The organism is Cellulosimicrobium sp. PMB13 (assembly GCF_051294865.1).
Lineage (GTDB): Bacteria > Actinomycetota > Actinomycetes > Actinomycetales > Cellulomonadaceae > Cellulosimicrobium.
In genome coordinates this window covers 3,153,421-3,208,209 of sequence record NZ_CP145910.1, presented here as the reverse complement: position 1 = coordinate 3,208,209, position 54,789 = coordinate 3,153,421, and the positions used below count along the sequence as shown (strand labels likewise).

Genomic DNA, 54,789 nt, shown 5'->3' with positions numbered 1-54,789 from the left:
GCCGCACGACCGCGAACTCAGGCGGGATACTCGCCGGACGCGCGGGCGGTGTGCGGCTGGACTCGGTCGGGCGTGGGCAGGCCGTCCGGGCCGCCGAGCGCGTGGCGGGTGTCCCGTTGGCCCGCGTGGTGACCAGCCCGCTGGAACGGTGCCGACAGACCGCCCGCATCCTGCTCGACCGGCAGACGGGAGCTCCGGAGCAGGTGACCGAGCGCGGTATCACTGAGTGCGACTACGGGCAGTGGCAGGGACGCGCACTCAAGGACCTGGCGAAGGAGCCGCTGTGGTCGGTCGTGCAGACGCAGCCGTCGGCGGCCGCGTTCCCGGGCGGCGAATCGCTCGCGGAGATGCAAGCACGCAGCGTCGCCGCCATCCGCCGACACGACGCGGAGGTGGAGGCCAAGTACGGGGCTGACGCCGTCTGGGCGGCGGTCTCGCACGGCGACGTGATCAAGTCCGTGCTCGCGGACGCGCTGGGGATGCACCTGGACCTGTTCCAGCGCATCGTGGTCGGCCCGGCGTCGATCTCGATCGTGCGATACGGGAAGCACCGACCGGAGGTGGTGGCCGTCAACACCGACGCCGGTGACCTCTCGTGGCTGCGTACGGTCGCGCCGGTCGGGGACGCGCCGGTCGGAGGAGGCGCGGGTCCGGGACAGCCCGACGACCCGAGCGACCCAAGTGCCTCCAACGACCCGCCGGCATCCTGACGAGCAACCTCCAGCCGTCGTGACCACCGACCGGAAGCCGTCCTGACGGAGGGCGCGTGCGCTCGTAGAGTGGACGCATGCCCACTCTCGTCCACGAGTTCGACTGGCCCGACCGCGTCGTCGTCGGGACCGTCGGGATGCCCGGGTCCCGCACCTTCTACCTCCAGGCCCGATCGGGCACCCGGACGGCCAGCGTCGCTCTCGAGAAGGAGCAGTCGGCCGTCCTCGCCGAGACCATCCAGCGTCTGCTCGACGAGCTGATGGCGGACCCGGACAACCGGTACACCATCCCTGCCGACGTACCCGAGGAGCTCATCGACAACGACCCTCTCGACCAACCCGTCGAGGAGGAGTTCCGCGCCGGGTCCATGCGGCTCAGCTGGGACCCCCGCACGGCGCAGGTCGTCGTCGAGGCGTACCCGCTCGTGGAGGGCGACCCCGAGCAGGACGAGGACGGCGACGAGCCCGAGCCGGCCGAGGTGCTGCTCGTCAAGATGCCCGTCGGCACGGCGCGCGCGTTCGCCCAGCGCACCCGCGTCGTCGTCCGCTCCGGCCGCCCGCTGTGCCCCCGCTGCGATCAGCCGATGGACGCCGACGGGCACGAGTGCGCGCTGCCCGACGAGGCGTGACGTCGCCGCACGTCGACCTCGAGGAGGCGTCGCTCGAGATCGTCGGACGCATTCGCGTCGCCTCGAACGCGACGTTCCGCGCCCGGATCGGCGACGTCGACGTCGTCTACAAGCCGATCGCGGGGGAGAACCCGCTGTGGGACTTCCCGGACGGCACCCTGGCCGGCCGGGAGGTCGCTGCGTTCCTCGTCTCGGAGTCGCTCGGCTGGGGGATCGTGCCGCGCACGTGGCTGCGCGACGGGCCGATGGGTCCCGGCATGGTGCAGCTCTGGCAGGAGATCGACGGGGCGCAGTCACCGGTCGACGTCGTACCGACCGACGAGGTGCCGAAGGACGGCGCGCGGGCGGTGCTGGAGGGCGTCGACGAGGACGACCGGCCGGTGGCCCTGGTGCACGAGGACTCCGCGGCGCTGCGGCGCATGGCCGTGTTCGACGCGGTGGTGAACAACGCCGACCGCAAGGGCGGCCACGTCCTGCCGCTCGCGGACGGGCGACGCCTCGGCGTCGACCACGGCGTGACGTTCCACGCCGAGCCGAAGCTGCGGACGGTGCTGTGGGGCTGGGTCGGGGCGAGCCTCGACGCCGACGAGCTGGACGGCGTCACGCGGCTCCGGGCGGACCTCGGCACAGACCTCGACGGCGACCTCGGTCGTCGGCTGGGAGGGCTGCTGTCCACCGACGAGGTGTCCGCCTTCGCCGCACGGTGCGACCGGCTGCTGCGCACGGCGCGCTTTCCGCGCCCGGAGGCGGGCATGCCGCCCGTCCCGTGGCCGCTGTTCTAGGCGGTTGCACGCCAACCGCCCGCCCCGGGGCGCGGGCCCGCGCGGGCACCGCGGTCCGCCGGTACCGTCGCTGAGGATGAGCCACGACGCGCAGCACACGGTCTCGACCGGATCCCTCCCAGGACGCGACCTCGTCGAGGCCGTCCTCGACGAGGCGTACGAGCGCTTCCGCGACCTCGACGAGGGTGAGGTCATCGAGGGCGTCCCGGCGCTGGCCGACGTCGAGCCGGACCTCTTCGGCGTCGCGCTCGTGGAGAGCAGCGGGGCCGAGCACACGCGCGGCGATGCGCGGCACCGGTTCTCGATCCAGTCCATCTCGAAGGCCTTCGTGTACGCGCTGGTGTGCCAGGAGATCGGCCACGACGCCGTGCTGGAGCGCGTGGGCGTCGACAACACGGGCGTCCCGTTCGACTCGGTCCTCGCGATCGAGCACAACGAGGGTCATCCCATGAACCCCATGGTCAACGCCGGGGCGATCGCGGCGACCGGTCTCGTGCCCGGGGACACGCGCGCGGAGCGGTGGGACTTCGTCCTGCGCGGGCTGTCGAGGTTCGCCGGGCGCGACCTCGAGCTCGACGAGGCGGTGTACCGCTCGGAGTCCCGCGAGAACCAGCGCAACGAGGGCCTCGCCCTGCTGCTGGAAGGGCACGGGCGGCTGAGCGGCGACGCGCTCGGCGTCGTCGACACCTACACCCGGCAGTGCGCGCTGCTCGTCGACGCCCGCGACCTCGCGGTCATGGGCGCCACGCTGGCGAGCGGAGGCATGAACCCGCTGACCGGCGACCAGGTCGTCGACCCGTCCATCGCGCGCGACACGGTCAGCGTCCTCACGGCGACGGGGATGTACGAGCGGTCGGGCGAGTGGCTGTTCGAGGTCGGCGCGCCGGCCAAGAGCGGCATCTCCGGCGGGATCGTCATGATCTCCCCGGGCAAGGGAGCGGTCGGAGCCTTCTCGCCGCGGCTCGACGACGCCGGGAACTCCGTCCGCGGCCGCAAGGCCTGCGCCCACCTGTCGCGCTCGCTGGGCCTCGACGTCTTCGCGTCGCGGCCACCCTCCGACGCTTCGTAGGTCGGGACCGACCCGCGCCGCCGTCGCGGCCGCACGTCTTGACGCCCCTCCGATCGTCTGGCACTGTCCAAGTGTCAGCGCTGTCATACCGCGAGCACCGTCGCCCGCCCCACCGAAGGACATCGATGTCGCTTCACAGAACGCACCCACGTCTGCTCCGGGAGAACGCCGGTAGGGCGACCGCCGCGACCGTCGCCCTGAGCCTGCTGCTCAGCGGCACGACGCTCGTCGCCGGGTCGGTCGCCGCGCACGCGGCCCCCGCCGACGCCGCCGACCCCGGCGACTCCTCGACGTCCTTCGAGTCCGGTGACCAGCCGCTCGACTGGACGAGCACGCCGGAGGCCGGCCCCGGAGGCCCGCGGGTCGACGGCGTCGTGGGCACCTCCGTGCTCGAGCGCAGCCCGAGCACGCCCAGCGGCGACGACGCGCTCGGCGGCGCGACGGACGAGCTCGCGTGGGAGGGCCCGTTCCAGAACGGCGTGGGCTCGGTGCCCGGGACGCTCGAGGACGCGACGACCCCCGACGGCGACCCCGCCCAGCACTGGGCGATGGAGGCGGCGGGCGAGACGTGGGTGCAGGTGCCCCTGCCGACGCTCGAGCGCGGCGTCACGATGCGTGCCCAGGCGACCCTGACGGGGTCGGGCAAGGTGTTCCTCAACGTCTACAGCGGCGGCTCCGACGTCGGCGGCGAGTACGTGACGCTGACGGACGAGCCGCGGACCGTCACAGTCGACTTCGCGCGCCCCGCCTCGGGCGGTGGCACGCCGCAGTTCCAGATCCGCACGCACGACGCCGCGGCCGTGGACGCGGTCATCTCCGGCACGTCGGTCCGCCGCCTGACCCCTGGGACGGTCGACTTCCCGGGCGACGTCACCGACCAGGTCGTCAAGGTCACGGCGAACCGGGAGAACCCGCCGAACGAGTCGGCGGACAAGCTCGCCGACGGCGACGTCGCGACCAAGTGGCTCGCGGGCGCGCGCACCGCGCGGATCACCTACGAGCTCGACGCGGCGACGACCGTCAAGGCGTACGCGCTGTCGTCCGCGAACGACGCTCCGGGTCGCGACCCGCGAGCCTGGACGCTCGAGGGATCCACGGACGGCACGTCCTGGACCACGCTGGACACGCGCGGCAACCAGACGTTCTCGGAGCGGTTCCAGACGCGCGGGTACACCGTCGCGACGCCGGGCGCGTACCGCTTCTACCGTCTCGACATCACGTCCAACAGCGGGAGCGACGGCACCCAGCTCGCGGAGCTGCAGCTCGCGACCGAGGCGCTCGCGGCCACCAACATGACGGCCGAGGTCGGGTCCGGCCCGAGCGCGGCGTACAACTCGCGGTCGGAGGTCGGCTGGACGGGCACGGGCGCGCTGCACTACGCCGGGAGCCAGACGGCCGACGGCCGCGGCTTCGCCTACGACAAGGTGCTGGACGTCGACGCCCCCGTCGGCGAGGACACCGAGCTGTCGTACATGATCTTCCCCGAGGCCTCCGAGAACGACCTCGCCTACGCGAGCACGTACGCCGCCGTCGACCTCGCGTTCACGGACGGCACGTACCTGAGCGAGCTCGCTGCCGTCGACTCGCGCGGCTTCGGCCTGAGCCCGCAGGGCCAGGGCGACGGCAAGGCGCTCTACGTCAACGAGTGGAACTCCGTGGTGTCGCACATCGGCGACGTCGCGGCGGGACGGACGATCGACCGGATCCTCGTCGGTTACGACAACCCGGCCGGGCCGGCGGACTTCAGCGGCTGGATCGACGACGTCGAGGTCACCGGTGACCCTGAGGAGCCGACGGCGCAGCGCCCGTCCGACTACGTCGTCACCACGCGCGGCACCAACTCCAGCGGCGACTTCTCCCGGGGGAACAACATCCCCGCGACCGCCGTGCCGCACGGCTTCAACTTCTGGACGCCCGCCACGGACGCGGGCACGAACCGCTGGCTCTACCAGTACCAGAAGGGCAACGACGAGCAGAACCGCCCGTCGATCCAGGCGTTCTCGCTCAGCCACGAGCCGAGCCCGTGGATGGGCGACCGGCAGACGTTCCAGGTGATGCCGTCGACCGGGACCCCGGACGCGAACCGGTCGCGGCGCGCGCTGACCTTCGACCACGACGACGAGGTCGCCCGCGCGCACTACTACGGCGTGACGTTCGACAACGGCATGCGCACCGAGATCGCGCCGACCGACCACGCCGCGATGCTCCGGTTCACGTTCACCGGTGACGAGTCGAACCTGATCTTCGACAACGTGAACGACGACGGCGGGCTCACCCTCGACGCCGAGGACGGCGTCGTCTCCGGCTACACCGACGTCAGCACGCCGGGCAGCTCGGCCGGCATGACGCGCATGTTCGTCTACGGCGAGGTCGACCGGCCGGTCACCGCCAGCGGGAAGCTGACGGGCGGTGGTGGCGGCGACGTCACGGGCTACCTGACGTTCGACACGTCGGACGACAAGGTCGTGACCCTGCGCCTCGCGACGTCGCTCATGAGCGTCGAGCAGGCGCAGCACAACCTCGACCTGGAGATCGCCGCGGACGACACCTTCGACACGGTGAAGGACCGCGCGCAGGACCTGTGGGACGACGCGCTCGACGTCATCGAGGTCGAGGGCGCGGACCACGACACGCTGACCTCGCTCTACTCGAACCTGTACCGGCTGAACCTCTACCCGAACTCGGGCTACGAGAACACGGGCACGGCGGCGGACCCGGTCTACCGGCACGTCGTGCAGTCCTCCGCGTCGAACGATCCCGCGCCCGAGGGCACGACGGCGACGACGACCGGCGCGCGCATCGAGGACGGCAAGGTCTTCGTCAACAACGGCTTCTGGGACACCTACCGCACCGCCTGGCCGGCCTACTCGCTGCTCTACCCGAGCGAGGCGGGGGAGATGGTCAACGGGTTCGTCCAGCAGTACGAGGACGGCGGCTGGATCTCGCGCTGGTCCGCACCGGGCTACGCGGACAGCATGACGGGCACGAGCTCGGACATCGCGTTCGCCGACGCCTACCTCAAGGGCGTCCCCGGCATCGACGTGCAGGGCGCGTACGACGCCGCGCTGAAGAACGCCTCGACCGCGCCGCCGAACGCGAGCGTGGGCCGCAAGGGCCTCGACCCGGCCACGTTCCTCGGCTACACGCCGACGTCGACGCACGAGAGCGCGTCGTGGTCGCTCGAGGACTACCTCAACGACTACGGCATCGCGACGATGTCGAAGAAGCTGCTCGACACGACCGGCGACGACGACCCGCGTCACCAGGAGTACGCGGACAACTACGAGTACTACCTGAACCGGGCGCTGAACTACGCGACGCTGTTCGACCCGGCCACGGGCTTCCTGCGGGGGCGCGAGGAGGACGGCTCGTGGAGCCAGTCCGCGGCGGACTTCGACCCCGAGGTCTGGGGCAACGAGTTCACCGAGACCGACGGCTGGAACTTCGCGTTCCACGCGGTCCAGGACGGCCGGGGCCTCGCGAACCTGTACGGCGGCACGGACGCGCTCGGCGCGAAGCTCGACGAGTTCTTCGCCACGCCCGAGACGGCGTCCAAGCCCGGCTCGTACGGCGGCGTGATCCACGAGATGCGCGAGGCCAAGGCGATCCGCCAGGGCCAGTGGGGCCTGAGCAACCAGGTCGCGCACCACATCCCGTACATGTACGCGTTCGCGGGCGAGCCCTCGAAGACGGCCGAGACCGTGCGGACCGCGATGGCCCGCTCGTTCACGGGCAACGACATCGGCCAGGGCTACCCGGGCGACGAGGACAACGGCGAGATGTCGGCGTGGTGGCTGTTCAGCGCGCTCGGCTTCTACCCGCTGCAGATGGGCAGCCCGTCGTACGTCATCGGCTCGCCGCTGTTCACGCAGGCGACGATCCACCTCGAGAACGGCAAGGACCTGGTGATCGACGCGCCGGAGAACAGCGCGGAGAACATCTACGTGCAGGGCGTCACGGTGAAGGGCGTCGAGCAGTCGGCCACCTACCTCACGCACGAGCAGCTCGCCGACGGCGGCACGATCGTCTTCGACATGGGCCCGACGCCGTCCGCGTGGGGCACCGGCGCCGACGACGCCCCGCCGTCGATCACGCAGGGCGACGACCTGCCCGACCCGCTCGCCGACGTCGCGCGGTCCGGCAGGGCCACGACGGGCGACGAGGGCGCGGACGGCGCCGCGCTGTTCGACGACACGTCCTCGACCGAGCTCGCGATCGGCTCGTCGCCGGTCACGTACGAGCTCACGGGCACCACGGCGCGGGTGCGGATGTACACGCTCACGTCGGCCGCGGCCGACGGCGCTGACCCCACGGCTTGGACGCTCGAGGGCTCGACGGACGGGGAGACCTGGACGACGCTCGACGAGCGCACGGAGCAGTCGTTCGCGAACCGTCGCGAGACGCGTGCGTTCTCGATCGCCGACCCGCAGGTGTACCGGCACTACCGGCTGCACGTCACGGCGTCGACCGGCGGGGCGGCGACGCTCTCGGAGGTCGAGCTCCTCGCGCACACCCCGAAGGTCGGCGAGCTCGCCGGCGCGATCGACGCCGCTCTCGACGCCGGTCGTATCCCGGCGGGCACCGCGGAGCGGCTCGGGGCGATCGTCGACGCGGCGCAGGAGGCGCAGGACGCGCACGACGCCGCGGGCGTCGTCGCGCAGCTCCGCGCGCTGCGTGCGGCGGTCGACACCACGGTCGCCTCGGAGCTCGACGACGAGACGCGGGCCGAGCTCACGCTGCTCGTGTCGCAGTGGCTCTCCGCGAGCACGGGCCTGGACGAGATCCGTGCCCAGGTCGGGGCCCTGCAGCGCAGCGGTGACCTCGCCGACGCGACCGCGCAGGCGCTCCTCGACCTGGTCGGCACCGCCCAGGAGCAGCTCGACGGCGCGCACGCCGACGCGCTGGCCGCGACGCTCGCCACCTTGCGCAGCACCGTCGCCGACGCCGCTCCGGCCGAGGTGAGCGACCACGCGCGCGAGGTGCTGCTGCCGCTCGTGACCGCGCTCGTCGAGAACCCGCCCGCGGCGCAGCACGCCGCGAGCGCGGCGAGCACGCTCATGAGCGACTACGACCCCGAGAAGGCCTGGTGGCCGTCGAGCTGGTGGAACTCCGCCGTCGCGACGCACACGGTCATCGACTACATGAGCCGCACGGGCGATCTGAGCTACCTCGAGCAGATGGACCGCACGTTCGAGCGCAACAAGGCGCCGTTCCCGGCGGGCGAGATGTCGGGCGACGAGCTGCTCGGGAACTTCACGAGCCGCGCGATCGACGACTCCGCGTGGTGGGGGCTGGCGTGGATCGCGGCCTACGACCTCACGGGCGACGAGAAGTACCTCGACATGGCCGGCGTCATCGGCGACTACGTCCACGGCTACTGGGACGAGTCCACGTGCGACGGCGGTGTGTGGTGGGACGCGGAGCGGACGTACAAGAACGCCGTGACGAACGGCCTGTACGTCCGGCTCGCGGCCGAGCTGCACAACCGCATCGACGGGGACACGACGTGGCTCGAGCGCTCGCAGACCGGGTGGGACTGGCTCACCGCGAGCGGGATGATCAACGCCGACGGCCTGGTCAACGACGGCCTCACGGCCGACTGCCGCAACAACGGCGGCACCGTGTGGAGCTACAACCAGGGCCTCGCCATCGGCGCCGGCCTGGAGCTCCACCGCGCCACCGGTGACGCTGAGCCGCTCGCGACCGCCCAGCGGCTCGCGGACGCGGCCCTGGCCTCGGACGCGCTCGTCGTCGACGGCGTGCTGACCGAGAGCTGCGACGCGCTCGACCGCACGTGCGACGACAACGGCAAGCAGTTCAAGGGCGTGTTCATGCGGTACTTCATGGACCTCAACGACACGACGGGCTCTGAGGAGTACCAGGAGTTCGTGGACCGGCAGGCGGCGACCATCTGGTCGCAGGACCGGGCTGCGGGCGACCGGCTCGGCTTGCGCTGGGCCGGCGGCGAGTCCGCCGAGCACCCGAACGTCTTCGACTGGCGGGCCCAGGCGAGCGCGCTGAGCGCTCTGATCGCGGCGACACCGCAGGCTCCGGAGGTCCGCGTCGAGGTCCAGACCCGGTGCGTCGCCGGGACGGCCTACGTCGCGGTGCGTGCGACGAACGTCGGGACCGGGCCGCTCGACGTCGGCGTCACGACACCGTTCGGCACGAAGACCTTCTCCGGGGTCGCCGCGGGCAAGAACGGCTACCAGTCGTTCTCCGCCCGCGCGAAGACCGTCGAGGCGGGCAGCGTCACCGTCACGGCGGTGCCGTCCGGCGGTGGCCAGCGCACGACGCAGGAGGTGGCGTACCCCGCGCGGACCTGCTGACGCCGCACGCGCCGGTCGGGGTCGGTGGGTCCAGGACCCGCCGACCCCGACGTGCGTGGCGAGCCGATGTGCGTGGTGAGCCGACGTGCGTGGTCAGCCAGAGCGCGGCTACGCGCTCGGGTGACGGCCCGACTCGTAGGCCCACATCGCGGCTTCGACGCGGTTGCGCACCCCGAGCTTGGTGAGGATGCCGCCGACGTGGGTCTTGATCGTGCCGCGCGAGAGGTAGAGGCGGGCGCCGATCTCGTCGTTGGTCAGGCCGGACGCGAGCAGGGCGAGCACCTGCTCCTCGCGCTCGCTCAGCGGTGCCACGGGCTGACGAGGCCGTCGCGACGGGCGCGCGAACTCGGCCAGCAGCCGCGTCGTGACGCGTGGGGAGATCAGCGCGTCGCCGTTCGCCGCGGCGTGCAGCGCCTCGACGAGCAGGTGCGGGCTCGCGCCCTTGAGCAGGAACCCCTTCGCGCCGGCACGCAGCGCGCCGTAGACGTACTCGTCGAGGTCGAACGTGGTGATGACGACGACGGCGAGGGGGTCGGGGACGTCCGGTCCGGCGAGCAGCGCGGTCGCCTCGATGCCGTCGAGGCGAGGCATCCGGATGTCGAGCAGCGCGACGTCGGGCCGCACCTCCCGCGCGAGCCGCACCGCCTCCGCGCCGTCGGAGGCCTCGCCGACCACCTTGATGCCGGGCTGCGCGTCGAGCAGCATCCGCAGACCGGTGCGCACCGGTTCCTGGTCGTCCGCGACGAGGACGCGGATCATGCGTCGTGCCGCTGGGGGAGCCGGGCGCGGACCGTCCAGCCGCCGTCGGGGTCGGGGCCCGCCACGACCTCGCCGCCGAGGAGCGCCGCGCGTTCGGAGATCCCCTGCAGGCCGTGCCCCTGCCCGTGCCCTGTCCCGGGCGAGGTGCGGGCGCCCGCACCGTCGTCGTGGACGACGAGCTCCACCGTGTCGGCGTCGGCGGTGAGGGTCACGTCGATCGCGGTGGCACCGCGGGCATGCCGCCTCGCGTTGGTGACGGCCTCCTGCGCGATGCGGAAGAGGCTCGACGCGACGATGTCGGGCGGGCTCGCGGCCTCGTCGAGGCGCACGGTCACGGTGGGCGGGCCGGGATCGGCGAGGGACACCAGCTCCGCCAGGCCGGGCGACGGCTCGAGACCGGCGGGCGCGCGGAGCTGGCGGACGAGCGAGCGCATGTCTGTGAGCACGGCCTGCGCCTCGCGCTCGATGACGTCCAGCGACTCGGAGACCCGGGATGCGTCGTCGGGGTCCGTCGCCGCGACCTGCGCGCGGATCGCGATGGCCGAGACGTGGTGCGCGACCGTGTCGTGCAGGTCGCGGGCGAGCGACTCCCGCTCCGCGGCACGGACCGCGTCGAGCTGGCTCGCGCGCGCCGCGACCCGCTCGCGCCGGAACGCCCCCACGAGGCACGCGCCACCGACGAGGGCGACCCCCGCGACCGCGCCCTGGACGCCCTCGCCGCCGAGCGCGACGGACACGACCAGGCTGCCCGCGAGCACGGCGCCGCCGATCACCCGGTCGCGGCCCGATCCCCAGCGGAACAGGGCGTACGGCGCGAGGAGGACCGCGAGCATCGTCGCGAGCCCGTCGGGCCCGGTGCCGGCGGCGGCCTGGGCGACCTGGAACCCGGCGCCGACGAGCGTCGTGAGCGCGACGACGAGCAACGGGCGGCTACGTCGCCACGGCAGGGTCGCCACGAGGGCGATCGCGACAAGCGTCGATGCCACCGGCCACGCGAGGTCCCGACGCAGGGTGCCCTCCAGGACCGCCGCGCCCACCAGGGCGACGACGAGCACGGCGTCCCGTGGCCTCGGTCTGCGGTCTCCGGGCGCCGCCGGACGTCCGAGGAGGTCCCGCAGCCGGCGTCGCACGCTCGGCATGCTAGCCCCCGCGGTCAGGCGGCGGGCACGACGCGGCGCGGCCGACTACGGGCGGTGGCCCGGCGGCGCGCGATCACCCACTCGGCGACCGCGAGGTTGAGCAGCCACGCGGCGTCCATCTGCACGGTGCGCCAGAACGCGTCGGGCTCGCCGAAGAGCACCACGAACGGCGCGGTCGTCAGCACCTGCGTGCCCGCGCCCAGGGCGAGGGCGTACGCGCGGATCATCCAGGCACCGTGCGCGAGGACGTCGCGTCGCACGATCGCACGGACCCCGAGCACGAGGAACACGAGCATCGCGAGCCCGACGACGTAGCGCGACACGGTGAGCGCCCCGTCGTCGGTGGGCGGTACGTCGTAGAAGGCCGTCATCCACAGCCCCGACCCCGCGACGACCACCCCGGCCGGCACGAGCACGTAGCGCCCGGCGGCGCGGTGCCACGCGAGGTGGCGGCGGCGCAGTCCGGGGAGGAGCTGGAACGCCCCGAGGACGGCATAGACGACCGCGCCGACGATGTGCAGGACGACGGGGAGCGGCACCTGGAGGAAGCGCGCGTTGGCCGGTGTCTCGGGTGCGCCCGAGGCGATCTCGCCGAGCCGCACGCCGCCCGCGAGCGACGGGACGAGGGCGAGGGTGATGAGCCCGGCCGCGACGAGCCATTCCTTGCGGGACGACCCGCGCCGGGTGCGGCGGGGAGCGCTCGGAGCGGTGCGGGCGACGTCGGGTGCGGTGTCCATGGGTCGATCGTGGATCGACCCGGCACGCCGGCGCTTCGGCCATGTGGCCGAACTCTGCGCCCGGCGCGGTGTTTGTCGCCAGGTTCAGCGTCCGTGCGGGTCGGCCGCGTTGAGCGTCGCGACGACCTGGTCGTAGTCGCCGCGTGCCTCGCCGTGGCGCAGGAACTTCACGCGCTCGACGAGGATCTCGCGGGCGTCCGGCTGAGTGCGCAGGAGCTGGAGGACCTCGCGGACGTACTCGTCGAGCGGCATGGCGGAGGGGTCGTCCAGATGGCCCGGCACGATCTCTGTCGCGACCGACGGCGGCACGAGCTCCGTCACGCGGACGTTCGTGTCGGCGAGCTGGAGGCGCAGCGCCTCGCTGAGCATGTGGATCGCGGCCTTGGAGGCGTCGTAGCTCGGCGTCGCCTTCAAGGGAGCGAAAGCGAGGCCGGAGGAGACCGGGACGATCGTGGCGTGCGGTCGGGTCTGCAGGTGCTCGACGAACGCGCCGATGAGGCGGATCGGGCCGAGCACGTTCGTGGTGAAGGTCTCCTCGGCGGTCGCGAGGAACCCCTCGGGGTGGTGCCAGTCCTCGACGCGCATGATGCCGGCCATGGCGACGAGCGTGTCCAGGTCGGGGTGCCGTTCGAGCACCTCCTTGGCGGCGGTCGCGATGCTCTCGGGGTCGGTCGTGTCGATGCGCACGGTGTCGATGCCCGGGTGCTCGGCGGCGACCCGCTCGAGCAGCTCGGTGCGACGCCCGCCGACCACGACGGTGCTGCCCTGCTCGTGGAGCGCGACGGCGAGCGCGAGGCCGATGCCGCTCGTCGCGCCGGGGATGAAGACGGTGCTGTTCGTGATGTCCATGACCCGATCCTCGGCGCGATCGGGAGACCGCGGCAGAGACGGTCGAACGGGGGACCGGCGATCCCTGGCACAGCGCGCGGCCGCCGACCACGATGAGACCCATGGACCGTGCCGCGCTCGCCGACTTCCTCCGCCGCCACCGCGAGGCCCTTCAGCCGGGCGACGTCGGGCTGGGACCCGGGCTGCGGCGTCGGGCACCGGGGCTGCGCCGCGAGGAGGTGGCGCAGCTCGCGCTCATGTCGACCGACTACTACACGCGCCTGGAGCAGCAGCGCGGCCCGCAGCCGAGCACGCAGATCCTGGCGTCGATCGCCCGCGCGCTGCGCCTGACCGACGACGAGCGCGACTACCTCTACCGCGTCGCCGGCCACGGCGTCCCCGATCGCACCGTCGACACGGGCCACGTCGCCCCGGCGCTCCAGCGCGTGCTCGACCGCCTCTCCGACACCCCGGCGCTCATCATCGACCCCCTCGGGCGGACCCTGGCGCAGAACGACCTCGCGCGCGCCCTCTACGGCGACGCCACCGCGTACACCGGGTGGGAGCGCAGCGAGATCTACCGCTGGTTCGCGCACCCGGAGACGGCGCGCGCCGTCTACCCGGACGAGGACCGGGCGCGGCAGGGGAGGGCGCTCGTCGCGAGCCTGCGGGCCGCTCTCGGGACGCTCGGGCCGTCGTCGGGCGCGGGCGACCTCGTCACGGCGCTGGAGCGGACGAGCCCGGAGTTCGTCGAGCTGTGGGCACGGCAGGAGGTCGCCCGGCGGTTCACCGACCACAAGGTGCTCGTGCACCGCGAGGTGGGGGAGATCGAGGTCGACTGCCAGGTGCTGCTCACCGAGGACCAGCTCCAGGCGCTGCTCGTCCTCACGGCCGCGCCCGGCAGCGAGTCGGCGGAGAAGATCCGGCTGCTCGGCGTGCTCGGCACCCAGGACCTCGCCGTCGAGCCGACGTCGGCACGTCACGCGGGCCGGTGAGACCGACGAGTTCTGCCGACGCCCTGGGTCTGGTCGTCGTACCCGCGACCGAAGGAGACGAGTGATGCGCGACGTGACCTACTCGATGGGCGTCTCGGCGGACGGCTACGTCGCCGGCCCCGACGGGCGGTTCGACTGGACCGAACCCGACGACGAGGTGTTCCAGCACTTCACGGACGAGCTCCGCGGGGTCGGGGCCCACCTGCTCGGACGTCGGCTGTACGAGACGATGCTGTACTGGGAGACCGCCGAGGAGGACCCGTCGCTCGGCGCGGCGGAGCGCACGTGGGCCGCGCTCTGGAAGGCGCTCCCGAAGGTCGTCTTCTCCACCACGCTGACGGCGGTGGAGGGCACCAACACCCGGCTGGCCACCGGTGGCCTGGCCGAGGAGGTCGCGCGGTTCCGCGCGGAGCCGGGGGAGGGCGAGATCGCGATCGGCGGTGCGGTCCTCGCCGCGGAGGCGGCTGCTCTCGACCTGATCGACGAGTACCGCGCGATGGTGCATCCGGTGCTGGTCGGCGGCGGCATCCCCTACTTCCCCCAGCACGAGCGACACGTCGACCTGCGCCTCGTCGAGACGCGGACGTTCGCCTCGAAGGTCGTGCTCTATCGCTACCGGGTCGCGCGGTAGCCGGTGGGCACTGCCGCGCCGCACGAGGCGGGGACAGCGGGGCAAGGACGAACGGCACGTCCTGGCACGGCTTGCTACGGTGCCGTGGGTGTTCTCGAACTGGAAGCGACAGCGCGCCGCGCGACGCCTCAAGCCAGGTGACGGGCACTCGCTGCCACGCTTCCGGTGGTGGCAGCCCCTGTCGCGCACGCTGTTCCACCTCCGGCTCACCGCCGAGGACGGTCGACCCGAGACGTGGTCGGTCGACGTCCGCCTCTGGGGCGACTCGGACGACGGCGAGGTGCGGGCCCGGCTCTACCGGGACGGCCGGCACCACGCGACGTCCAAGCTCCCGGCCGAGTTCCCGGTCACGGGCGGCACGATCGAGGTGGTCACCAGCGGCTACGGGCTGAGGCGGTGCCACTACGTCCCGGACGGCGGCGGCCCCGCCCGACAGCTCGCGCCGGACCCGGCCTCGGCCGAGGGCCGCCGCGCACGGCTCGACCACCGGCACCCCGGGGTGAGCCGGACGATCGGGTTCGCCTCCTGGGCGGTCCTGGTGGTCGCCCTCGTGCTCGGCGTCCCGCAGATCGTGGAGCAGATCTCCCAGATCCCTCCCGTGGCGGAGAACGTGGGCACCTTCACGTCCCCGATCCACCTCTCGGGGACGGTCAACGTCGCGCTCGTCGTCGCTACCCTGCTCGCGAGCACCGAGCGCGCGCTGCGCCTGCGCTACCACTGGCTGCTCGACGGCGGCCTCTTCGACGGCGACGACTGACCGGGCACGGTGGACGGTGCTCTCAGCCCGCCAACCATCGAAGTCACGCCGTGCCGCCACGCGTCGGGCCGAACGCCGCGGCGACGGCGGCGGTGCGGCTCGTCACCCCGAGCCGTGCGTAGACGTGCTCGAGGTGCGTGCGGACCGTCGTCGGCGAGATGCCGAGCGCTGCGCCGACCTGCTCGTTGGACATGCCGTTCTGGACGAGGTGCAGGATCTCCCGCTGCCGTTCGGTGAGCGTGTCCGCCGGCGCGTCGGGCGGCGCGACGACCGCGGTGAGGACGTCGCGAAGGTGGGGCAGGAGGAGCCGGCAGAGCGTCAGCTCCCGCTCGCCGAACGCAGAGCCCGATTCTCGGGGCGCCAGGATGCGCAGCGACCTCGCCCCGCCCAGCGGAAAGCCGAAGATCAGCTCGTCGGCGTACGTGAGGTATTCCCGGTGCAGGGGATGCTGTGACCAGCGGCGCTCGCCGTACCAGGACCGGATGTTCGTCGCCACGGGCTCGCCCGTGCGCTCGATGAGGCTGCACGGGCTCACCCACCAGTGGTCCTGCAGCACGTCGAGCCCGTCGTCCACGGAGCCGTCCGACGACAGGTCGGCCCCGGAGAGCACGTACTCCTCACCGGCCTCCACGCCCTGCATGTGCTGGTAGGAGAAGTCCCGGGCGTCCATCGCGTGGAAGGCGACGCCGTCGCTCCCGAGCAGCGGCTCGAGACGTCGGAGGATCTCGGACACCACCGTCGTGCTCGGCGTGTGCCGCGACGGCTGCGCCAGCTCCAGGATGTCGCGCAGCGCGAGGACGTCAGTGCTCGAGGGCGTCGAAGGTGACATCGCCCCTCCCCGGTCCGGTCCTTCGACCATAGGACCGTCGGAGCCCTCAGGGAAGGTCGGGACGGCTCTCACCGCGGACGACGACCGCGGATACGACGATCGTCGTATGGTCGCGGCCGTGCGCCGCGCCCGACGCTGAGAGCGGACGTGCCGGACCCTCCGGTGCCGCTCCCGGAACGGGGAAGAGCGATGAGCCTCAAGATCTGGTCACGTGCTCGGCGTCAGGCGGCCGTCGGGTGTGCCGCCGCGGTCCTCGTGACGGCGACTGCCGTCAGCGGGGCCGCGTACGCCGGTGACGTCCCTCCGTCGACCGGCGGCCTCGTGCTGCGGACGGTCCCGTCCTGCCTCGCGGACGACGGCCAGCCGGTGCAGCGGGGTGCGACGCCGGCGAGCGTCGGCAGCGCCCGCCCGTACGTGCGGAGGTGACGGCCGGCGCGCGGGTCACGGCTCGAGCCGCCTGCGCAGGAGGCAGAACTCGTTGCCCTCCGGGTCCGCCAGGACGTGCCACGACTCGTCGCCGGTCTGTCCCACGTCGGCGGGGCGCGCGCCCAGCGCGAGCAGGCGCTCGAGCTCGGCGTCCTGGTCCCGGTCGACGGGGTTGACGTCGATGTGCAGGGGGAGCTTCCCACGCCGAGGGTCGCTGCTCCGGCTCAGGATGAGAGTCGGCTGCAGCCCGCCGAAACCGCCTGGCGGGCCGATCTCGATCCCGTCGTCGTCCCTGTCGAGCTCGACGTAGCCGAGGACGTCGCTCCAGAACCGCGCGAGCAGCTCGGGGTCGGCGCAGTCGATCACCAGTTCGCTGATGCGGGATGCCATGCCTCGACTCTAGGGAGTCGCGCCCCGCAGGCGCGCGCCCATTCGAGGCGAACCGCGAGGAGGCCAGGTACGGCTCGTCCGTCCTCCGCGGTACCGTGACGCCCGTGCTGACCCTGTGCTCGTGGCCCGGAGCGCCCTGGCTGCCGCCGGGAGGCCGCGCCGACGTCGTCCTCCTGGACGAGGACGTGGCGATGCCGGAGCCGACCGCTCTCGTCCGGCTCCTGATCCGCGACGATGCGGGCCGCGTCTTCTGCGTCCCACGCACCGGCGGCAGACCGGGCTGGGACCTGCCGACCCGGACCGTCGGCGACGAGGGGCCCGGCGAGGCGCTCGACGGCCTCGTCCGAACGGTGCTCGGACGGCCTCACGAGACGACGCCGCTGGGCTTCGTGCGCAACACGGTCCCCGCCGGCACCACCTACGCGTGGCCGGCGCCGGTCGCGCACTTCGCTGTGCACCGGGTTCTCGGCAGCGCACGCCCGCGGGTGGACGGCACCTGGTTCGACGCCGCGGCGGCACGCGAGCACCTCGGCGAGCGCCACTGGTGGCCGCTCGTCGCCGTCGAGCGGGACGCCGTACGGGCGATGACGCACGAGCTGATGGTCGCCTGGGGCCTGTGGCTGCACGACATCGACCGTGACCGTGACCGCCTGACGGGATCGGCGACCGAGGCGCTCGTCCTCGGGATGGACTCGCCCTCCCTGCGCGAGCTCGCGGGGCTGCACCGTGACGAGCAGTGGCCCGAGTTCGACGCGCTGATCGGGACAGCGGTGTCGGAGCTCGGGCTGCCCGCTCTCACGCGAGAGCTCGCCCTTCGCGCTGAGCTGGTCGGCCAGGCCCGCCGGGTCGTCGCGGGGCCGGTCGAGCGAAGGGTGCCGTCGCAGACAGCGAGGACCTGACCGGGTCCGGCGTGCCGGAACGTCGTGGCAGGCCGTCCTGATCACGTCTGACGTGATCCAGCTCAGCCCTCCTCGGCACCCCAGTGTCGGAGCGCGACGATCGCCCCGCGGAGGGCGAGCCCGCGCTCGGTGAGCGCGTAGGCCCGGGTGTTGTGCCGCAGGGGCAGGCGGGACAGCACGCCGGCCGCTTCGAGCTCGCGCAGGCGGGTCGCGAGAATGTTGGTCGGCGCTCCGAGGTCGCGTTGCAGGTCGCCGTAGCGCTGCGGTCCGTCGAGCAGCCGGTCCACGATGAGCAGGGCCCACCGGGCTCCGACGACGTCGAGGGCCGTGGCGAGGTCGCTCACGCGGTCGTGTCGGCGTCCGGCTTCATCCAGAACGGCGAGTAGTGGTAGCCGTCCGGGTCGTCGAACTGGCGCTGGTACATGAAGGGGTAGTCGTCGGTGTCGCCGATCCGCCCTCCGGCGGCGCTGGCGCGCCCGACGAGCTCATCGACCGCCTCGCGGCTGCCGAGGTCGAACGAGACCGTGACCTTCGAGGGGGTGTCTGGTCCACCGATCACCTCCTCGACCCCGCCGACGCTCGCGTACATCTCGCGACTGCCGAGCATGACGTACTGCTCGGGCGCGATCGCGAAGCACGACACGTTGTGATCGGACATCTCTGCGTTGAAGGTCCATCCGAGGGCGGTGTAGAAGGCCGTTGCGCGCTCGACACTCTCTACCGGGCAGGTGAGGAAGAGGCTCATCTGTCCATACTTGCAAAATGCAAGTGCGACGTCAAGACCCGACCGTACGCTCGTGCTGGGTCGTGCTCCGGTCGAGCCGGAACGGCCTGGGCGGCGGGCAACCCGAGGGCGTGGCACCGTTGCCCGCGACACGTGCGACGAGAGGGAGACGGCATGGCTCTGGGTAGGCGTCGAACGCGGGAGCGCGCGGATCAGCGTGCGCAGGACACGGCGGTCGTCGTCCGGGAGCCCGTCGATGACGACGCCACGGGCGCGCGACCGGAGGCGGCCCCGCCGTCGCGCGGGGCGTCACAGCTGTGGGCCGACGGCGTGGGTCGTGCCGGGACGCGGTCGCTCCAGGTGCTCGCGATCGTCGCGCTCGTGGCCGTCGCGGTGTTCGCGCTGACGCGGCTGACGCTCATCGTCATCCCGGTGCTCATCGCGCTGGTGCTCGCCGCGGCGATCTCGCCGCTCGTCGTCCTCCTGCGACGCAAGGGGGTGCCGTCGTCCCTGGCGACGGTGATCGCGCTGATCACCCTCGTCGCGGTGCTCGCAGGCGTGGTCTGGCTGATCGTCGTCGCGGTCGTGGACCAGTGGCCCGAGCTGCGGGACCAGGCGATCGAGGGCTTCGACGAGCTGCAGGTGTACGTCCAGAATCTGCCGTTCGACATCACCGAGGAACAGCTCCAGTCGGTGCGAGACTCCGTCGTCGGCCTCCTGCAGTCCGACGCCGTGGGTGCGGGCGCGCTCGCGGGTGTCTCCCAGACCGTCGACTTCGTCGCCGGGTTCTTCGTGATGATCGTCGTGCTGTTCTTTTTCCTCAAGGACGGCCCGCAGATCTGGGAGTTCCTCCTGCGGCCGTTCCAGGGCGAGCGGTACGCGCGCGGCCAGCGGATCGGCGAGACGACGGTCCGCACGCTCGGTGGCTACGTGCGTGGGACGGCGATCGTCGCGCTCGTGGACGCCGTCGCGATCGGGATCGGGCTGGCGATCGTCGGGGTCCCGCTCGTCCTCCCGCTCTCTGTGCTCGTCTTCCTGCTCGCCTTCATCCCGCTCGTCGGCGCGACGCTCGCCGGCATCCTGTGCGCGCTGGTCGCGCTCGTGGCCGTCGGGCCGGTCGAGGCGCTCATCGTGGTGGCGATCGTCATCGCGGTCAACCAGCTCGAGGGCGACCTGCTCCAGCCCGTCGTCATGGGCAGGACGCTGCGCCTGCACCCGCTGGTCATCCTCATCGCCCTGACCGCGGGGACGGTGCTCGCCGGCCTCACGGGCGCGGTCCTGGCGGTGCCCATCGCCGCGTCGATCTGGCGCGCGATCCAGGTGTGGGACGGCCCGGACCTGCCCGCTCGCTTCGCGCGGCAGAAGCGGCGGGAGGCGGCGGAGACCGGCTGATCGAGCGACGACTCAGACGGCGGGGTCCGCGACCGGCTCCAGGTCACCGGGGAGCCACGACTTCTCGAACCAGGGCTCGAGCGGCCCGTACAGGCGCAGCATGGGGAACCACGACTTCCCGGGCACGGTCTGGACCCAGTTCTGCTCGCGTCCCACGGGCGGCTCCGGGCCGAACCACAGCACCGTGCTCCCGTCGTCCTCGGTGGTGACGGTGCCGGTGAGGCTCATGACGCTCGGGTGCGGGTCGGCGGTCTGCAGGAGCGAGCGCGTCTGGGTGTCGTAGACGTCGACGGCCCAGAAGTTCTTCGCCGGCGGGTTCGGCGGCAGCACCAGACGGTAGGTGCGCGCGCCGTCGAGGATCCCGCCGTCCGCGTCGTGGGCGGTGTACGCGTACGCGGAGCCCGCGCCCACCTGGGCGTGCGCCATCGCCGGCGTGACGACCGTCGCGAGGAAGTGGAACTGGGTCCGGGCGTCGAGCAGGCGTGCGCCGTCGGCGAGGAACTCGTACGAGCCGCCGAGGAACCCGTTGAGCCAGGTCGACCCGGGTGCGATCGGTGCGTCGGGGTCGCGGGGCGAGTACATCAGCGCACGGCTCATCGCCGCGGCGGTGCGCGCCGCGGAGTCGAGCGTCGCGCGGAGCTCCTCGCTCGGCGCGAACGGTCGGCCGTGCTGGATGCCGACCGCACGGAGCAGCCCTGCGCGCTCCGGGTCGAGCGAGCCCGGCGGCTCCTCGGCGACGATCTCGGCGACCTCGTCGAAGAACGACGCGTCGTTGGCGTGGACCGTGTTGACGCGGGCACCGGCGATGTTCACGAACTCCGTCTCCGGGGGGTTCGCCGCGTCGGCGAGCGGGTAGACCCGCGTCTCCTTCATCGCGGGCACACCGCCCAGCGCGCGCAGCACGACCCAGTTGGTGAACGTCGGCGTGCGGTAGACGAAGTAGCCGTCCGGGACGTCGCCGTCGTGGTCCGGGGGGAGGAACAGGTACCGCCCGCCCTCGCCCCGGTCCGGCCCGGCGATGCCCATGTCGGCCACGTACCGGAACCAGAAGTCGTCCACGACGCACAGCGACTGCTTCGGCGGCTCGATGACGAACGGACCCGTCTCGCGCAGGTCGAAGAAGAAGGTGCCGTAGGTCGTCTCGGTGTTGGCCGTGAGGAAGATGCCGTTCGAGTCGGCCCGCGGCTCGGTGTAGCCGATCTGCTGGGACCGGACCAGGCCGAGACTGCGGAAGCCGTGCCGCATCGCGACGAGCGACGCACCGGGGATCGTGCTCAGGTACGCCTCGATACCCCGGACGAGGTCGAGCGACGCGTACAGGCGGTCGACCGACTCGGGCGTCGGGACCCCGTCCACGAGGTCGAACCGCCCGAGCGCGGTGTCCAGGGGCGACGGCGTGCTCACCGCGGCGAGGACCGCGGCGAGCGAGTCGTCCTGCGGATGAGGGGAGTTCTCGGTCATCGCAGTGCCCTTCGTCCAGAGGTGCGGCCGACGCCGCGTCGGCGCCCGGCTATCGAGACCGTAGGACCGCTGGGGTGCCAGGGCGACCGGACCGGAGCACTTCACCCGGACGACGCCCCGCGCGCTGGTGCGGCGCCCAGATCTGCGCTCACCCCGCACGCGTCCGCTCACCGGCGCTCGACGGCGTCGGCCCAGAGCCACGCCCAGCCCTCCCGTCCGTGCCGGTCGACGTACCGGACGTTCACCTGACGCCCCGCCCACGCGATCGCCTCGCCGTCGACCTGCGCCTCGCCCGACTGGCGCTGCGTGATCCAGGCACGGACCGGGATCGCCTCCTCCGGTCGGACGATCACGGCGTCGCGGCGCGCGAGCGCTGGTGCCTCGTCGGCGCTGTCGCGCAGCGGCACGGTCTCGATGCTCGACGGCCTGCCGCCGGGTGGACCTCGGCGGGTTCCCATCGACCCAGCGTATCGAACACACGTTCGAACGCGGAACGGGGTCACGGCACCGCTGCGGCTGCACGCGCGAAGCGCCGGGCGAGTCCTGCGAACGCGTGCGCGAGCTCGGGCGGTCGGACCGAGGTGACGTCCGCGCCGAACACGCCGAGCCGCACCGCGAGCGCGGTCCACGACCACGAGCCGAGGACGACGCGGCAACGGTCCGGGCCGAGGTCCTCGACGACCCCGTCGTCGACGAACGGCGCGACCCGCGCCGCGGGAGCGGCCAGGACGGCCTCGCCCCAGCACGGCCACTCACCGCCACCGTCGCCGCCGGTGCCGCCGCGGAACCGGGACGCGACGAACGTCCGGACGTCGCCGCCCGGCATGTCCCGGCGCCGGAACCGCGGCCCGGTCGGCGTGCGCGGCGCGATGCGGTCGACGCGGAAGGTGCGCCAGTCGTCACGGTCCAGGTCCCACGCGACGAGGTACCAGCGCCCGCCCGAGACGACGACGTGGTGCGGCTCCACGCGTCGGGGCGCCGCGCCGTCGGCCGTCGCACTGCCGGGCGTCGCGTAGTCGAACCGCAGCACCTCGCGCGCCCGCACGGCGGCGCTGACGGCCAGCAGCACCTCGACGTCCACCGAGGGCGCGCCCGCACCGCGCGGTATCGCGGTGATCTCGACCGCGTCGACGCGGTGCCGCAGCCGCGCCGGCATCACCTGGCGCAGCGTGGTGAGCGCGCGCGCCGCGGCCTCCTCGAGGTCGGCGCCGGCGCCGCTCGCGGCGAGGGCCTGCAGGGCGACGGTCAGCGCGACCACCTGCTCGTCGTCGAACAGCAGGGGCGGCAGCTCGGCGCCCGCGTCGAGGCGGTACCCGCCGTCGGGGCCGCGGGACGCCGTGATCCGGTAGCCGAGGTAGCGCAGGCGCCCGACGTCGCGGCGCACGGTGCGCGGGTCGACGCCCAGCCGTTCCGCGAGCGCCGCGCCGGACCAGTCGCGCCGCGCCTGCAGGAGCGACAGCAGGAGGAGGGTGCGGGCGGAGGTCTCGGCCATGCACGCCATCCTGCCCGGAGATGCGGGCGATAACTGTCCGCATCTGGGCCGAGCATCGTCGCGAGACGTCGGGCGATCCCGCCCGGCACCGACCCGCACCGAGGAGCACCCGATGACCGTGTCCACCACCCCCCACCTCAACTTCCGCGGCGACGCGCGCGCAGCGCTGACCTTCTACCGCTCCGTGTTCGGCGGCGACCTCGTCGTCACGACGTACGGCGACCTGGCCGGGCCGGACGCTCCGGAGGCCGATCTCGTCGTCTGGGGCCAGGTCGCCGCCGCGAACGGCTTCCGCGTCATGGCGTACGACGTCCCGGCGGACCGGCCGTGGAGCCCGGGCGAGGCCCCGTTCTTCGTCTCCGTGCGCGGCGACGACGTCGCGGAGGTCACGGGCTTCTGGGAGAAGCTCGTCGACGGCGCGACCGTCGTCGCGCCCCTGGCCTCGTCCGCATGGGCGCCGGTCTACGGGATGCTCACGGACCGCTTCGGGGTGACGTGGGTCCTGGACGTGGCCGCGAGCCGCTGACCTGTGGCGGCGGGGACGCCCGTCGTCGACCGTCGAGGCGGCGTGTCGACGACGGGCGACCCACGGGGTCGTGCCGTGTCGACGAGCAGGTCGACGGCAGGCCGACGCGGCGGCGGAGGCGGCTTCCTAACGTCGCTGCCATGACAGGGAACCGACGCACAGAGAACCGACGCACGAAGGACCGACGGACGGAGAACCCACGGACCGAGACCCGACAGACGGAGGAGCGGCACCCCGCGACGGACGACCTCCCCGCCCCGACGTCGGCTGCGGCCGGCGGACCGACGCGAACCGGGTGGCTCCACGGCCGCTGGGGGACGGCCGCCCGGGTCGTCGCGCTGGCCTACGCCTGGGTCGCCATGATCCTGCTGGGCGCCGTCGTGCTCGAGACGTTCATGATCTACCCGAACATCTTCAGCGACCCGCCCGCGTCGCTCGAGCTGGCGATGGAGTTCCTCGCCGTGAGCGGGCCGTCCGACGTCTTCCCGCCGCTGGGCTTCCTCTCGTGGACCCTGGTCGTCGCGGCGCTGCTGCTGTGCTGGCGCCAGCGGGACGCGCGGTGGTGGCTGCTGCTGAGCCTCGCGATGGCCGTCGGCGAGGGCGTCGCGTCCATCCTCTACTTCTGGCCCCGCAACGAGATCATGTTCGTCGAGGGGCTCGCGGTGCACCCGCCCGAGTACCTCGTCCAGGTCGCCCGCGAGTTCGAGACGTGGCACTGGCGGTCCCGGATGGGGTTCAGCGTGCTCGCCGCCGTGGGGGCGTTCGTCGCGTACCTGCGGATGTACCGGGCGCGGATCGTCAGCGACGCGGCCACCGCGACCGGCCGGTGAACGCGATGGTCGACCACGCGATGGTCGGCGACGTCGCGGCGCTCCTCGGGCGCGGGATGGCCGACAACCCGCTGCACCGGGTCGTCTACGGGACGGTCGAGGCCGACGCCGCCCGGGCGCACGCGCGCCTGATGCGCGTCCTCGTCGCGAGCCCCCGCCGGCACGTCGACGTCGTCGAGCACGACGGGACGCTCGTGGGGGTCGCCGCGTCGGCGCCGCCGGGCGGGTGCCGGCCGTCGTCCGGCACGCGGCTGCGGCTGCTCGCCGCGGCGGCGCCCGAGGGGCCGCGCGTCGCCGCCCGCCTGGTGTCCTGGACGGGGGAGTGGGCGCGGCACGATCCCGCAGAGCCGCACGTGCACCTCGGGCCGGTGTCGGTGGACCGGCACCTGCGTGGCCGGGGGATCGGCGGCGTGCTCCTGGCGCGCCACACGCGCTCGCTCGACGCGTCGGGCGCCGTCGGCTACCTCGAGACGGACCGGCCCGAGGCCGTCGGCTTCTACCGCCGGTTCGGCTACGACGTCGTCGAGGCGTCGGACGTGCTCGGCGTGCGCTGCTGGTTCATGCGCCGCGCGGGAGGATGAGCGGGTGCCGAAGGACCAGGACGCCGAGGATCACGCGGTGCTCGCCGAGATCGGCGCGCGGCACCGGCTGTGGCCGGCCGGCGCCGCGGTGCGCACGGTCTCGCGCGGTCGCGAGAACACGACCTACGTCGTCGCCGGCCACGTCGTGCGTCGGTCGGACGATCTGGTCGCCGTGGCGCGCGAGGTCGCCCTCCTGCGCGCGCTCGCCGACGCCACGGCGGTGCCGACCCCGGTCCCCGTCGCTCACGAGCCGGAGCTCGGGATCCTCGTCTACCGGCGGCTGCCGGGGGAGCCCCTCCTGCTGCGGCCCCACCCGGCGAGCGGCGGGGTCGAGGCGGCCCTCGTGGACGTGCTGTCAGCGCTGCGGCGCGTCGCCCCGCGCCTCGACCTGCCGCTCGACCACCAGCCGGCCGAGGCGTGGCACCGCGACGCCGTCCGGTCGTTCGACGTCGTCCGGGCATCGCTCATGCCCGAGCAGGCGGACGCGGTCGCCGCGTTCCTCGCGGAGCCGCCACCGCCGACGGCGAACCGGACCGTCGCGCAGCACGACGACCTCGGCGCCGAGCACGTCCTCGTCGACGCGCACGGTGGGGTGACCGGCGTCATCGACTGGACCGACGCGGCGCGGTCGGAGCCCGCGCGCGACGCCGGCCGGATCCTGCGCGACCTCGGTCCGGGGCCGGCGTTCCGCGTCGCCGAGCGGCTCGACGGGCCGCTCGGCCCCGACGACGAGGCGCGCGTCTGGTTCCACGCACGCTGCACGTGGCTCGAGGACGTCGAGTACGCGCTCGAGGACCCGCGGGCCCGGGCGGCGTACCGGGCGAACGCCGAGCGGACGTTCGAGCACGTCTTCCGGGGTCGCGGTCACAGGTCGCGCAGCTCCGCCTCCCGCTCGTCGTAGGAGCTGCGCGCCGCGGCGATGCGCTCCTGGTGCGCCTCGGTCCACACGACGAGCGCCTTGGTCGTCGCGTGGAGCGAACGGCCCATCTCGGTGAGCGCGTAGTCGACGCGCGGCGGGACGGTCGGGTAGACGGTGCGCTCGACGATGCCGTCGCGCTCGAGCTGGCGCAGCGTGCGGGACAGCATGCGCTGGCTGATGCCGTCGATCTCGCGCTTGAGCTCGGTGAAGCGCATGACCCGGCGGTCGAGCATCGCGATGGCGAGCAGGGACCACTTGTCGGCGATGCGGTCGAGGATCTGGCGCACCTCGCAGTCCTCCCGGGCGTCCCACTGCCAGACCTCGACGTCCGACTCCCACTTGGACGCCGTGCGTCGCGCGGCCGCGGTATCCGCGGTGATACCAGGTGTGGCGGATGTGCCGTCTTCCATGCCTCCCGATCCTGCCCGACGATGTATTCGGTATCAAGAGGTAACCGAGTACTGATCGGTACTCCATCAGCGAGGAGCCGCCATGACCGACCCGCGCACCGACCGGGCCCACGAGGACACGCGAACCGAGGCGCGCTTCACGCTGCGCGACTGGGGGCTGCTGCTCGTGCTGTGCGGCGCGATCTTCCTCGAGGGCAGCGACATCGCGATGCTCTCCGTCGCGCTGCCCGGCATCCGCGCCGACCTGGGCCTGGCCACGGGAGAGCTCGGCGGCGTCGTCACCGCCTACGTCGTCGGGTACGGGGGCTTCATGCTGCTGGGCGGACGCGCGGCCGACCTGTTCGGGCGGCGCCGCATGTTCGTGCTGTGGCTCGTCGTCTTCCTCCTGTTCTCCGGGCTGGGCGGCCTCGCGACCGAGGGCTGGATGCTCCTCGTGTCCCGTTTCGTCACGGGCATCGCGGCCGGGTTCCTCACGCCCGCCGGCATGTCGCTCATCACGACGTCGTTCGCGGAGGGGCCGCGGCGCAACCGCGCGCTCGTCGTGTACGGGGCCGCGGGGGCGGCCGGGTTCTCGCTCGGACTGGTCGTCGGCGGTCTGCTCGCCGCGATCCACTGGCGCTGGGTCTTCTTCGCCCCCGTGCTGCTCGCCGTCGTGCTCCTCGCGCTGGCGGTCGTGACGATCCGCCGGGACGCCCCGACGCCCGGACGCGGCACGCTCGACGTCCTCGGTGCCGTCCTCGCGACGGGGGCGATGGTGCTGCTCGCCGTCGGCATCGTGCGCCTCGAGCACCCGGGCGAGGGCGTGCCGTGGACGGTGGCCGCCCTCGCCGGGGGCGCCGGTCTGCTCGCCGCGTTCGTCGCGCGCCAGCGCCGGGTCGAGCACCCGCTCCTGCCGCTGCGGCTCTTCCGGTCGACCGAGCTCGTCCGGGCGAACGTCGCGGCCGTGCTCTTCGCGAGCGGCTTCTACGGCTTCCAGGTGCTCCTCACGCTGTACCTGCAGGAGCTGCGCGGCTGGACGCCGCTGCAGACCGGGCTCGCGATGCTCCTCATGGCGCTCGACGTGGTGCTCGCGCCCGCGATCACGCCGCGCCTGGTCGCCCGCTTCGGCGTGCCGCGCGTCATCGTCGTGGGACTCGTCGCCGGGGCCGTCGCCGCGGCGTGGTTCCTCGGGTCCGGTCTCGACTGGACCTACGCCGTCATGGTGCCGTCGATGGTGCTCCTGGGCGTCGCGTTCGCCCTCGTCTACGGACCCCTCGCCATCGCCGCGACCACGGGCGTCGGCGACGAGGAGCAGGGCGTGGCCGGCGGCGTGCTCAACACGGCCTACCAGCTCGGCGCCGCCGTCGGCATCTCCGCGGCGACGGCGGTCAGCGTACTCGCGCTCGGTGACCGCACCGGGGCGGAGGCGGGCCTCGACGCCTTCCACGCGGCCCTCTGGGTCTCCGTCGCGGCCTACGTCCTGGCCGCGGTCGTCATGGGCGCACCCCGCCGCCGGAGGCGCGGAGCAGGCGGGGCGTCCGACGCCGCGGGTCAGGTCCCGGAGCCGGCGTCGGTCGTGCGCTGAGCGCCCGGCGGTCCCGTCACGGCGTCGGCGACCTCGACGGGGACGGTCTCGGGGAGCCAGTGGCCCGCGTCGAGCTCGACGAACCGGTAGGGCGCCAGAACGTTGGCTTCGGTGTCCTCGGCGGCGCGGCGCCCGAGCGCGGCGTCGTGCGAGCCCCACACGTACGTCGTCGGGACGCGCACGGGCCCCACGCCCCGGCGCGCGAGCGGCAGCGCCCGGTACCAGTTGAGCGCCGCCCGCAGCGCGCCCGGCTCCCGCATGCGGTCCGTGTACCGGGCGGCGTCGTCGGCCGGGAGACCGGACCGTTCGAGCAGCGACGGCATCGAGCGGGACAGCACGGCCTCGGGCAGCGCAGGGAGCTGGAAGAAGCCGACGTACAGCGAGCGCAGCGCCTGGTCGGACCGCACGAGCGCGCGGGACAGCGCGCGCGGGTGCGGCGTCGAGAGCACGGTGAGGCTGCGCACGCGCTCCGGCGCCCGCGCGGCGAGCGCCCACGCGACGTTCCCGCCCCAGTCGTGCCCGACGACGTGGGCCGGGCCGGTCGCGTCGAGCACCGCGAGCACGTCGGCGACGAGGAAGTCCAGGCGGTAGGCCGCGCGTTCGCGCGGCCGTGCGCCGGGGGAGTAGCCGCGCTGGTCCAGCGCCACGGTGCGCAACCCCGCGTCGTGCAGGCACGGCACGACGCGGTCCCAGCTCGACGAGTCCTCGGGGAAGCCGTGGAGCAGGACCACCGGTTCGCCGTCCTCCGGGCCGGTGTCGTGGACGTGGAACGTGAGCCGGCCGCGGCGCAGCGCGGTGAGGCGGGACGGGGTCATCGCTCCAGCGTGCGTGCGCCCCGCGTCACCGGCAATCGCTCCCGACGTCTCCCGCCGGTGGGCGTCCCGGCCCGCCGTCGCGCGGGCGGGCAGCCGGTCGGTGAGGATGCTCGGATGGATCCGCAGACACCCGAGGAGACCACGCGCGTGCCCGGGACGGCGCGGCGCCGGGCGGCGCTCGCCGACCTCGAGCGCGGGGCGACGACCGCCACGGCGCTCGCGCTCCACGACACGCTGCCCGCGGTCGAGATCGACGACCTGCGCGGCACGTGGCGCGGCTCCGGACTGCCCACCGGCCACCCGCTCGACGGGCTCCTCGAGGCGCTCGGGTGGTACGGCAAGCGGTTCGACGGCCCGGACGCCGCGCACCCGCTGCTCTTCGCGCACCGCCGCGGGGGAGTGGTCGACGTCGACCCGGCGTTCGCGCCGCTCCCGCTCGTCCTGCGGTGCGCCCGCCTGTTGCGCCGCCCGTCCGTCGCGCGTGCCGTCCGCGGGGCGCTGCCGCTGGTGCGCACCCGTCGGCCCCGGGCCCGCGTGCGACGCGTGGAGCACCGCGGCGTCGTCACCGCGACGATGGTCTACGACGCCCTGCCGGTCCACGACGTGCTGCGCGCCGTCGACCACGACACCCTCGTCGGCCTCATGGACGCGCGGGGGATGGCCCGCCCGTTCTTCTTCGTCCTGCGCCGCGCGGCCTCGCCCGGTGAGCCGGACGCGTCATGACGGACACCGTGCTCTTCCTCGGTTTCGCCCTCGCGTACGTGGTCCTGCTCGCGTGGGGGATCGCCGTCGTCCGTGGTCGCCGTGCCGGCGTCCCGGGCGCCCTTCCGCTCCTCGTCGTCGCCGGCCTCGTCTACGACAACGCCGTGCTCGGTCTGGGTCGCTTCGTCGGCGAGGGGCCGACGCTGGAGACCCTCAACGTCGCCCGGTACGGGATCCACGCCGTCGCCACGCCGCTCCTCGTGGTCACCGCACGCTGGTGCCTCGCCCGTGCGGGCGTGGGATGGGCGAGGACGCCCGCTGCCGCGGTGGGTGCGGTCGCGCTGGCCGCCGGGCTCGTCGTGCTCGAGGTCGTCACGGTGCTCTCCGACCTGCGCCTCGCACCGCGCACCAAGCACGGCGTGCTCGCGTACGCGAACGTGGCCGAGACCGGACCGCCGGTGATGGTGATCGTCGTCGGCCTCGCGCTCGTGGTCGCCGGGGTCGGGGTGTGGCGCGGTGACGGCTGGGCGTGGCTCCTCGTCGGCTCGGCCCTCATGCTGGTCGGCAGCGCCGTGCCGGTCCCCGTCGACAGCGGCGCCGTGACCAACCTCTTCGAGCTCGTGCTCCTGGTATCGGTCGTCGCCACGGTGCGTCACCTCGCGGAGCCCCGGAGCCCCGAGCCGTCGGCGGCTCAGGACACCTTGCCCTGGAGCAGCCGGCGCCAGTAGATCGGCGGCTGGAGGTACCGGTCGAACAGCAGGAGGCTGCGGCGGGGCCGGGCCAGGTCGACGAGCCGGGTCGTCGGCTCCGGGCGGCGCTCGCGGTCGAACTCGGCGAGCAGCAGCTCGCTGCGCGAGGTCGTCACGGGCGCGACGGAGTACCCGTCGTACTGCTGCATGGCCGTGCCCTTGCGGCGGGCCTGGATGTTGCGGGCCACCACCGGGACCTGGCGCCGCAGCGCGCCGCCCGACGGCATCGCGTCGACCGCGGCCGCGTCGCCGAGCCCCCACACGCGCGGGAACGTGCGGTGCTGCAGCGTGCCCGGGTCGACGGCGACGAAGCCGTCGCTCTCGGCGGTCGCGAGCCCGCTCTGCGCGATCCACCCCGGCGCGCGGTGCGGCGGCGCGAGGTAGAGGGCGTCGTAGTGCGTCGTGTCCACGCCGTGGGGCGTGCGCAGGCGTGCAGTGCGGTCGGTGGCGTCGACGGACTCGACGGTCGTGCTCGTCCGGATCCGCACGCCGTACTCCTGAGCGGCGGCGAGCAGCTCGCGCTCGGCCCGCGGGTCGTCCACGAGCCGCGGCGACTCGACGACGAGCTCGACGTCGATCGCGTCGAGCACGCCGGTGCGCCGCCAGTGGTCCGTGGCGACGAACAGGGGCTTGAGCCCGACCGGGAAGCACGGCACGTGCCGCGACGCCACCGCGAACACCGCGCGACCCGACGTCAGCGCGGACAGCATGGCCCAGGTCTTCGCCGCGAGCTCCGGCAGGTAGCTCGTCGACGCGGACGGCGTCCCGACGGCCTCCCGGGCGCCGGGGATCGCGTCCCAGTCGACCTCGGACCCCGGGCACACCGCGAGGTCGCCGTAGCCGAGCTCGGTGCCGTCGGCGAGGTGCACGATCGACCGCTCGCCGTCGACGGACACGACCGGGCTCCGGTAGCGCCGCACACCGTCGGGCACGACGTCGTCCTGCGGCCGGCTGAGGTCGGCGAGCGTCGCCATCCCGGACGCGACGTACGAGAGCAGCGGCCGGTACTGGTGCACGTCCTTCGGCTCGACGACCGCGACGTCGCGGCAGCCGTCGCGCCGGACGCGACCTGCGAGGGACAGACCGGCGTTGCCGCCGCCGAGGATCAGCACGTCGTGCGCCCGGGGTGAGCTCATGAGGGGGACCGTTCCGGTGGGTGGCAGGGAGCACCCACGCTAGGAGCGGTCACGCCCGCTCGCCGCTGGGCGCGGTGCCCACCGCTCTCGCCAGCGCTCCCACGGCGGCGCCACCTCCCAGTTGAGGCGCAGCGTCCTCCACGCGCGGTCCATCCGGCGGCGGCGCTGGCTCCGGCCGCGCAGCGACCGCGCCGAGACCCCGACCCGCCACGACCGCACGAGGCGCGTCCGGCGGCGTGGACCGAGCCGGAACGCGAGGTCGAGGTCGTCGTGCACCTCGGCGTCGTCCCGGACGACGCGCTCCCGGACCGCCTCCCACGTGCTGGAGCGCACGGCCAGGCACGATCCCCAGAGCGTGGTGTGGCCGAGGGCGAGGTGGGTCAGCACGTAGTACGCGCCGAGGTAGCCGACGGAGGCGACGGTCCGCACGCCGACGGGGAGGTCGTGGAAGCGGCCCGTCCCGGTCATCGCGTCGAGCGTCGGGTCGGCGGCCATGCGCTCGACGACCGTCTGCACCCAGCGCGCGTCGGGACGCGAGTCCGCGTCGAGCCGCCCGATGACGTCGCCCTTGGCGGTGTCGTAGCCGGCCGCGGCGGCGGCCGGGATGCCGACGAGCGGCTCGTGCACGACGACGGCGCCCCACCGGTGCGCGACGGCCGCCGAGTCGTCCGACGACGCGTTGTCCACGACCACGACCTCGAGCGGTGCGACCGTCTGGCGCGCGAGGAGGGACAGGAGGTGGTCGAGGGCCGCGGCGTCGTCGCGCACCGGCACGACCACCGAGACCGTCGGCACGCGAGGCGCTCCGGACACGCCCGTCACGACCGCACCTCCGCGCGGCGGTGCCGGCGGGCGAGCACCGCCCCGGCGACGGTCGCCCCGACGAGCCCGGCCGCGAGGTCGGTCACCGTGTCGTCGTAGCCGACACCGATGCCGTCGTCGAGATACGTGTGACCGGCCCACTCGCCGACCTCCCACAGGATCGCCCCGATCGCCCCGAGCCCGGTCGTCACCACGACGACGCCTGCCGACGCACGCGCCGGGAACGCCGCCGAGGGCCCCGCCAGAAGCTCCCAGCGGACCAGCGCGAGGTACGCGACGGCCGCGATGAGCCCCGTGCAGACGAGGTGCACGGCCAGGTCGAGCCAGTCCACGGCGTCGTACCACTCGAGCTGCGACGCCCAGGCCGCGAAGAGCAGCGACGTCCCGTACGCGACGTCGAGGGGAGCCGGGAGGGCGAGAGCGCGCGGCACCGCGACCCCGCCGAGCACGAGGAGGAACAGCGCGCCGGCGATCCCGCCGAGCGTGACCGTGGCGACCACGAGGCTGACGAGGGCCGCGACACGCACGACGTCCGCCGGGGCGAGGGCCCCGCGGACCGTGGCGGTGCTGGGCATCCGGACCTCTTCGCGGACGGGGACGGTGTGGCGCCAGCGTCACATCCCGCGTGCGCGTTCGCACGACGGCGGGCGGACTACTCCCACGTCGCGGCGTCCGGGTCGATGCCGTGGTGGCGCGCGGACTCGTCGACGATCCGGCGGAACCAGACGGAGAGCCCCGCACCGATCCCGTCGTAGTACGCCGCGAACCCAGGGTCGGCCTCGAACATCCGACCCAGGCAGACCTGCATCTGTCGCGTCAGGGGGAAGAAGTTCGAGAACAGCTCACGGTGTCGCTCGGCGAGTCCGTCCGCCTCCTCGCTGCCCGGCTCGACGCCCCGGCTCAGCGCCTCGGCGAGGTCGCGCTGGAGGGTGGACATGGCTTCGGAGAGGGCGCGCCACCGACCGGGCGAACGCGACGCGGACCGCTCTGCGAACTGCGCCCACTGCGTCGACCCGCCCCACCGGGAGCGGGCCGAGGCCGCGTGCTGGGGGTCCCAGTCCTCGCCGAGCACGTCGCGCTGCTCGTCGTCGCTCATCAGGATGCCGCGCTCGTGCGCGGCGGTCAGGCGCTCGAGCTGTCGGTCGAGCCGCTGCAGGTCCTCGATCCGTTCCGCCAGCTGCGCCCGCTGGGCGCGCAGGGTGTCGACGATCTCCGCCGTGGTGTCGTCGAGCGCTGCGCGGATCGCCTCGAGCGTGAGGCCTGCCTCGCGATAGGCCACGACCCGGCTGAGACGTTCGAGGTCGTCCCACGTGTAGAGCCGGTAGCCGGCGGGGGTGCGTCGGGACGGTGACGCGAGACCGATCTCGTCCCAGTGGTGCAGCGTGCGCACGGTCAGCCCGAGGAGGTCGGCGGCCACCCCGACCGTCGCATCCTCGTCCACGTCGTCGGTCATCAAGCTCATTGTGCTCCTCCGTGGTCGTCCTCGGGCGCGAAGATGCCGACCGATGCGAGGTCGCGTCCCGTGTCGCTGTCGGGCTCGTACGGCGTCGCGGCCGTGAACGTGACGTGCGCGCCCTCCGGCGTGCGCACGTCGATGTCACGCGTTCTCCAGGGTGTGTCGTACGGCCCGGTCACCGAGTCCGGGGACAGCTCGCGGCACGCGTCGGCCACCGGCTCGAGCTGGCTGAGGACGCACGAGACGAACACCTGCACCCGTGCCGGCGATGTCGATGGCGACGAGCCGTCGACACCCTCCGGCACCAGCAGGACGTCCTGGAAAGCCCACCGCCGCAGGTGGACCACCTGCCCGGGGATGCTGAACAGGTCGATGAAGCCGAGCCCGCGCACCCAGAAGTCCGTCGACGCCGCCAGGTCCCGCGTCGGGATCTTCACGAACATCGGCATCGCGTAGATGCCGCGGAACGGGTCTGGTGCGACCGCGTCCGGGCCGTCGGGAACAGGACTCATCTCGAACGCGTCGAAGTAGTCAGCCATGCGAGACAGCCTGGAGCCTCACGCCGCGTGAGGGTCAACTCCCGCGGGGCGCTAGATCGTGCGGACCGGGACCTCGCCCGCCGAGCCGGGCGACGCCCCGAGCACGTCCACGGGCACCGCCTGGACGGTCAGGAGGTCGCCGCTCGCGACGTCGCCGTCGCCGGCGAGGTCGACGTGCACGCGGACCGTCGCGCCGGGAGGCACGTCGTCGACGTCGATCGCGAACGGCACGCGACCCCCGGGCGAGAGGTCCACACCGGGCAGCACCGCCTCGGCGAGACGGAGCGCCGCGACGTCCTGCAGCGTCGTGTCCTCCACGGACACGCGGACCGTCGCGGCGGAGGCGGGCGCGTCGTCAGGCAGCGCGACCGCGCCGAACAGGGTGGTCATGCGACCACTCTGACACGGTCGCGGGACGCGAGCGCCTCGACGACGGCGTCCGTGATCGGCAGCCCCGTCAGGTTCTCGCAGAACAGCCAGAGCCCGGCCGGGTTGACCTCGAAGAACACGTGCTCGCCCGACGGCGTGCGACGCAGGTCGACCGCCCCGTAGACGAGCCCGAGCCGGTCCATGAGCGCCCGGACCTGCGCGAGCACCGGGTCGGGCAGCGTGACCGCCCGGACCGTCGCCTCGTCGAGGACCATCCGCATGTCGCTCGGCAGGCTCGTCGCCGTCGCGTCGATCTCGGTGGTGAACGCGACGCCGTCGACCATGGTGACGCGCAGGTCCACGCCGGGGACGTACTCCTGGAGGATCGTCGGGGCGAACCGCACCTGGTCGAGGCGCTCGAGGTCGTCGGCGTCGAGCACGTGGGTCTCGCGCCACGCGTCGAGGCGCGCGATGAACGCCTTGGTCACGACGCGGCCCGGTCCCATGGCGGCCACGAACTCGTGCGCGCGCGCCGGGTCACGCGTGACGACCGTGCGCGGGAGCGCGATGCCGAGGTCGGCGGCGACGGCCCACTGCCACGGCTTGTGGTGCGCGTCGGCGTCGGACCGCGGGTCGTTGACCCAGCGCAGGGGCAGCGACGCGACCACGCCCTCGAAGACCTCGGCGAGCTCGCTGCTCGCGAATCCCGCGGCGGCGGGGTCCGTGATCGACGGGTCGGGCGGCGTGCCGCGCAGGCGGCGCCACCATCCGGTCGTGGCCTCGGTCAGGTCCTGTTCGAGCGCGCCGCTCGTACCCCCCGAGCCGGCGAGGCGCATCGCGGCGGGCGCGCCGGTCTCGTAGGCGAGCTCGAGCGAGTCCGTGGTCCCCAGGGCCGACGTGTCGAGCACGACGACCTCGTGGCCGAGCGCGCGCAGGCGCTCGACCACGACGGCCGTGTGGTCGTCGTCGGGGAAGCTGACGACGAGGATCATGATCGGCCCCTCAGAGCCCGGCCTCGGCCGCGGCCTGCTCGGCCAGGGCCGCGACCGAGGCACGGACGGCATCGAGGGCGGTGACGACCTCGGCGAGCACGACGGCGAGGTCGGCGGCCGACGTCGTCCCGGCACCCGCGTCCTGCGGAGCGCCCGACTGCTGCGCCACGGCCGCCTGGTATCGGCTCACGAAGTCGCTGTCGCGGCCGAGCACGAACGGGAGCGACCGGCCGATCGCCGGGTTGATCACCGGGAGCTCGGGGCGGATCGGCTCGACCACCTCGCGGATGGTCGGTCCGGGGTCGCGCACGGGCTTGAGCACGTCGCGCAGCGGCTTGACCACCTCGTCACGGGGTTCCTTGACGATCTCCTTGAAGGGCTCCTTGACGTCCTTGAGCGGCTCCTTGATCGTCGCGATCTCGCCGACGTCGCCCACCGGCTCCTTGATGACGTCCTTGAAGACGGGCTTGGGCCAGGAGAGGCCCGGGTACATGAGCTTGAGGCCTCGAAGGTCTCCGGCCGAGAGGGACGTGCGCTGCCCGATCACCGTGCCGGCCGGCACGGTGACGAGCGGCACGATCGTCGGCTGGCCGTTCTTGGAGAACGCCGTCGTCGGGTAGTGCATGATCGAGCCGAAGTCGTAGCCGCCGAGGTCGTCGCCGTCGCTGATGTGCTGGTTGAAGTTGTGCGCCTTGCCGTCCTCGATGTTGGCGAAGTTGATCTGGACGAAGGCGTCGCGGTCCTCGCGGGACTGCTCGTGCCACAGGCCGACCGCGTGCCCGATCTCGTGGATCGTGTTGCCCACCGTGCACCCCGGACCGAGCGTGATGTCCTGGCGCCCGCTGCGGCGCCCGACGGCCGAGCTGCAGCCGCCCCCGCCCACGAACCGGACGAAGTCGGCCTCGCCGTTGCGCGGCACGAGCCGCAGCGGTGTCTTCGCGTGCCAGTGCGCGATCGCGTTGTGCACGCGCGACGGGTTCGTGAGCCCGCCGTCGATCTCGAACGGCACGACGCCGTTCGGCCACCGGAACTGTGCGCCGCTGATCCCGACGGCGTGCGCGACGTCGGTGTCCTCGTCCGAGGTGAGCGTCGAGACGTCGCGCGCCTTCGCCTCCTCGACCGTGCCGATGACGATGTCGCCCTCGACGATCGCGAGGCCGTCGACCTCCGCCCAGACGACCGGCATCGACGCGAAGCCGTAGCCGTCGACGAGCGCGGTGCCGCCGACCGGCCCGGCGGCCTGCTCGCAGGACAGGTGCTCCCCGACGCCCCACCTGCCCGATGTCGTCCGGCGGCTCTTCGCGCCGCCGGACCGTCCGCCTGCCGGAGCCTTCTTCTCGACCATGACCGTCTCCCTCTGGAGAACCGCGCCGAGGTCGTTCTCCGCGCGGGCGGGGCTGTGTGCTCCTAGGAGGAGGGAGACGCGCCGCGTCGCGATGATGCGCAGCGGGGCCGACAGGGCCGACACGGGCTGACAGGGGCCGGCGTGAGCTGCCGAAGAACGCAGGAAGGGCCGCGCAGGTGCGCGGCCCTTCCTGGTCAGACGCGCCGCGGCGAGCGGCGAGAGCTCTGTGTCAGAGCGGCTGGATGTTCGTCGCCTGCGGGCCCTTGGGGCCCTGGGTGACGTCGAAGGAGACGCTCTGGTTCTCCTCGAGCGAGCGGAAGCCGGTGGCGGCGATCTCGCTGTAGTGGGCGAACACGTCGGCGGTGCCGTCCGAGGGGGCGATGAAGCCGAAGCCCTTCTCGGCGTTGAACCACTTCACGGTGCCAGTAGCCATGATGTCTTCTCTCGTTGATGCGTGCGTCCCACGAACGTGGGTGCGCTTGTCACGCCCTGCGGGGCGCTGACGGGTGTGGGGGCGGGATCGGTCGGATCCGGCCGGTCTCGCGGGCGGTGCCGCGAGGTGTCTGGTCGCCTGCTCGAGCGCGGTGACCACGGTCGTCGGCCGCGTGTAGCGGTCGTGGACCTGGAAGCCGCGGGGGAGCCGGGTGACCATGCCGGCGTACTCGCCGTCGGACGTCGCGACCCACAGGTCGTCGTCGACGCGGCGCAGCACGGGCTGCGGTCGGGAAGCGCCCGCGGCCGCAGCAGCGGTCGCGGGGTGTTCAAGGGTGGAGGTGGTGATGTTCTCTGCTCTCGCTCCGCGCGCAGTGGTGGGCGGAGATCGTCGGAGGCAGCCTCTGCTGCCCTGCGCGCACGTCCTCGCGTCGGAGCTGAGGATCGAAGGACGTCGCGGGATCCATGTCTCCATGACTGTCCCGCGACCCGAGCGCGACTCCCAGGCTACACCACCCTCGGCAGCGCGCACGGTCGCGCGCGGACGGGCTCAGCCGCAGCTGTCGCAGATGCCCGTCGCCGGGAGCGTCATGAAGCAGGTCGGGCAGATGGGCGCGGGCTTCTCGGGCTCCGGGGCGCGGCGCGGCGTCGTCGTGCGCGCCCGCGGGGTGGACGAGGGCGCGCGGCGGGCACGCTGGACGGGCGGCGGGGTCGGGGCCACCGGTCCGTACGCCTCGAAACCGTGCTTGCGCAGGATCGCCGTGGCGTCGATCCTGCCGCCGTCGAGCTCCTCGGCCGTGGCCGTCCGGCCCGTCGCGTGCTTGTGCGCGACGCCGAGGATCGCCTTCGAGTCGTACGTCCGGTCCTCGTGGTCGAAGGTCTCGCGGACCGACGGCGTGAACCCGTAGACGCCGAGGAAGTTCTCGGCCCCGCGGTCGTCGTGCTCGGCGATCGCGGAGAGGATGTGCTGGCGGGTCACGGCGGAGAAGGTAGCCACGCGACGAGCCTAGTCCGCCGTCAGGTCGTCCCGGACCGGCGGGCGGGGTCCGTCGTGTGGCCCCCGCCACGCGGGTCCTGCAGGTTGCCCTGTCCGGGTGGCAGGCCTCAGCTCAGCCGGCGCCCGAGGTGCACGGTGACCGTGTCCCCGACGTCCTTGCCGAGCCTCGTGCGGACCTTCGCGCTCAGCGAGAGCATGAGACCGCCGCTGCCCGTCGGCATGAGACCCACGTTCGCGAGCGTGACGCCGTCGACGGTCGCGTCGACGCGTACGGACCGCCCGGTGCCCAGCAGCTCGCGCGCGCCGGGCACCTCCACGCAGGGCCAGGTGTCGCCCTTGACGTCCACGCCGATCGGCGCGGTGAACGTGTGGTCGAGGGCGACGGGGTCGAACGGCATGAAGGCCTCCGGGGGCAGGCTGGCAGGGATGGCGTCGACCTCACGACTCGGTGCACCGGCGGAACTCATCGGCACCGCCCGCAGACGTCGAGCCCGCACCTGCCCGCCCGACGCGCGATGATGCCGTGGTGAGACTGCGCAACGACGCGGACGGCTACGGCGCCGTGACCAAGGCCCTGCACTGGGTGACCGTCGCGGCGCTCGTCGCGCAGCTCGTCGTCGGCTATCTGCTCGACGACGACGGGGGCGGAGGCGGGGGACAGGGTCGCGGGCGGGGCCGCGGCGAGGAGTCGGGCCGCGGTCGGGGACGGGGTGGCGACGACGGTGACGACGACGGCGGCGGCGGTCTCGCAGCCCTGCTCGACGGCGACCTCGACGGGCTGCTCGCCGTGCACGTCGCGCTCGGCCTGACGATCCTCGTCGTCACGGGCGTCCGGCTGCTGTGGCGGCGCCTCACGCCGCTGCCGCCCTGGGCGCCGGGGCTCAGCGCGGCCGAGCGCCGGCTCGCGCACGGGACCGAGGTGGCGTTGTACGCGACGCTGCTCGTCATGCCCGCCACGGGGATCACCCTGCTGCTCGTCGACGACGACCTGCTGTGGCTGCACGTCATGAGCCACGTGGTGTTCTTCGTCGCCCTCGCGCTCCACGTCGGTCTCGTGCTCAAGCACCAGATCGTCGACCGCGACCGGCTCCTGCGGCGGATGCTCTGACCGTCGATGGGACTCGGGCGCGGCGCGGCCCGGAACCCGAGCGGCAGGGGTCGGGGCACCGACCTAGCGTGGAGGCATGGGGCACGGGGGCGCGCACGAGGTCGGCACCTTCTTCGACGGTGCGCCCGACGGGTTCGCCCTGTTCGAGGTGGTCGCGGACGCCGTCGACGAGATCGGGCCCTCGCAGGTCCAGGTCTCGACGAGCCAGGTCGCGTTCCGCCGCCGTCGCGGCTTCGCCTACGTGTGGCGCCCCGGCCGGTACGTGCGGTCGGACGTCGCGGCGGTGCTGTCGATCCCGCTGCCGCGCCGCGTCGACTCCGTCCGGCTCAAGGAGGTGGCGCACCCGTCGCCGTCCGTGTGGATGCACCACCTCGAGCTGCGCGACGCGGGGGACGTGGACGACGAGGTGCGCGGCTGGCTCGCCGAGGCCTACGCCCACGCCGGCTGATCGGCTCGGACGAGGCTGCGCCGGCTGCTAGCGTGACCGGGCCCCTCGGCGAGCTGCCGTCGGGTCGATCCGAGGAGCGAGATGGACCTGGCGAGGCCGCGCGACGACCACGAGCACGACGACGCTCCGGCCGGTGGCCGGGTGCTCGTGGGCCTGCGGCTCGTGCTCGCGCTGGCTCTGGTGGCCGGGCCCGCCTGGGTCCTGGCGACGACGGGCGACGCCGTCGGGCACCAGCACTGGTCGCTCGCCGCGCTGCTCGCGCTGAGCGCCGTCGCCGGCGTCGTCCTCGGCGTGACGACGGTCCTCGCCGCGTGGCGTCGTACGGGCGGCCGAGCACGGGGTGACCGGGCGCGGAGCGACCGGCGAGGGGTCCGGGTCCTGCGCGCGACCGCCGCTGGCCTCGGGTTCGCAGCCCTGGTCGTCCTCGCGGCGGCCGTGGTGTGGTTGCGGCCCTTCGTCGCGACGGCCCCGGCCCTCGCGGCGCTGGAGAGCGACGACGCCGTCGAGGTCCGCGAGGAGGCGGGGTGGTACGCGTTCGTCCCGCGCGGCGGTGCCCCGACCACGGGCCTCGTCTACTCGCCCGGCGCCCGCGTCGACGCGCGTGCCACGGCGGCGGTCCTGCGCCCGCTCGCGGAGGCCGGGTACCTGGTCGTCTCGCTCAAGGAGCCGCTCGGCATCGCGTTCACGTCGCCCGCGCAGTCGGCCGCGGCGATGGACGCGTTCGGCGACGTCGACCGGTGGGCCGTCGGCGGGCACTCGCTCGGTGGCGTGGTGGCGTCGTCGTTCGCGGCCGACCGCGAGGACGAGGTCGACGGACTGCTGCTGCACGGGTCGTACCCCAGCACGGACATCAGCGCGGCGGACCTACTGGTCACCTCGGTGTGGGGATCCCGGGACGGGCTCTCGACCCCGGAGAGGATCGAGGCGTCGCGCGCCGACCTGCCGTCGGACGCCCGCTTCGTCGAGGTGCCCGGCGGCGTCCACGCGTTCTTCGCCGACTACGGGGCGCAACCGGGCGACGGCGTCCCGGGGACCAGCCGCGCGGACGCCCAGGCGCAGATCGTCGCGGCGAGCATCGAGGCCCTCGACGCGGTGGCCGCGGCACCGTAGCCCGGGACGTCCGGCAGCCGGAGGCGCACGGCCCCTGCAGTCAGGGCCGCCAGGCCTCGTCGTAGTCCGGGTGGTCGGCGTAGGTCGTGGCCAGCTCCTTGAGGATGCGGTCGCCGACGAACGAGACCCCGCTCTGCGCGCGGGCGCTGCTGGCACGCTCGAGGTCGACGGTCATGTCGTACCCGGTGGCCTCGTGCGCGAGCTCGACGATCCGTCGCTTCGCGCCGCACTCGGCCAGCACCCTGGTCGGGCTCCAGCGCGCACGGTGCCGGTCGGGTGCCGCCTCGCCGCCCGTACTGCCGTCCTCACTGCCGTTCTCACGGCCGTCCGTGCCGCCGGCCTGTCCGGCGGCACGCGCCGTGAGCTCGTCCTCGGCGATCCTCGACAGCAAGAACTCGGTCGGTGTCATGGGCCTAGTGTCCCGCCTGCGCGTCCACGACGAGCTCGACCACCTCCACGCCCCACCCGAGCGGCTCGTGGCGGGCGACGTCCCAGCCCGCGAGCCCGGCGATGCGGGCGACGTCGTCCGGGGTGCGCGGCGGGGCGCCGGTGGCGGCGAGCGCGAGCAGCGCGTGCTCGGCGGCGTGCGGGCTGAGACCGTCGGGCGCGAAGTCCTCGACGAGCAGGACCCGGGGGGCGGTGGCCCGCAGCGTGGTCAGGAGCGCGACCATCTCGGCGTCGGTGCGGTGCGCCGCACCGAGGGCGCTGACGGCCACGTCGGAGGCCGGCCACGACGTCGAGAACACCCGCGCCGGACCGTCCGGCGCGTGCCCCGCGGCCTCGCGCAGGACGGCGAGCGGGACGGTCTCCTCGACGACTGTCACCGACTCGACGTCCGCGACGTCGCCGAGGCGCTCGGCGACCACGACCGCGCCCGGCCCACCGACCGCGACCTTCGTCGCGCCGTCCCACGCCGGCCACGACGCGAGGCCGGTGAGGACATACGCGAGCACGTCGGCGTGCTCGACGAGCTCCGCGGCACGCGCGGCGTCGTGCTCCACCTCGGCGCGCAGCGTGCGTCCGCGCGCCTGCTGCCACGCGGGCACTCCCGCGCGCTGCGCCGGGGCGAGGCCCGCGAGCGCGAGCACGAGGTCGGCCTCGTGGCCCTCGTACTCCTCGCGCTCGTGCTCGTCGTCGAGGAGCTCCTCGCCGGCGTCGCCGAGCCGCAGCGCCGGCCCGTCGACCACGACGATCCCGACGCCGGCCAGGACGCCCGCGAGCGCCGTGACCGTGCCCGGCGGCACGGAGAGCGCGCCGGCGAGGTCGTCCACGTCGCGCGGACCCGTGCCGAGCGCGTCGAGCAGCCCGAGCTGCAGGGCCGCGCGCGTCGCGAGCCACGGCACGGGGGAGGGGACGCCCACGGGCGCGGCCGGAGCCGCGCCGGAGCGCACGGCCGCGTCCGAGGGGGCGGCCGACGCGGTGACCACCGCACCCGCCATCCCACCGACCGCTGCACCGACCGCCGCGCCGGTCGGTGCACCGGCCGAGCCGTCGTCGGAGACCGGCTCGAGGTGCCAGTAGCCGGTGACGTCCACGTGCGACCGGTCGAGCCCACGCTCGCGCACGAGGTGCCGGCGCACGGGCAGCAGCGCGCGGCTCTCCGCCGCGGCCCACGCGTACGCCTGGCCGGGCCACCAGTCGAGCGCGCGCACGGCGTCGTCGAGCGCCGCCCGGTCGCCCTCGGGAGCGACGACCCAGCGGACGGTGTCGCCGGCGCGCAGCGCGAGGTCCTGGCGCGCCGCCTCGTCCGCGACGTGTACCACGACCTGCACGGGCACGTCGACCGGGCGCTCGTCGAGGAACCGTCCGATGGCGGGCAACGCGGTCTCGTCGCCCCCGAGCAGGGCCCACGCGACGTCGTCGGGCCAGACCGTCGACGCCTTCGGTCCCACGAACCACACGTCCGAGCCCGGTACGGCCGCGGCGGCCCACGCGGCCGCCGGGCCGTCGCCGTGCAGCACGACGTCGAGGTCGAGCTCGCCCGCGACCGGGTCGACCCGGCGCGGCGTGTAGTCGCGTCCCTGGCGCTGCGACGAGGGTGGCCAGTCGATGCCGTGCGCGCGCTGCACCGGCAGCGCGGCCTCGATGTCCCCGTCCGCGGCGAAGATCAGCTTCACGTGGTCGTCGAAGCCGGGCGCGGCGAACGCGGGCATCGGCAGGTGGTCGCGCTCGAACGCGCCGAGCTCGGGGCCGACGAGGGTGAGGCGTCGCATGCGGGGCGTCACGTCGACGACGCGCGCGACCTCGACGTGCCGCAGGACGAGCGGGTGGGTGCGCAGGCGGTGCTGGGCCATCAGGAGAACTGCTCCTCGACGACGTCGAGCAGGCCCATCGCCTCGTGGTAGTCGCCGCGGATCGTCCACGTCGGCAGGTCGTGCGCCTGCCCGGCCTCGAACGACGGCAGCCCGGCGTAGACCGGGTCCTCGGCGAGCGTCGCGACGTCGGTCGTCGCGCCGTTGAACCCGATGACGAAGACCGTCGGGGCGGTGAACACCGAGCCGACCTGCTCCGCGGAGACCTCGAACATGTCGCCGCCCGCCGTGTACGGCTCCGCGCCCGTGCGCTCCTGGACCGTGTCGATCTCGAAACCGAGCTCCTCGAACGTGCTCGGCAGCGCCTCGCCCTCGATGAGGGCGAACGTCTTGCCGTCCGACGTGCCCGCGAGGAACGCCGTCGCGCCGTCGGGCACGGTGATCGCGTCGCGCACCTCGGCGAGGCGCTCGTCGTACCCCGCCACGAGCTCGTCGGCCGTCGCGGCCTGGTCGAACACGTCGTCGGCCAGGAACTCGAGCTGCTCCTGCCACGTCGTGAAGGACCCCGAGACGAGCACCGTGGGGGCGATCTGGCTCAGGCCGTCGTAGACGTCCGTCGCCTGCTTGAGGGGGAAGCCCCACCCGCCGCCCACGATGAGATCCGGCTCGAGCGCGAGGATCGCCTCGAGGTTGTACCCGTCCGCGCTCCAGTCCATGAGCTCGGTGCCGTCCGCCTCGGCCTCCTCGGCCCAGAAGGGGGAGAACGCGGGGTCGGGGTCGTCGGTGACCTCGGGGACGGTCGCGAGCACGGGGACGTCGAGGGCGTACAGGTACCCGGCGAGAGCGTGGTTGAGCACGACGACGCGCTGCGGGTCCGCGGGGACGGTCACCTCGCCCTGGTCGGTCACCACGACCCGGTCCGCGGCCTCGGAGGTCGAGGTGTCGGCGGCGCCGGTCGCCGTGGCATCGGCGTCGCCAGGGTCGGTGCTCGCGGAGCACGCGCCGAGCGCGAGCACGGCGGCGGTGGTCAGCGCGGCGGCGCGGAGGGTGGCACGACGCAGGGGCAGCATGAAGAGACCTCACAGTCAGGAGTCGGGGTGCGAGGGCCGCGTCCGGCGGCGCGCCTCACGAGGTTAGGCTAACCACACCTGGCGCTGTGAACGTCCCCGGAGGCGACATCTCCGGTACCGGACCTGACACCGGACGCGCCACGGGAGGCACCCGGGCGGCACCGGGGAGAGGAGCGCCATGACACCGACCGCGCTGAGCGCCGTCGTGCCCGAGAACTCGATCCGGTTCCTCGGTCACGGCACCCACACCCACGACGAGCCGCACCTCGTCCACGTCGTGACCGGCACGGCCGAGCTCGTCGTGGACGGCGCCCCCCTCACCCTCCGCACCCACGAGAGCCTGTGGCTCGCTCCCGGCGTGCCGCACTCGATGCGCCTGCCCGACGGCGCGATGGCGCTCGGCCCGATCCTGTCGCCGGGCGTCGAGCCCGCGCAGCGGGTGCGTCGGCTGGGCGTCGTGCCCGCCGTCACGTCCCTCCTCACGGCCGCGCTGTGCGCCGGCCCGAGCACGCCCGAGCAGGTCGCCCCCTTCCGTGCGGCCCTCGAGGACGTCCTGCGCGGCCTCGGCACGGACTACTTCGCCCTCACGCCGCCCCAGCACCCGGTGGCGCGTGCGGTCGCTGCGGAGGCGCCCGGGACGGGCGCGACCCTCGACGAGCTCGCCGGGCGTCGTCGCACGAGCGCGCGCCACGTGCAGCGGCTCTTCCTCGAGGAGACGGGCCTCGCGTTCGGACGCTGGCGCACCCGGTCGCGGCTCAACGTCGCCATCGCGCGCCTGCGCGGCGGGTCGCAGCTCGACGCCGCCGCCCACGCCGCCGGCTACGCGACCCGCGCCGGGCTCCTGCGTGCGCTGAGCCGCGAGACGGGCATCGGCGTGCCCGAGCTGTCCCACGACCCCGTCGCGGCGCTCGCGGCCGGGTCGGGCGTGCCGGTCTGAGCGGCGCGGTCGCGGGCGGTCCATACTGACGTCGCGGCGGGCAGGGGTTCGCCGGGGCGCCCGCGGACGGGCCCGCACCACGGAGGCAGCATGACGTCGAAGCCCACCACCGAGCAGGTTCCGGCTCCCGCGCGGCGCGGGTCGTTCCTCGGCGCGCTCGTGCCGCCCGCGCAGCGACGGCCGCTCGACGAGCTCGCCGACCGGCTCGACCTCGACGCGGGCGACGCGCGGGCCAAGACCTCGGCGTTCTGGGTGATGCTCGTCCTGTCCGGGATCATCGCGGTCGCGGGCGTCATCACCGACTCCACGGCGACGGTCATCGGCGCCATGATCATCGCGCCGCTGTCGACGCCGATCCTCGGCGTCGGTCTGGGGATCGTCACGGCGAAGGGCCGGCTCGTCGCGCGCTCCGTGCTGACGGTCGTCCTCGGGCTCGCGACCGTGGTCGTGCTCGGCTGGCTCGTGGCGCTCGTGCTCCCGGACACCGCGCACGTCCTCGCGAACTCCCAGGTGACCGGCCGGACGTCGCCCGGCCTCCCCGAGCTCGTCGCGGCGTTCGCGACCGGCTTCGCGGGCGCCATCGCGCTCGCCCGCCGCGACCTCGGGGACGTGCTGCCCGGCATCGCCATCGCCATCTCCCTCGTGCCGCCGCTCGGCGTCGTCGGCGTGTGCCTCGGCGCCGGGGCGCCGTCGCTCGCCGCGGGGGCGCTGCTGCTGTTCGCGTCGAACGCGGTCGCGCTCGTCATCGCCGCGACCGTCGTCTTCACCGGTGCCGGGTACGCGGCCGAGGCGTCCGACGCGCGCGCGGCCGTGCACGGGCCGCGGCGTGTGCGCCGTGCCTACCTGGTCGCGGCGGTCGCGCTCGTCGTCGTCGCCGTCCCGATGGTCGCGAACACCGTGCAGGCGGCGCTCGCGGAGCTGTGGGCGGGCCAGACCCGCGCCGCCGCGGAGGACTGGCTCGCCGACGACCCCGCCGCGGTCGTGGAGGGAGTCTCGTGGCAGGGCCAGGACCTCGTCGTCGCCGTGCGGACGCCGAACGACCTCCCGCCGGTCGACGCGCTCCAGGCCGACGTCGACACCCTGGTGCCGTGGCAGCCCGAGGTGGTCGTCGTCCACACCGTCGGGGAGCGGGTCGAGGACGACCGCTGACCGCACCGACCCGCGGTCGCGAGCCGGCCGGCCCGGCCACCGTCGGAGCGGGCCAGGCTGGCGGGAGGCGATCAGGCGACGTCGAGGTCCGCGTAGAGCGCGGCGTGGTCGGACGCCGCGTGCACCGGCGACGTCATGGTGTCGTAGTGGGGGAAGAGGGTGCCGTTGCGCCCGCCCCACACGCCCTGGCGGAACACCGACCCCCCGACCGTGCGCTCGAACAGCGCGGGGGAGAGGAGGACGTAGTCGATCTTCTGGCCCGCGGTGCCGTTGCCGTAGGTCCCGGGCCGGTCGTCCCCGGCGAACGTCGGGTGCTCGCTGACGTCGCGCAGGTCGGTCCCCTCGAGCAGCGGCCGCAGCGGGGCGCTGTCGGGCGTGTCGTTGAGGTCGCCCGCCACGACGACGTTCTCCTGCCCGCCCGCGCGCAGCCGCCGGTAGATCTCCGCCACGTGGCGCGCCTGCCGTCGCCGGGTCGCGTCGCTGTCCGCCTGGACGCCGTAGCCCTTGGACTTGAAGTGGTTGACCAGGACCGTGATCGTCGCGCCGGAGGGGAGCTGCACCACGTACTCGGGGCAGTCGCGCCCGAACACGACCCGGCCGGTCGAGTCGCGGTCGTCGACGTGGGACCGGATGCCGCCGATCCCGAGTCGGCGCGTCGTGAGGAGCCCGACGTCGATGCCGCGGTCGTCGTTGCCGTCGATGAGCATGACGTGCGGGTACAGCGGCTTGCCGGTCCGCGTGACGACACCCGCGTCCGTGAAGTGCTTGAGCGCGATGCGGCTCTCGGCCTCGACCACCGCGAGGACGTCCGCGTCGACGTCGGCGATCACCCGCGCGGCGTGCGCCGTGGCGAGCTCGTCGACCCGCTCCTTGACGAGGTCCACCCAGCCGATCCAGTCGCCGCGGCCCGTCGCGACGACCTCGGTCCGTGCCGTGCCCGCGGCGAGCGAGCCGGTGCGGCGCAGGAGGCGTCCCCGGACCTGGCGCAGGACGGCGAGCTCCGCGCCGTCGGACCGGAGCAGGCCCAGGGTCTCCAGGTGCTCCAGGACCTCGGCGCGCACGGCCGCGGTGTAGACCTCCTCGCCGAGCAGCGCGTTGACCCGGGCGTGCGCCGCGAGGACCTCGTTCCCGCCCCCGCTCATCGGACCGTGCATCGCTCGCGGGCGCTCGAACAGGTTCTCCACGTTGTACGCCCCGACCCGGACCGGCATGGCGGCCTCCCTCGCGTCGCCCCGGCACGAGGTCGGGGACCCGTCCGGGCGTCGGTACGGTCGGCGCCCTACCTGGGGAGAGGGCGCGCCGCCGCGGTCCGGACGTCCGGACCGCGGCTCTGGGGCGACCGCGGCCGCGACCGCGCGCGAGCAGAAGGCTCGGCCGGTGTCACCGCCACCGACCGAGCCGCTCGGGACCCGACGACGCCGTCAGCGCGGGCGCGGCGCCGGTGCGGTCGGGTAGATGTCGCGGAACGTGGGCTCGAACGCCGGTCTGAGGAGTCTCATCCCCGCCTCGTCGGGCGTGCGCCCGCCCTTGACCGCGTTGCAGGGCTCGCACGCCGCGACGGCGTTGAGCCACGTGGTCGTGCCCCCCTGGCAGCGCGGCACGACGTGGTCCATCGTCGTCGCCGTGCCGCCGCAGTACGCGCACCGGTACCGGTCGCGCCGCAGCAGCGCCGCGCGCGAGTACGGGACGCGGCCCTGACGGTCGTAGACCCAGCGAGCGTGGACGTAGCGGACGAGCTCGACCGAACGAGGCCGCTGGTACGGCCCGAACGTCTCGCCCTCGACCACCTCCAGGACCTCGGCGACGCGGCGGTGCAGCATGCGGATCGCGTGCCGCAGCGAGACACGGCCGAGGACCTGGCTGCCGCCGAGGTTGTAGATGACCACCTCGCTCATGGTCGCGTCTCCTGTCTCGTTCCTGGCCGGGACGACGAGAGCCGCCCCAGAACGGTGCCCCGGGACGGCTCAGCAGGTCGACGACAGATGTCGTCTACCTGAGGAGCGCCCTTCGGGACAGGTCGGTGGTCCACGGGTACGTCATGCGGTCCACCTGCCTCTCGTCGGTCGTCACGGTCGAGCGTCCGGGCGGTTTCGACCGGACGAAAAGCAGGCTATGCCCGCCAGGGCCTCACGTCCACGGTTTAGGGGCGCCTGTCGTGCCGGGACGGGTGCAGCGTCCGTGCCGCCGCGCCGTCGGTCATGCGGCGGGCGGCGTCGGCGCCACGAGCGGCAGGCGCACCACGAAGCGCGTGTCGCCCGGCCGGGACGTCACCGAGAGGTCGCCGTGGTGCTTGTTCACGACGATGCGCCACGAGATGTCGAGGCCCAGCCCGGTGCCCTGGCCGACGGGCTTCGTCGTGAAGAACGGCTCGAAGATGCGCGGCAGGACGTCCTCGGGGATCCCCGACCCGGTGTCGGCGACCTCTACCTCAACGGCGTCGTCGGTGCGGCGCGTCGTGACGGTGAGCGTGCCGTCGCCGCGCGTCTTCCCGCCGGGTGAGGCACCCATGGCCTGCGCGGCGTTCTCGACGAGGTTGGTCCAGACCTGGTTGAGCTCGGCCGCGAAGACCGGCACGGGCGGGAGGTCGGCGTCGTAGCGGCGCACGACGTCGATCCCGGCGAGCGCGTGGTCGAGCATCACGAGCGTGGAGTCGAGGAGCTCGTGCAGGTCGACGGGGCGGAACGGGGCGCGGTCGAGCTGGGAGTACTGGCGCGCGGCCCCGACGAGCGAGGAGATGCGCACGGTCGCGTCCTCGATCTCGGCCATGAGCTGCTCGGTCTCGATCGTGTACGCGAGCCAGCTCACCGCGCCGGTGAGCGCACCCGCGTCGATGCGCTCGGCGGCCCGGTCGAGCCACGGCTCGTCGATCCCGGCCTGCACGAGCGCGGGCGCGACCCGCCAGCCCTCCGGCATCCCGTGGTCGTCGAGCCAGTCCGTGAGCCGGTCCTCCAGGTCGGAGGTCTCCAGGGCACCGACGACGTCCGCGTCCCGCGCGTCGGCGTACCGCTCGAGCGCCTCCTCCTGGAGGCGGATGAGGACGGCGAGGGTCGCGCGGTCGTACGGACCGTCGGCGATGAGCGCGAGCTTGTGCCGCATCGCGCCCACGCGCTCGCGCAGCGTTCCGGTGGCCCGCACGGCGGCCGCGGCGGGGTTGTTCAGCTCGTGCGTGAGCCCGGCCGAGAGGGAGCCGAGCGCGAGCAGGCGCTCGCGCTGGCCCACGAGCTGCTGCGCGTCGCGCGTGCCCCAGAACACGCCCTCGAGCAGGTGCACCGCCATGGGGAACCACTCGGTCATGAGCTTCGCGAAGTCCGGCGCCGCGAGCACGAAGAACCGCGACGGCTCGAGCACGCGCACGCTGTGCAGGTAGGTCTGGGGGAGGCGGTCGCCGAGGTAGGCGTTCCACGCGCCCATGTAGACCCCGACCTGACGGGTGCGGTTGATCTCGACGTCGTCGCTCCCGACGCGCCGGAACAGCGCGACGCCGCCGTCGAGCAGGACGAAGAACCGTTCGGCCGGGTCGCCCTCGCGGCACAGGACCCCGGGCTCGGCGTGCTCGACGTGTCCCGTCCGGCACAACCATGCGAGCTGGTCGTCGGTGAGGTGCTCGAAGAGGAACGTCGACCGCAGCTCGTCGACGTCGCACGGCAGCCAGCCGCTCGTGTCCCGCTCGGTCTGCGTACCGTCCTGCATGCCGGTCATGGCGTCACCTCCGGTGGGTCAGAGCTGTTCGAGGTAGCGGTGCACGAGCATGACCGCCATCGCGCCCTCGCCCACGGCGGACGCGACGCGCTTGGCGGACTCGGCGCGCACGTCGCCCGCGGCGAAGACCCCGGGGACGGACGTCTCCAGGTGGTAGGGCGGGCGCTCGAGCGGCCAGCCCGCGGGCAGGAGCCCGTCGTGCGGCAGGTCAGGTCCCGCGAGGACGTACCCGCGCGGGTCGCGCGCGACGACGCCGTCGAGCCAGTCGGTGCGCGGGGCGGCGCCGATGAAGACGAACGCCCACCCGCAGTCGACCCGGCTCGTCTCCCCGGTGTCCACGTCGCGCAGCTCGAGGTGCTCCAGGTGCTCGTCGCCGACGGCGGCCGCGACCTCGGTCCGGGTCAGCACCCGCAGGCGCGGGTGGGCCTCGACCTGCTCGACGAGGTACGCCGACATGGACCGCGACAGGGTGTCGCCGCGGATCACGAGCGTGACCTGCTTCGCCTCGCGCGCCAGGTACAGCGCCGCCTGGCCCGCGGAGTTGGCGCCGCCCACGACGTACACCTCCTGGTCATGGCACGCGGCCGCCTCGGTGAGCGCCGAGCCGTAGTACACGCCGCGCCCGACGAGGTCGCCGAGCCCGGGGCCGTCGAGCAGCCGGTAGGAGACGCCGGACGCGAGGACGACGGTGTGCGCGTCGATCGCCGTGCCGTCGGCGAAGCGGACGCTGCGCGCCGAGCCGGTGACGTCGAGCTCGATCGCGTCGCGCGTCGTGACGATCTCCGCCCCGAACCGCACCGCCTGGCGCCGCGCGCGGTCGGCGAGCTGCGCGCCGGAGATGCCGTCGGGGAACCCGAGATAGTTGTCGATTCGCGAGCTCTGACCGGCCTGGCCGCCCGTCGCGGTCCGCTCGACGAGCACGGTGCGCAGACCCTCCGACGCCCCGTACAGCGCGGCGCTGAGCCCTGCCGGTCCGCCGCCCACGACGACGAGGTCGTAGAACTCCTCGGTCGGCGTGGTCGCGAGCCCGACCCGCTCGGCGAGCGTCGCGTCGTCGGGCGCGACGAGCGCCTCGCCGTCGGGCGTGACGACGAGGGGCAGGGACGACGCGTCCGCCTGCGCGGCGGACAGCAGGCGCGCGCCCTGCTCCGAGTCCGACGCGTACCACCGGTAGGGAACGCGGTTGCGCGCCAGGAACTCGCGCACCTGCGACGAGCGCGCGGACCAGCGGTGCCCGACCACCACGGCCTCGGCGGGACGGCGCCGGTCGGTGCGCTGCCACGCCTCGAGCTGGGCGTCGACGACGGGGTAGAGCTTCTCCTCGGGCGGGTCCCAGGGCTTGAGGAGGTAGTAGTCGAGGTCGACCACGTTGATCGCCTCGATGGCCGCGTCGGTGTCGGCGTACGCGGTGAGCAGGACGCGCCGCGCCGCCGGGAACAGGTCCATCGCCTGCTCGAGGAGCTCGACGCCGGTCATCTGCGGCATGCGGTGGTCGGCGAGGATCACCGCGACGTCCTCGCCGCGCAGGGCGAGCTCGCGCAGCGCGGCGAGCGTGTCCGCGCCGGACTCGGCGCGCACGACGCGGTACCGGTCGCCGTACCGTCGCCGCAGGTCGCGCGCGACGGCGCGCGAGACCCCGGGGTCGTCGTCGACCGTGACGATGGCGGGTCGTGACGTCGGTGCGACGGGTTCCACGCGGCCTCCTCGGCGGGCCCGGTGCGGGCCAGGACATCTTCTCCCCGGGGGGCGCGCACGTCCACGGGTGCGGGCGCGGGTCCGCCCGCCGGACGTGGCGCAGGCCACACTTGACGCCGCCGCGACGTGCGCTAGGTTAGGCAAGCCATACCTCAGAATCTCCCGGTGCGCGGGTCGCGCCCGGTCCTTCTCCCTGCCTCGAGGAGCTTTTGTCATGCCCTCAGCACGACCACTCGTCGCGCCGGCCGCGTCCGCCGCGACCACGGCTCACGCCGTGTCGCCCTCGACCGCTCCCGCCGCCACGTCGTTGCTCACGACGGCGACCGCCGGTGCCTACGCGAGCACGCTGCACGCCGTCGTCGACGACGTCGCCGCCCGCGTGGCCGCCGTCTCCCAGCCGTGGTCCGGCGCGTCGCGCTCGCAGCTCGCCGCCCTGGTCGACGCCGTGGACCTCGACGCGCCGGGCGTCGGCACGGACGCCGCGCTGCGCGAGACCGCGGACCTCTACGCGACGCACGCCGTGTGGTTCCACGACCCCGCGTACGCCGCGCACCTCAACTGCCCGGTCGCGCTGCCCGCCGTCGGGGCCGAGGCGATGCTCGCGGCGATCAACACGTCCGTGGACACCTACGACCAGTCGACCGTCGCGACCCTCATGGAGCGTCGGCTCGTCACCTGGACCGCCGAGCGCGTCGGCTACGCGGCGGGCGACGGCGTGTTCACCTCGGGCGGCACCCAGTCCAACCTGCACGCGCTGTTCCTCGCCCGCGAGCACGCGGTCGAGCGCGAGCGGCGCACCGGTGCCGCCCGATCCGACGTGCTCCCGCGCCTGCGCGTGCTGACGAGCGCGTCCAGCCACTTCAGCGTCGCGCGCTCGGCGTTCCTCCTGGGGCTCGCGGACGACGCCGTCGTCACGGTCGCCGCCGACGCGGACGGCCGCCTCGACCCCGCGGCGCTCGCGGGCGCCCTCGCCCGCGTGCTGGCGGCGGGCGACGTCGTCATGGCCGTCGTCGCGACCGCCGGCACGACCGACCGCGGCTGCGTGGACCCGCTCGCGGCGGTCGCCGACGCGTGCGACGCGGCGGGCGCGTGGCTCCACGTCGACGCCGCGTACGGGTGCGGGCTGCTCGTCTCCCCGACGCGGCGCCACCTCCTGGACGGGATCGAGCGGTCGCGCTCGGTGACGGTCGACTACCACAAGGCGTTCTTCCAGCCGGTGTCCGCGAGCGCGCTGCTCGTGCGCGACCCGGCCGACCTCGCGCGCGTCGCGCACCACGCCGACTACCTCAACCCGCTCGAGAACGCCGAGCCGAACCAGGTCGACAAGTCGTTGCAGACGACCCGCCGGTTCGACGCGCTCAAGCTCTGGGCGACGCTGCGGGCGCTCGGCGCCGAGGGGATCGGGCGCATGGTCGACGCGGTGTGCGACCTCGCGGCCGCGGTGCACGCCGACCTCGCGGACGACCCGGACCTGCGCGTCGTCGCGCGCACCGACCTGTCCACCGTCCTGTTCCGCTACGAGCCCGCCGGGCTGGCGCGCGAGCACGCGGACCGGCTCGTCCCGCTCGTGCGGCGCGTGCTGTTCGAGTCGGGCCGGGCGCTCGTCGCCAAGACCGTGCTGGACGGCGTGCCGTGCCTCAAGCTCACCCTCCTCAACCCGGACGTCACGCTCGACGACGTGCGCCGCGTGCTCGACCTCGTGCGCACGACCGCCCAGGCGCTCGTCGACACCGACGAGCTGCTCGCCGACGACGCGACGGCGGTGGCCCGATGACCGCCGCGGTGCACGACGTCGTCGGGGTCGGGATCGGCCCGTTCAACCTCGGCCTCGCCGCGCTGTCCGCGCCGCTCGACGACGTCGACGCCGTGTTCCTCGACCAGGCGCCGGAGTTCCGCTGGCACCCGGGCATGATGATCGACGGCGCGACGATCCAGGTCCCGTTCCTCGCGGACCTCGTGACGATGGCCGACCCGACGTCGCCGTACTCGTTCCTCGCGTACCTCAAGGCGACCGGCCGGCTGTACCCGTTCTACATCCGGGAGTCGTTCTACCCGCTGCGCGCCGAGTACGACGCGTACTGCCGCTGGGTCGCGCAGCGGCTGCCGTCGCTGCGGTGGGGCCGGCGCGTCGTGTCCGTCACGCGCGACGAGGCGTCGGACACGTTCGTCGTGCGCGCCGAGGTGGTGAGCGCGGACGGCACCGTCACGGGCACCGAGGAGCACCGGGGTCGCCACCTGGTCCTCGGGGTCGGCACGAGCCCAGTCCTGCCGCCCGCGCTGCGCGCGCTCGCGGACGAGGTCGCCGCGGGCGAGCACCCGGGCGCCGGGCCGCTCGTGCACAGCGCGCAGTACGTGCCGCACCGCGACGCGCTCGCCGCGAGCGGGTCCGTCACGGTCGTGGGCAGCGGGCAGTCGGCGGCCGAGATCTACCGCGACCTGCTCGACGGCGTCCACGGGGGAGGCGGCGGTGGGATCGGCGCGGGAACCGACGGCTACCGGCTCGACTGGGTGACGCGCTCGCCGCGCTTCTTCCCGATGGAGTACACGAAGCTGACGCTCGAGATGACGTCGCCGGAGTACACCGACCACTTCCACGCCCTGCCGCTGGAGCTGCGCCAGCTCCTCGGGCGCGAGCAGCGCGGGCTGTACAAGGGGATCAGCGCCGACCTGGTCGACGACATCTACGACGCGCTGTACCGCCTGAGCCTCGACCGGCCGGTCCCGACGACCCTCCTCACCGACACCGAGGTCGTCGCCGCGCGCTACGAGCCGGCCGACGGCGCCGGCCCGGGGTCCGCGTCCGCTGCGGACGGCCCGGGGGAGTACGTCCTTCGCCTGCGCCACGCCCAGCTCGGTCGCGAGGTCGAGCGCCGGACGCGCGCGCTCGTCGTCGCCACGGGGTACGCCGCCACCGTCCCGGTGTTCCTCGACCCCGTGCGCCACCTGCTGCGGTTCGACGAGCTGGGCCGCTTCGACGTGGCCCGCGACTACACGGTCGACGCCGCGCGGCGCGTGCACGTGCTCAACGGCGAGGAGCACACGCACGGCCTCACCGCGCCCGACCTGGGCTTCGCGGCGTGGCGCAACTCCGTCGTGCTGCGCACCGTCACGGGCCGCGAGGTCTACCCGGTCGAGGAGCGCATCGCGTTCCAGCAGTTC

At 73.9% G+C, this 54,789-nt stretch carries 56 protein-coding genes (2 of these 56 cut by a window edge); 25 read left to right on the top strand and 31 right to left on the bottom strand.

Features of this window, described 5'->3' with window-relative positions:
• The 5 genes from V5D56_RS14495 to V5D56_RS14475 form a co-directional block, all read left to right on the top strand.
• Positions 1 to 710 carry the 3' portion of a histidine phosphatase family protein gene (locus V5D56_RS14495; protein ID WP_435736001.1) on the top strand. 28 nt of this gene lie to the left of the window's left edge, so only the last 710 of its 738 coding nucleotides appear in the window; its start codon lies beyond the left edge, outside the window; the stop codon is at positions 708 to 710.
• A 77-nt stretch (positions 711 to 787) separates the two neighbouring features.
• Positions 788 to 1,339: a DUF3090 domain-containing protein gene (locus V5D56_RS14490; RefSeq protein ID WP_435736000.1), complete on the top strand. Its 552-nt coding sequence runs from the start codon at positions 788 to 790 to the stop codon at positions 1,337 to 1,339.
• On the top strand, positions 1,336 to 2,121 hold the full coding sequence (locus tag V5D56_RS14485; RefSeq protein WP_435735999.1) for an SCO1664 family protein: 786 nt from the start codon (positions 1,336 to 1,338) through the stop codon (positions 2,119 to 2,121). The genes V5D56_RS14490 and V5D56_RS14485 overlap by 4 nt, the downstream gene beginning before the upstream one ends.
• A gap of 76 nt (positions 2,122 to 2,197) precedes the next feature.
• Positions 2,198 to 3,190, top strand: coding sequence for a glutaminase A (gene glsA / locus V5D56_RS14480; protein WP_435735998.1), 993 nt, complete (start codon positions 2,198 to 2,200; stop codon positions 3,188 to 3,190).
• Between the two features lie 125 nt (positions 3,191 to 3,315).
• Positions 3,316 to 9,519, top strand: a complete 6,204-nt coding sequence (locus V5D56_RS14475) for a GH92 family glycosyl hydrolase (RefSeq protein ID WP_435735997.1) — start codon at positions 3,316 to 3,318, stop codon at positions 9,517 to 9,519.
• Positions 9,520 to 9,627: 108 nt separating this feature from the next.
• On the opposite strand, the gene V5D56_RS14470 is transcribed toward V5D56_RS14475, so the two are convergent.
• From V5D56_RS14470 to V5D56_RS14455, 4 genes are all read right to left on the bottom strand, one after another.
• A complete protein-coding gene (locus V5D56_RS14470; RefSeq protein ID WP_435735996.1) occupies positions 9,628 to 10,278 on the bottom strand; it encodes a response regulator in 651 nt (216 codons plus the stop codon).
• Positions 10,275 to 11,408, bottom strand: a complete 1,134-nt coding sequence (locus V5D56_RS14465) for a sensor histidine kinase (protein ID WP_435735995.1) — start codon at positions 11,406 to 11,408, stop codon at positions 10,275 to 10,277. The genes V5D56_RS14470 and V5D56_RS14465 overlap by 4 nt, the downstream gene beginning before the upstream one ends.
• 23 nt (positions 11,409 to 11,431) lie before the next feature.
• On the bottom strand, positions 11,432 to 12,154 hold the full coding sequence (locus V5D56_RS14460) for a DUF2306 domain-containing protein (protein WP_435735994.1): 723 nt from the start codon (positions 12,152 to 12,154) through the stop codon (positions 11,432 to 11,434).
• Positions 12,155 to 12,238: 84 nt separating this feature from the next.
• Positions 12,239 to 13,003, bottom strand: coding sequence for an SDR family oxidoreductase (locus V5D56_RS14455; protein WP_435735993.1), 765 nt, complete (start codon positions 13,001 to 13,003; stop codon positions 12,239 to 12,241).
• Positions 13,004 to 13,104: 101 nt separating this feature from the next.
• Here V5D56_RS14455 and V5D56_RS14450 point away from each other — a divergent pair, with 101 nt between their 5' ends.
• The 3 genes from V5D56_RS14450 (at position 13,105) to V5D56_RS14440 (ending at position 15,365) form a co-directional block, all read left to right on the top strand.
• Positions 13,105 to 13,977: a helix-turn-helix transcriptional regulator gene (locus V5D56_RS14450; RefSeq protein WP_435735992.1), complete on the top strand. Its 873-nt coding sequence runs from the start codon at positions 13,105 to 13,107 to the stop codon at positions 13,975 to 13,977.
• A 64-nt stretch (positions 13,978 to 14,041) separates the two neighbouring features.
• Complete coding sequence (locus tag V5D56_RS14445; RefSeq protein WP_435735991.1) at positions 14,042 to 14,608, top strand: dihydrofolate reductase family protein; 567 nt, start codon at positions 14,042 to 14,044, stop codon at positions 14,606 to 14,608.
• A gap of 88 nt (positions 14,609 to 14,696) precedes the next feature.
• Positions 14,697 to 15,365 (top strand): hypothetical protein, encoded by a 669-nt coding sequence (locus V5D56_RS14440; RefSeq protein ID WP_435735990.1) that lies wholly within the window; start codon positions 14,697 to 14,699, stop codon positions 15,363 to 15,365.
• A 43-nt stretch (positions 15,366 to 15,408) separates the two neighbouring features.
• Here V5D56_RS14440 and V5D56_RS14435 read toward each other — a convergent pair whose 3' ends face one another.
• Entirely contained in the window at positions 15,409 to 16,194 is a 786-nt protein-coding gene (locus tag V5D56_RS14435; protein ID WP_435735989.1) for a helix-turn-helix transcriptional regulator, read from the bottom strand.
• A gap of 189 nt (positions 16,195 to 16,383) precedes the next feature.
• Between V5D56_RS14435 and V5D56_RS14430 the strand changes: the two genes are divergently transcribed.
• Positions 16,384 to 16,620: a hypothetical protein gene (locus tag V5D56_RS14430; protein WP_435735988.1), complete on the top strand. Its 237-nt coding sequence runs from the start codon at positions 16,384 to 16,386 to the stop codon at positions 16,618 to 16,620.
• A 15-nt stretch (positions 16,621 to 16,635) separates the two neighbouring features.
• On the opposite strand, the gene V5D56_RS14425 is transcribed toward V5D56_RS14430, so the two are convergent.
• Complete coding sequence (locus tag V5D56_RS14425; protein WP_435735987.1) at positions 16,636 to 17,010, bottom strand: VOC family protein; 375 nt, start codon at positions 17,008 to 17,010, stop codon at positions 16,636 to 16,638.
• Positions 17,011 to 17,114: 104 nt separating this feature from the next.
• Between V5D56_RS14425 and V5D56_RS14420 the strand changes: the two genes are divergently transcribed.
• Positions 17,115 to 17,909 (top strand): hypothetical protein, encoded by a 795-nt coding sequence (locus tag V5D56_RS14420; protein ID WP_435735986.1) that lies wholly within the window; start codon positions 17,115 to 17,117, stop codon positions 17,907 to 17,909.
• Positions 17,910 to 17,971: 62 nt separating this feature from the next.
• Here the strand turns inward: V5D56_RS14420 and V5D56_RS14415 are convergent, their stop codons facing one another.
• Positions 17,972 to 18,253, bottom strand: coding sequence for a winged helix-turn-helix transcriptional regulator (locus V5D56_RS14415; RefSeq protein ID WP_435735985.1), 282 nt, complete (start codon positions 18,251 to 18,253; stop codon positions 17,972 to 17,974).
• Entirely contained in the window at positions 18,250 to 18,654 is a 405-nt protein-coding gene (locus V5D56_RS14410) for a VOC family protein (protein WP_435735984.1), read from the bottom strand. Before V5D56_RS14410 ends, V5D56_RS14415 begins: the two co-directional genes overlap by 4 nt.
• A 153-nt stretch (positions 18,655 to 18,807) precedes the next feature.
• Here V5D56_RS14410 and V5D56_RS14405 point away from each other — a divergent pair, with 153 nt between their 5' ends.
• Positions 18,808 to 20,025, top strand: coding sequence for an AI-2E family transporter (locus V5D56_RS14405; RefSeq protein WP_435735983.1), 1,218 nt, complete (start codon positions 18,808 to 18,810; stop codon positions 20,023 to 20,025).
• A gap of 12 nt (positions 20,026 to 20,037) precedes the next feature.
• Here the strand turns inward: V5D56_RS14405 and V5D56_RS14400 are convergent, their stop codons facing one another.
• The 3 genes from V5D56_RS14400 to V5D56_RS14390 form a co-directional block, all read right to left on the bottom strand.
• A complete protein-coding gene (locus V5D56_RS14400; protein WP_435735982.1) occupies positions 20,038 to 21,486 on the bottom strand; it encodes a DUF1254 domain-containing protein in 1,449 nt (482 codons plus the stop codon).
• A gap of 167 nt (positions 21,487 to 21,653) precedes the next feature.
• Positions 21,654 to 21,944 (bottom strand): hypothetical protein, encoded by a 291-nt coding sequence (locus tag V5D56_RS14395; RefSeq protein WP_435735981.1) that lies wholly within the window; start codon positions 21,942 to 21,944, stop codon positions 21,654 to 21,656.
• 41 nt (positions 21,945 to 21,985) lie between these two features.
• On the bottom strand, positions 21,986 to 22,978 hold the full coding sequence (locus tag V5D56_RS14390) for a helix-turn-helix transcriptional regulator (protein ID WP_435735980.1): 993 nt from the start codon (positions 22,976 to 22,978) through the stop codon (positions 21,986 to 21,988).
• A gap of 112 nt (positions 22,979 to 23,090) precedes the next feature.
• Here V5D56_RS14390 and V5D56_RS14385 point away from each other — a divergent pair, with 112 nt between their 5' ends.
• The 4 genes from V5D56_RS14385 (at position 23,091) to V5D56_RS14370 (ending at position 25,816) form a co-directional block, all read left to right on the top strand.
• Entirely contained in the window at positions 23,091 to 23,504 is a 414-nt protein-coding gene (locus V5D56_RS14385; protein WP_435735979.1) for a VOC family protein, read from the top strand.
• A gap of 140 nt (positions 23,505 to 23,644) precedes the next feature.
• The gene (locus V5D56_RS14380; RefSeq protein WP_435735978.1) at positions 23,645 to 24,334 is read left to right on the top strand and encodes a hypothetical protein; all 690 of its coding nucleotides are present in this window, start codon (positions 23,645 to 23,647) and stop codon (positions 24,332 to 24,334) included.
• 5 nt (positions 24,335 to 24,339) lie between these two features.
• Positions 24,340 to 24,915 carry a GNAT family N-acetyltransferase gene (locus V5D56_RS14375; protein WP_435735977.1) on the top strand — a complete coding sequence of 192 codons (576 nt, stop codon included), beginning with the start codon at positions 24,340 to 24,342 and terminating at the stop codon, positions 24,913 to 24,915.
• Between the two features lie 4 nt (positions 24,916 to 24,919).
• Positions 24,920 to 25,816, top strand: a complete 897-nt coding sequence (locus V5D56_RS14370; RefSeq protein WP_435735976.1) for a phosphotransferase family protein — start codon at positions 24,920 to 24,922, stop codon at positions 25,814 to 25,816.
• On the opposite strand, the gene V5D56_RS14365 is transcribed toward V5D56_RS14370, so the two are convergent.
• A complete protein-coding gene (locus V5D56_RS14365; protein ID WP_435735975.1) occupies positions 25,780 to 26,244 on the bottom strand; it encodes a winged helix-turn-helix transcriptional regulator in 465 nt (154 codons plus the stop codon). The two genes, V5D56_RS14370 and V5D56_RS14365, sit on opposite strands and share 37 nt — an antisense overlap.
• An 82-nt stretch (positions 26,245 to 26,326) precedes the next feature.
• Here V5D56_RS14365 and V5D56_RS14360 point away from each other — a divergent pair, with 82 nt between their 5' ends.
• Positions 26,327 to 27,808, top strand: coding sequence for an MFS transporter (locus V5D56_RS14360; RefSeq protein WP_435735974.1), 1,482 nt, complete (start codon positions 26,327 to 26,329; stop codon positions 27,806 to 27,808).
• Here the strand turns inward: V5D56_RS14360 and V5D56_RS14355 are convergent.
• A complete protein-coding gene (locus V5D56_RS14355; protein ID WP_435735973.1) occupies positions 27,775 to 28,623 on the bottom strand; it encodes an alpha/beta fold hydrolase in 849 nt (282 codons plus the stop codon). The two genes, V5D56_RS14360 and V5D56_RS14355, sit on opposite strands and share 34 nt — an antisense overlap.
• A gap of 114 nt (positions 28,624 to 28,737) precedes the next feature.
• On the opposite strand from V5D56_RS14355, the gene V5D56_RS14350 reads away from it, so the two are divergent.
• Positions 28,738 to 29,346: a DUF4334 domain-containing protein gene (locus V5D56_RS14350; protein ID WP_435735972.1), complete on the top strand. Its 609-nt coding sequence runs from the start codon at positions 28,738 to 28,740 to the stop codon at positions 29,344 to 29,346.
• Positions 29,343 to 30,053 (top strand): hypothetical protein, encoded by a 711-nt coding sequence (locus V5D56_RS14345; protein ID WP_435735971.1) that lies wholly within the window; start codon positions 29,343 to 29,345, stop codon positions 30,051 to 30,053. Before V5D56_RS14350 ends, V5D56_RS14345 begins: the two co-directional genes overlap by 4 nt.
• On the opposite strand, the gene V5D56_RS14340 is transcribed toward V5D56_RS14345, so the two are convergent.
• The 11 genes from V5D56_RS14340 to V5D56_RS14290 form a co-directional block, all read right to left on the bottom strand.
• Entirely contained in the window at positions 30,017 to 31,210 is a 1,194-nt protein-coding gene (locus tag V5D56_RS14340; protein WP_435735970.1) for an NAD(P)/FAD-dependent oxidoreductase, read from the bottom strand. The genes V5D56_RS14345 and V5D56_RS14340 overlap by 37 nt on opposite strands.
• A 39-nt stretch (positions 31,211 to 31,249) precedes the next feature.
• Complete coding sequence (locus V5D56_RS14335) at positions 31,250 to 32,032, bottom strand: glycosyltransferase family A protein (RefSeq protein WP_435735969.1); 783 nt, start codon at positions 32,030 to 32,032, stop codon at positions 31,250 to 31,252.
• On the bottom strand, positions 32,029 to 32,607 hold the full coding sequence (locus tag V5D56_RS14330) for a hypothetical protein (RefSeq protein ID WP_435735968.1): 579 nt from the start codon (positions 32,605 to 32,607) through the stop codon (positions 32,029 to 32,031). Before V5D56_RS14330 ends, V5D56_RS14335 begins: the two co-directional genes overlap by 4 nt.
• A gap of 77 nt (positions 32,608 to 32,684) precedes the next feature.
• Positions 32,685 to 33,485, bottom strand: coding sequence for a MerR family transcriptional regulator (locus V5D56_RS14325; RefSeq protein ID WP_435735967.1), 801 nt, complete (start codon positions 33,483 to 33,485; stop codon positions 32,685 to 32,687).
• A 5-nt stretch (positions 33,486 to 33,490) separates the two neighbouring features.
• A complete protein-coding gene (locus V5D56_RS14320; RefSeq protein WP_435735966.1) occupies positions 33,491 to 34,027 on the bottom strand; it encodes a VOC family protein in 537 nt (178 codons plus the stop codon).
• Positions 34,028 to 34,078: 51 nt separating this feature from the next.
• On the bottom strand, positions 34,079 to 34,417 hold the full coding sequence (locus V5D56_RS14315; protein ID WP_435735965.1) for a hypothetical protein: 339 nt from the start codon (positions 34,415 to 34,417) through the stop codon (positions 34,079 to 34,081).
• Positions 34,414 to 35,388 carry a hypothetical protein gene (locus V5D56_RS14310; protein WP_435735964.1) on the bottom strand — a complete coding sequence of 325 codons (975 nt, stop codon included), beginning with the start codon at positions 35,386 to 35,388 and terminating at the stop codon, positions 34,414 to 34,416. The genes V5D56_RS14315 and V5D56_RS14310 overlap by 4 nt, the downstream gene beginning before the upstream one ends.
• Before the next feature lie 10 nt (positions 35,389 to 35,398).
• The gene (locus V5D56_RS14305; RefSeq protein WP_435735963.1) at positions 35,399 to 36,733 is read right to left on the bottom strand and encodes a M12 family metallopeptidase; all 1,335 of its coding nucleotides are present in this window, start codon (positions 36,731 to 36,733) and stop codon (positions 35,399 to 35,401) included.
• Positions 36,734 to 36,962: 229 nt separating this feature from the next.
• Positions 36,963 to 37,166, bottom strand: a complete 204-nt coding sequence (locus tag V5D56_RS14300) for a cold-shock protein (protein WP_251151039.1) — start codon at positions 37,164 to 37,166, stop codon at positions 36,963 to 36,965.
• Positions 37,167 to 37,715: 549 nt separating this feature from the next.
• Complete coding sequence (locus tag V5D56_RS14295; RefSeq protein WP_435735962.1) at positions 37,716 to 38,162, bottom strand: hypothetical protein; 447 nt, start codon at positions 38,160 to 38,162, stop codon at positions 37,716 to 37,718.
• A 107-nt stretch (positions 38,163 to 38,269) separates the two neighbouring features.
• On the bottom strand, positions 38,270 to 38,560 hold the full coding sequence (locus V5D56_RS14290; protein ID WP_435735961.1) for a DUF1905 domain-containing protein: 291 nt from the start codon (positions 38,558 to 38,560) through the stop codon (positions 38,270 to 38,272).
• 128 nt (positions 38,561 to 38,688) lie between these two features.
• Here V5D56_RS14290 and V5D56_RS14285 point away from each other — a divergent pair, with 128 nt between their 5' ends.
• The 3 genes from V5D56_RS14285 (at position 38,689) to V5D56_RS14275 (ending at position 40,828) form a co-directional block, all read left to right on the top strand.
• Positions 38,689 to 39,270: a cytochrome b gene (locus tag V5D56_RS14285; protein WP_435735960.1), complete on the top strand. Its 582-nt coding sequence runs from the start codon at positions 38,689 to 38,691 to the stop codon at positions 39,268 to 39,270.
• A gap of 76 nt (positions 39,271 to 39,346) precedes the next feature.
• Entirely contained in the window at positions 39,347 to 39,718 is a 372-nt protein-coding gene (locus tag V5D56_RS14280) for a DUF5655 domain-containing protein (RefSeq protein ID WP_435735959.1), read from the top strand.
• Between the two features lie 81 nt (positions 39,719 to 39,799).
• Entirely contained in the window at positions 39,800 to 40,828 is a 1,029-nt protein-coding gene (locus V5D56_RS14275; protein ID WP_435735958.1) for an alpha/beta hydrolase, read from the top strand.
• 40 nt (positions 40,829 to 40,868) lie between these two features.
• Here the strand turns inward: V5D56_RS14275 and V5D56_RS14270 are convergent, their stop codons facing one another.
• The 3 genes from V5D56_RS14270 to V5D56_RS14260 are packed head-to-tail and all read right to left on the bottom strand — an operon-like array spanning position 40,869 to position 44,150.
• Entirely contained in the window at positions 40,869 to 41,237 is a 369-nt protein-coding gene (locus V5D56_RS14270; RefSeq protein ID WP_435735957.1) for a DUF6221 family protein, read from the bottom strand.
• A 4-nt stretch (positions 41,238 to 41,241) separates the two neighbouring features.
• Positions 41,242 to 43,122 carry a siderophore-interacting protein gene (locus V5D56_RS14265; RefSeq protein WP_435735956.1) on the bottom strand — a complete coding sequence of 627 codons (1,881 nt, stop codon included), beginning with the start codon at positions 43,120 to 43,122 and terminating at the stop codon, positions 41,242 to 41,244.
• Complete coding sequence (locus tag V5D56_RS14260) at positions 43,122 to 44,150, bottom strand: ABC transporter substrate-binding protein (RefSeq protein ID WP_435735955.1); 1,029 nt, start codon at positions 44,148 to 44,150, stop codon at positions 43,122 to 43,124. Before V5D56_RS14260 ends, V5D56_RS14265 begins: the two co-directional genes overlap by 1 nt.
• A 178-nt stretch (positions 44,151 to 44,328) precedes the next feature.
• Between V5D56_RS14260 and V5D56_RS14255 the strand changes: the two genes are divergently transcribed.
• Together V5D56_RS14255 and V5D56_RS14250 are read left to right on the top strand one after the other, a co-directional pair.
• Positions 44,329 to 45,087 (top strand): helix-turn-helix domain-containing protein, encoded by a 759-nt coding sequence (locus V5D56_RS14255; RefSeq protein ID WP_435735954.1) that lies wholly within the window; start codon positions 44,329 to 44,331, stop codon positions 45,085 to 45,087.
• Positions 45,088 to 45,177: 90 nt separating this feature from the next.
• Entirely contained in the window at positions 45,178 to 46,236 is a 1,059-nt protein-coding gene (locus tag V5D56_RS14250; protein WP_435735953.1) for a TIGR00341 family protein, read from the top strand.
• Between the two features lie 71 nt (positions 46,237 to 46,307).
• Here the strand turns inward: V5D56_RS14250 and V5D56_RS14245 are convergent, their stop codons facing one another.
• From V5D56_RS14245 to V5D56_RS14230, 4 genes are all read right to left on the bottom strand, one after another.
• Positions 46,308 to 47,447 (bottom strand): endonuclease/exonuclease/phosphatase family protein, encoded by a 1,140-nt coding sequence (locus V5D56_RS14245; RefSeq protein WP_435735952.1) that lies wholly within the window; start codon positions 47,445 to 47,447, stop codon positions 46,308 to 46,310.
• A 210-nt stretch (positions 47,448 to 47,657) separates the two neighbouring features.
• Positions 47,658 to 48,131: an HNH endonuclease gene (locus V5D56_RS14240; RefSeq protein ID WP_251151026.1), complete on the bottom strand. Its 474-nt coding sequence runs from the start codon at positions 48,129 to 48,131 to the stop codon at positions 47,658 to 47,660.
• A gap of 301 nt (positions 48,132 to 48,432) precedes the next feature.
• Positions 48,433 to 49,935, bottom strand: a complete 1,503-nt coding sequence (locus tag V5D56_RS14235) for an ATP-binding protein (protein ID WP_435735951.1) — start codon at positions 49,933 to 49,935, stop codon at positions 48,433 to 48,435.
• Positions 49,936 to 49,953: 18 nt separating this feature from the next.
• A complete protein-coding gene (locus V5D56_RS14230; protein WP_435735950.1) occupies positions 49,954 to 51,630 on the bottom strand; it encodes an FAD-dependent oxidoreductase in 1,677 nt (558 codons plus the stop codon).
• Between the two features lie 214 nt (positions 51,631 to 51,844).
• Here V5D56_RS14230 and V5D56_RS14225 point away from each other — a divergent pair, with 214 nt between their 5' ends.
• Positions 51,845 to 53,404, top strand: a complete 1,560-nt coding sequence (locus V5D56_RS14225; protein WP_435735949.1) for a pyridoxal phosphate-dependent decarboxylase family protein — start codon at positions 51,845 to 51,847, stop codon at positions 53,402 to 53,404.
• A protein-coding gene (locus V5D56_RS14220) for a lysine N(6)-hydroxylase/L-ornithine N(5)-oxygenase family protein (protein WP_435735948.1) crosses the window boundary here: on the top strand, positions 53,401 to 54,789 show its 5' portion. Its footprint extends 93 nt past the window's final position; 1,389 of the gene's 1,482 nt are visible here — the first part of the coding sequence; the start codon lies at positions 53,401 to 53,403; its stop codon lies off the right edge, out of view. Before V5D56_RS14225 ends, V5D56_RS14220 begins: the two co-directional genes overlap by 4 nt.

Excerpts from the sequence above, each read along its gene's own strand:
- V5D56_RS14490 (WP_435736000.1), top strand. The coding sequence starts at position 788 with ATGCCCACTCTCGTCCACGAGTTCGACTGGCCCGACCGCGTCGTCGTC.
- glsA (WP_435735998.1), top strand. The coding sequence starts at position 2,198 with ATGAGCCACGACGCGCAGCACACGGTCTCGACCGGATCCCTCCCAGGA.
- V5D56_RS14475 (WP_435735997.1), top strand. The coding sequence starts at position 3,316 with ATGTCGCTTCACAGAACGCACCCACGTCTGCTCCGGGAGAACGCCGGT.
- V5D56_RS14470 (WP_435735996.1), bottom strand. The coding sequence starts at position 10,278 with ATGATCCGCGTCCTCGTCGCGGACGACCAGGAACCGGTGCGCACCGGT.
- V5D56_RS14460 (WP_435735994.1), bottom strand. The coding sequence starts at position 12,154 with ATGGACACCGCACCCGACGTCGCCCGCACCGCTCCGAGCGCTCCCCGC.
- V5D56_RS14455 (WP_435735993.1), bottom strand. The coding sequence starts at position 13,003 with ATGGACATCACGAACAGCACCGTCTTCATCCCCGGCGCGACGAGCGGC.
- V5D56_RS14450 (WP_435735992.1), top strand. The coding sequence starts at position 13,105 with ATGGACCGTGCCGCGCTCGCCGACTTCCTCCGCCGCCACCGCGAGGCC.
- V5D56_RS14445 (WP_435735991.1), top strand. The coding sequence starts at position 14,042 with ATGCGCGACGTGACCTACTCGATGGGCGTCTCGGCGGACGGCTACGTC.
- V5D56_RS14435 (WP_435735989.1), bottom strand. The coding sequence starts at position 16,194 with ATGTCACCTTCGACGCCCTCGAGCACTGACGTCCTCGCGCTGCGCGAC.
- V5D56_RS14430 (WP_435735988.1), top strand. The coding sequence starts at position 16,384 with ATGAGCCTCAAGATCTGGTCACGTGCTCGGCGTCAGGCGGCCGTCGGG.
- V5D56_RS14425 (WP_435735987.1), bottom strand. The coding sequence starts at position 17,010 with ATGGCATCCCGCATCAGCGAACTGGTGATCGACTGCGCCGACCCCGAG.
- V5D56_RS14410 (WP_435735984.1), bottom strand. The coding sequence starts at position 18,654 with ATGAGCCTCTTCCTCACCTGCCCGGTAGAGAGTGTCGAGCGCGCAACG.
- V5D56_RS14405 (WP_435735983.1), top strand. The coding sequence starts at position 18,808 with ATGGCTCTGGGTAGGCGTCGAACGCGGGAGCGCGCGGATCAGCGTGCG.
- V5D56_RS14400 (WP_435735982.1), bottom strand. The coding sequence starts at position 21,486 with ATGACCGAGAACTCCCCTCATCCGCAGGACGACTCGCTCGCCGCGGTC.
- V5D56_RS14395 (WP_435735981.1), bottom strand. The coding sequence starts at position 21,944 with ATGGGAACCCGCCGAGGTCCACCCGGCGGCAGGCCGTCGAGCATCGAG.
- V5D56_RS14390 (WP_435735980.1), bottom strand. The coding sequence starts at position 22,978 with ATGGCCGAGACCTCCGCCCGCACCCTCCTCCTGCTGTCGCTCCTGCAG.
- V5D56_RS14385 (WP_435735979.1), top strand. The coding sequence starts at position 23,091 with ATGACCGTGTCCACCACCCCCCACCTCAACTTCCGCGGCGACGCGCGC.
- V5D56_RS14380 (WP_435735978.1), top strand. The coding sequence starts at position 23,645 with ATGACAGGGAACCGACGCACAGAGAACCGACGCACGAAGGACCGACGG.
- V5D56_RS14375 (WP_435735977.1), top strand. The coding sequence starts at position 24,340 with ATGGTCGACCACGCGATGGTCGGCGACGTCGCGGCGCTCCTCGGGCGC.
- V5D56_RS14365 (WP_435735975.1), bottom strand. The coding sequence starts at position 26,244 with ATGGAAGACGGCACATCCGCCACACCTGGTATCACCGCGGATACCGCG.
- V5D56_RS14360 (WP_435735974.1), top strand. The coding sequence starts at position 26,327 with ATGACCGACCCGCGCACCGACCGGGCCCACGAGGACACGCGAACCGAG.
- V5D56_RS14355 (WP_435735973.1), bottom strand. The coding sequence starts at position 28,623 with ATGACCCCGTCCCGCCTCACCGCGCTGCGCCGCGGCCGGCTCACGTTC.
- V5D56_RS14350 (WP_435735972.1), top strand. The coding sequence starts at position 28,738 with ATGGATCCGCAGACACCCGAGGAGACCACGCGCGTGCCCGGGACGGCG.
- V5D56_RS14345 (WP_435735971.1), top strand. The coding sequence starts at position 29,343 with ATGACGGACACCGTGCTCTTCCTCGGTTTCGCCCTCGCGTACGTGGTC.
- V5D56_RS14340 (WP_435735970.1), bottom strand. The coding sequence starts at position 31,210 with ATGAGCTCACCCCGGGCGCACGACGTGCTGATCCTCGGCGGCGGCAAC.
- V5D56_RS14330 (WP_435735968.1), bottom strand. The coding sequence starts at position 32,607 with ATGCCCAGCACCGCCACGGTCCGCGGGGCCCTCGCCCCGGCGGACGTC.
- V5D56_RS14325 (WP_435735967.1), bottom strand. The coding sequence starts at position 33,485 with ATGACCGACGACGTGGACGAGGATGCGACGGTCGGGGTGGCCGCCGAC.
- V5D56_RS14320 (WP_435735966.1), bottom strand. The coding sequence starts at position 34,027 with ATGGCTGACTACTTCGACGCGTTCGAGATGAGTCCTGTTCCCGACGGC.
- V5D56_RS14315 (WP_435735965.1), bottom strand. The coding sequence starts at position 34,417 with ATGACCACCCTGTTCGGCGCGGTCGCGCTGCCTGACGACGCGCCCGCC.
- V5D56_RS14310 (WP_435735964.1), bottom strand. The coding sequence starts at position 35,388 with ATGATCCTCGTCGTCAGCTTCCCCGACGACGACCACACGGCCGTCGTG.
- V5D56_RS14305 (WP_435735963.1), bottom strand. The coding sequence starts at position 36,733 with ATGGTCGAGAAGAAGGCTCCGGCAGGCGGACGGTCCGGCGGCGCGAAG.
- V5D56_RS14300 (WP_251151039.1), bottom strand. The coding sequence starts at position 37,166 with ATGGCTACTGGCACCGTGAAGTGGTTCAACGCCGAGAAGGGCTTCGGC.
- V5D56_RS14290 (WP_435735961.1), bottom strand. The coding sequence starts at position 38,560 with ATGCCGTTCGACCCCGTCGCCCTCGACCACACGTTCACCGCGCCGATC.
- V5D56_RS14280 (WP_435735959.1), top strand. The coding sequence starts at position 39,347 with ATGGGGCACGGGGGCGCGCACGAGGTCGGCACCTTCTTCGACGGTGCG.
- V5D56_RS14275 (WP_435735958.1), top strand. The coding sequence starts at position 39,800 with ATGGACCTGGCGAGGCCGCGCGACGACCACGAGCACGACGACGCTCCG.
- V5D56_RS14270 (WP_435735957.1), bottom strand. The coding sequence starts at position 41,237 with ATGACACCGACCGAGTTCTTGCTGTCGAGGATCGCCGAGGACGAGCTC.
- V5D56_RS14265 (WP_435735956.1), bottom strand. The coding sequence starts at position 43,122 with ATGGCCCAGCACCGCCTGCGCACCCACCCGCTCGTCCTGCGGCACGTC.
- V5D56_RS14260 (WP_435735955.1), bottom strand. The coding sequence starts at position 44,150 with ATGCTGCCCCTGCGTCGTGCCACCCTCCGCGCCGCCGCGCTGACCACC.
- V5D56_RS14255 (WP_435735954.1), top strand. The coding sequence starts at position 44,329 with ATGACACCGACCGCGCTGAGCGCCGTCGTGCCCGAGAACTCGATCCGG.
- V5D56_RS14250 (WP_435735953.1), top strand. The coding sequence starts at position 45,178 with ATGACGTCGAAGCCCACCACCGAGCAGGTTCCGGCTCCCGCGCGGCGC.
- V5D56_RS14245 (WP_435735952.1), bottom strand. The coding sequence starts at position 47,447 with ATGCCGGTCCGGGTCGGGGCGTACAACGTGGAGAACCTGTTCGAGCGC.
- V5D56_RS14240 (WP_251151026.1), bottom strand. The coding sequence starts at position 48,131 with ATGAGCGAGGTGGTCATCTACAACCTCGGCGGCAGCCAGGTCCTCGGC.
- V5D56_RS14235 (WP_435735951.1), bottom strand. The coding sequence starts at position 49,935 with ATGACCGGCATGCAGGACGGTACGCAGACCGAGCGGGACACGAGCGGC.
- V5D56_RS14225 (WP_435735949.1), top strand. The coding sequence starts at position 51,845 with ATGCCCTCAGCACGACCACTCGTCGCGCCGGCCGCGTCCGCCGCGACC.